This window comes from Halorubrum aethiopicum (assembly GCF_001542905.1).
Classification (GTDB): domain Archaea; phylum Halobacteriota; class Halobacteria; order Halobacteriales; family Haloferacaceae; genus Halorubrum; species Halorubrum aethiopicum.
In genome coordinates this window covers 665,364-721,564 of sequence record NZ_LOAJ01000001.1, presented here as the reverse complement: position 1 = coordinate 721,564, position 56,201 = coordinate 665,364, and the positions used below count along the sequence as shown (strand labels likewise).

Sequence of the window (56,201 nt, the reverse complement as noted above, 5' to 3'; positions counted from 1 at the left end):
GAGATCCTGTTACACACCGGCCACGAACACCCCGAACTGCTGTGGATAGCCGTCTCGGCCGTCGCCTCCTTCGCGCTCGGCGTCGGCGTCGGCGCGTACGGACCCGGGATCGGCCCCGACCCGGCCGCCGACGCGAGCCCCGAAGAGGAGTAGCACGAACGGACCGCAGTCGAAGCGGTCGCGGTCGAGCTCGCGGTCACCGCTCCCACACGTCGGGAGCGACGCCGAGGACGCGAACGACCGGCGGGTAGCCGACGGCGACGACGAGGACGACGAGGAGCGACCCCCAGAGCGGGACGGCGGCGACGACGCGCTCCGCGACGGCGAGCGCGGAAAGCATCGCGACGAACATGACGCCCCAGTGGGGCGCGAGCTGTCGCACCGTCTCGGCGAGGGAGTTCATGGCTGCGCTACCGGTTCCGGGCGCTAGTGGATGTCGATCCGGCGGAAACGACGCGGGAGGAACGCGGTTCGACGAAGTCGGTCGGCGGCCGGTTCAGTACCGCGAGGGCATGAACGCCATCGCGAGGAACAGCCCCGACGACAGCAGGCTGACGATCATCACGCGCCACAGGCCGTCGCTCCGCGTCTCGTGGCGATCGATCGCGGCCTGCTGGGCCTCGAACGACTCGAAGTCGGTCGACAGCGTCAGCGTCGACGCGTCCTCGAAGTGGGCGACGAACTCCGTGTCGCCGATCGTCACCCGCGAGTTCTGAGCGATCTCGGTCGAGACCGTCTCCGTCGTCATCCAGACCACCACGGCCGCGTCGCTCGAGACGGAGTCGACGGTGACCGTCCGGTCGCCGTACGCGAACTCGTCGTCGACCGCGTACGAGCGCTCCGCCGGCTCGGGGAAGTACTCGTTCGCCGGGACGAGCCGCGACTCGCCGTTCTCGGTCACGACGACGTACTCCTCGCCGTCACGCTCGATCGTCTCGTTGTCGGCGTTCGGGTCCTCCTCGAGGATCGCGGTCCGGTCGAGGACTTCGACGAGCGTGAACGAGCTGGGGTCGTCGCCCGAGATCCGGACGCTCCACTCTCCGCCGTCGAGCGTGACGCTCGAGCCGTTCGCCCACGACTCCGACGCCTCCGCGGTCCGGTTCCGTTCGACGGTCGCGGTGATCGTCGTCGTGACACTGCCCCCGTGTCCGCCGCCGCCCTCCTCCGTCTCGGTGATGGCCGCGACGGTGTATTCGTTCCCGTCCACCTCGAAGGAGTCGCCCGACGACAGGTCGTAGTCCGGGTTCTCGAAGGATATCCCGGGAGTCTGGGCCGTCGTGACGAGCACACCGGTCGCGCTCCCGACGAGCAAGAAGAACGCGACGTATACGGCTACAGCGCGTCGTTGCATGGTTCGAGTGTGGGTCACCCGATGTATAACGGTTACTAACCCGTAGCGAGTCGCCGGGACTCCCCCGCCCCGTCACCGCCTGACGACGAGCACCGAGAGGTCCGAGAACGGGGAGTCGTCGCGGCCGTCGCCGCCCGCGTGCTCGGCGAGGTCGCCAAGCGTCGTCCGCGCGATCGCCTCGTCGTCGCGGGTGAGCCGCTCGCAGACGAGCGCGGTCGCGTCCGCCCGCCCGCCGTGTTCGAGCAGGTCCGCCGCGACGTCCCCCGGCATCCAGTCGAACGGACGTGGGAGAACGAGCAGGTGGCGGTCGCCGACGTCCCGGCGGAGCCGGTCGAGGTCGACCGCGAGGTCGCCGCGCTTGTGGAGCGTGACGAACGTCGCGTCCTCCATCGGCGTCCGGCACCTGCTCGCCGCGACCTGAAGCGAGGAGACGCCGGGGACGACGCGAACCCCTACCCCGCCGTCCGTCGCCTCGTCGACGGCGCGCTCGACCTTTCCGAGGAACTGGTACCCCGAGTGGTTCGGGTCTCCCATCAGAACCGCGACCCCGCGGTCGCCGCCGGCGACGCGGTCGGCGAACGTCGCCAGCGTCTCGGCCTCGTCGCGGTACCCGCAGGAGAGGAGGTCCGCGTCGGTGCGGTCGCGGACGAGGTCGACGACCGTCTCGAACCCGATGACGACGTCCGCCCGCCGGATCGCCCGGTCGGCCCGCGGAACGAGGAACTCCGGGTTCCCGGGGCCGACCCCGACCGCGCGGACCGCCGGCGCGTCGCCGGCCGGTCCCGGCGCGTCCGGAAGCCCGACCTCGGGCGTCGCGGCCGCGTACGCCGCCGGGTCGGATCCGGTGTCGAGATTCCCCGCGTCGTCCGTCCCGTCGACATCGCCCGAGGCGGTGGCGTTCGGACCGCGTCGATCGGTCGACTCCTCCCGGCCATCTCCGGCGTTCCCATCGCTCATGACGCAGAACACGTGACGGGACCGTAACACCGATCCGATTCGACGCGGTCGGAGAGACCGCCGTGGCGGTTCGGACCACGGCTGATCCGACGCCGATCCCCGCGAGCGATCCGAGAACGACCTCCCGACGCGAGCAGCGGAACGCGAGACGAGATACGACGCCCCGGCGATACGTGTCGTGTATTCACGTGACGAGTCGGCGTCCGCGACACACACCCGCGCCGAGTTTAGTACGACGGTGGCCCTCGTGACGGGTGCGATGACGAAAGCAGCGATAGTGATCCTCGCCGGCAACGAATCGCACGCCGACTACGGCCGCCTCGCGAACGCGCTGGAGGCCGCAAAGGAGTTCGCCGACACCGACGGCGACGAACTCGAACTGGTCTTCGATGGGGCCGGCACCCAGTGGGTCCCCGAACTCGAAGACGAGGAGAGCGACTACCACGAGCTGTATCGGACGGTCCGCGACGACGCGGTCGTCTGTGACTACTGTTCGGGCGCGTTCGGCGTCGACGAGGCCGTCGCCGACGCCGGTCTCGTCACCCTCGACGAACACGACGGCCACCCGAGCATCCGCTCGCTCGTCGACAACGACTACGAGATCATCACCTTCTAACGAGGTCCTACGGCGATATCTACGGCATCGGTCGAACCGGCCGAGCCCGGCGGCTGTGCGTGTGGAAAAAAGCCAAGGGCCGGATTTGAACCGGCGTCGGGCGGCTCTGCAGGCCGCTGCGTCTGACCAGACTCTGCCACCTTGGCGCTATCGAACGTACCGCTGTCGAGCGTTTAAGCCTATCGGGAAGCGTCGCTGCTCGGCGAAATACATGAAAAGAGCCCACGGACGCGGTGTCCGTGGGCTCGAATGTGATGAAGTATGAGTGGCGAGGCGGCGAACCGCGGTTCCCAGAGGATCGCTCACTCCAGTACTTCCCGGTACGCGGGTGGGCTTAACTTCCGTGTTCGGAACGGGTACGGGTGTGCCCCCACCGCTATGGCCGCCTTCATGCTGACTCCCGGACTCGAACCGAGACTCTCTCAAGAGAGACCCCTGTGTCAGTGGCTCGTCTTATTGACGACCGTGTATGCGTGCGATCCAGCTACCGCCTGAACTCATACGAGTGTGGAAGGTCCAGTGACCGTATGACTGTGGCTTCGGTCTGTTAGTGCTCGTGGACTCAACGCCTCGTTGCCTCGGCGCGTACATCCCGAGTCTATCTATCTCGTCTTCTACGAGTGACCTCGTCGGTACTTCTTTTCCATGTGGGTTTCGAGCTTAGATGCGTTCAGCTCTTACCCCGTGTCGCGTGGCTACTCGGCATCTGCCCTTCCGGACAACCGATACACCAGTGGCGACCAGTCGTAGTTCCTCTCGTACTATACGACCGTTCACGTCAAGTACCATAACACCCCCAATAGATAGCAGCCGACCTGTCTCACGACGGTCTAAACCCAGCTCACGACCTCCTTTAATAGGCGAACAACCTCACCCTTGCCCGCTTCTGCACGGGCAGGATGGAGGGAACCGACATCGAGGTAGCAAGCCACCCGGTCGATATGTGCTCTTGCGGGTGACGACTCTGTTATCCCTAAGGTAGCTTTTCTGTCATCTACGGGCCCCATTCCGGAGCCTCGTAGGTTCGCTAGACCACGCTTTCGCGTCAGCGTCACTCGTTGGGAATGACACTGTCAGACCATCTTGTGCTCTTGCGCTCTTCGCCGGGTTCCCGACCCGGCTGAGATGATCTTCGGGCGCGCTCGATATCTTTTCGAGCGCGTACCGCCCCAGTCAAACTGCCCGGCTACCGGTGTACTCCTCCCGGAGTGAGAGTCGCAGTCACCGACGGGTAGTATTTCAATGCTGACTCGGCGACGCGCTGGCGCGCGCACCTGTGTACCGTCTCCTACCTATGCTGCACATCGGCGACCACGTCTCAGCGACAGCCTGCAGTAAAGCTCTATAGGGTCTTCGCTTCCCCTTGGGGGTCTCCAGACTCCGCACTGGAACGTACAGTTCACCGGGTCCAACGTTGGGACAGTGGCGCTCTCGTTTATCCATTCATGCAAGCCGCTACTGAAGCGGCAAGGTACTACGCTACCTTAAGAGGGTCATAGTTACCCCCGCCGTTGACGGGTCCTTCGTCCTCTTGTACGAGGTGTTCAGATACCCGCACTGGGCAGGATTCAGTGACCGTACGAGTCCTTGCGGATTTGCGGTCACCTGTGTTGTTATTAGACAGTCGGAGCGCCCGAGTCACTGCGACCTGCTCTGCAGAGAGCAGGCATCCCTTCTTCCGAAGGTACGGGACTAACTTGCCGAATTCCCTAACGTCGGTTCTCCCGACAGGCCGTGGCTTGCGCTGCCAGAGCACCTGTTTCGGATCTCGGTACGGACATCATGCTCGTCTTTTCACGGGCCCTATGTACGGCTGACTTACGCTATCTCGCGCTTCTCTCGCTTCCTGCCGTGACGGCTTCCACGAGGTTCCACGATTCGACCGGGCGAATGCCCGGCTCAGCGGTCCACACGGCGTCGACTTTTATCGCATGATGGCACTGGAATCTTAACCAGTTTCCCGTTGACACAGTCGAGTTGCGGTGTGTCTTAGGACCGGCTGACCCTCGGCTGAACGGCAGTGCCGAGGAACCCTTGCTCATCAGGCCGTCGAGGTTCTCACCCGACTATCGCTGCTACTGTGACCAGGATTGTCGTTTCTGAACGGTCCACGCGAGCTCTCGCCCGAGCTTCCATCCGAACAGAACGCCGACCTACGCGGTTATCCTTTCACGGATACGGCCAGGTCTCGGTGGTAGATTTGAGCCCCGATCATTTTGGGCGCCTCAAACCTCGGCCGGTAAGCTGTTACGCTTTTCTTAGAGGGTAGCTGCTTCTAAGCTCACCTCCCGGCTGTTTAGGGCTTGAGACCACCTTCGAATCGCACTTAATCTACACTTTGGGACCTTAACCCGGCTCTGGGTTGTTCCCCTCACGGTACACAGGCTTACCCCGCGCACCGGACTCCCTTCGTCTGCGGCGCCTGCGGGTTTGGAGTTCGACAGGATGGCCGACTCCTCTCGGAGGCGGGTCATCCAATCGGTAGCTCTACCCCGCGGGCTACCTCGGAAGAGGTCATGCTTCGACATGTTTCGGTCGGAACCAGCTGTTGCCAGGCTCGATGGGCCTTTCACCCCTATACACGAATCACGAGAGGATATTGTAGGATACCACCTCTAACGGGCCTCCACGTGGCTTTCGCCACGCTTCACCCTGCTCGCGTATAGATCGCCTGGTTTCGGGTCGCACCCGAATGACTCCCCGCGTTTGGACACGGTGGCCCTCGCACAAAGTGCTGCGGCCGTATCGGTTTCCCTGCGCCTTCCTCGGTTCACGAGTTAGACTCGCCATTCAAGTGCACTCCCTGGGTCGTTTTTCAAAACGCACGACACGACGCCGGCTCGTCTCTCTTCCTACTAGAGAATCGCTTCTCGGTCGTTTTGAGAGACGCCTTCTACGCCCTGTCGCTCGATCGCCAACTGATTTCAGGCCCTATTGCACCGCCCTTCTCGGGGTGCTTTTCAGCGTTCGCTCACGCTACTTGTTCGCTATCGGTCTCGAGGAGTGTTTAGCCTTTCCAGGGGATGCCTGGAGTGTTCACAGAGGATATCCGACCCCTGCTACTCTGGATTTGACGCCACCGGTACTCTCGCATTCTACGGGGTTGTCACCCTGTTTCACGCTCCGTTCCAGGAGACTTCGAATGCGATTTCGCGGCTTGAGTGTCAACCCGAACACCACATTGGTCCGAAGACCTTCGGTTTGGGCTGTGTCGCGTTCACTCGCGGTTACTGACGACATCGCGATTGCGTTCTTTTCCTCCCCTTACTGAGATGTTTCAATTCAGGGGGTTCCCTATTGCGCGTAGCAATTGTAATACGGATTCCGATTCGGAGATCTCGTGTTCTTTCCCTCCATGCGGGTCCCACGAGCTTTTCGCAGCTTGGCACGTCCGTCGTCGGCTCTCGAGCCGAGCCATTCACCAGCTGGCACAGTAGCCAGTAGTGTGTCAGTGTTCAAAGAACACTGACGGTGTCAGAGTACCTCATAAGAGGTAGTCCGACTGTATGGTTCACTGACGTTCCACGAACTCGTATGAGTTCAGTGGACGTCTGGATCGCACGTATACACGGTCGTCATCGAATCACGCGTGGCAGCGCGTGTTCGTCGAACCCTTCCCATCCGCGGTTTCCCGGGATGGTGCATCGGTCGTCGTGTCCGAACGGTTCGTCGGTACGCCCTTAAGGGGCACGTTTCGAACCGGCCGGACTGACATGGACTCACTGGGATTCGAACCCAGGGCATCCTCCTTGCAAGGGAGGCACTCTACCGCTGAGCTATGAGCCCACCTCTCCATGTGGAGAGGATATGGTCTGGTGTGGGGGTGTGTAGGTGTGAGCCGTGGACGCTCAAAAGTGTCCGGGCCGGCGGTGACGCGGATTCCGTGTTGGACGCATGCGAAGTGAATGAGTAGTGACCGTTCGTGTGAACGGTCGAAGGTAAGATGAGCCTCCCTGAAGGGAGGTCTCGGGTCTGTGGAGGTGATCCAGCCGCAGATTCCCCTACGGCTACCTTGTTACGACTTAAGCCCCCTTGCGAAGCCCAGATTCGACTCGTGTGACGAGCCTCATCCGGACCTCACTCGGGTGCTTTGACGGGCGGTGTGTGCAAGGAGCAGGGACGTATTCACCGCGCGCTTGTGACACGCGATTACTACCGAATCCAGCTTCATGTGGGCGAGTTTCAGCCCACAATCCGAACTACGATCGAGTTTCTGAGATTACCGTCTCCTCTCGGAGTTGGAACCCTTTGTCTCGACCATTGTAGCCCGCGTGTTGCCCAGCACATTCGGGGCATACTGACCTACCGTTGCCCGTTCCTTCCTCCGTGTTGGCCACGGCAGTCTTCCTACTGTCCCCAACCGCTTCACAGCGTTGCTGGCAAGTAGGAATGCGGGTCTCGCTCGTTGCCTGACTTAACAGGACGCCTCACGGTACGAGCTGACGGCGGCCATGCACCTCCTCTCTGTGGCTCGTGGCGAGGTCATCAACCTGACCGTCATTACCACAGTCGATGCTGGTGAGATGTCCGGCGTTGAGTCCAATTAAACCGCAGGCTCCTCCGGTTGTAGTGCTCCCCCGCCAATTCCTTTAAGTTTCATCCTTGCGGACGTACTTCCCAGGCGGCCTGCTTAGCGGCTTCCCTACGGCACAGCACCCACTCGTAGTGGGAGCCACACCTAGCAGGCATTGTTTACGGCCAGGACTACCCGGGTATCTAATCCGGTTCGAGACCCTGGCTTTCGTCCCTCACTGTCGGATCCGTTCTCGCGACGTGCTTTCGCCATCGGCGGTCCGTCCAGGATTACGGGATTTCACTCCTACCCCGGACGTACCCGTCGCGCCTTCCGGTCCCAAGCCACACAGTTTCCACCGGACGGCCACCCGTTGAGCGGGTGGATTTCCCGATGGACTTGCGCGGCCAGCTACGGACGCTTTAGGCCCAATAAGATCGGCCATCACTCGGGCTGCCGGTATTACCGCGGCGGCTGGCACCGGTCTTGCCCAGCCCTTATTCGTCCACCTCCCTACGGTGGACAAAAGCGCAGGCTCTATGCCTGCGCACTTGGGATCCCCTTATCGCACTGGCGTGCAGTGTAAAGGTTTCGCGCCTGCTGCGCCCCGTAGGGCCCGGAATCTTGTCTCAGATTCCGTCTCCGGGTTCTCACTCTCATGACCCGTACCGATTATTGGCACGGTGGGCCGTTACCCCACCGTCTACCTAATCGGCCGCAGCCACATCCTTCGGCGCCGGAGCGTTTGACACAGTCCTCATTCCAGGTGGACTGTGATATGCACTATTAGCCTCAGTTTCCCGAGGGTATCGTGCTCCGAAGGGTAGTTTGGCCACGTGTTACTGAGCTATTCGCTACGAGTCTGAACTCGTACAACTAGCATGGCTAAATCGGATCCCAATAGCAATGGCCTCCGGCAGGATCAACCGGAATGTGTACCCTCGCGCCTGATTCCCGGCACGAGGGGGTTATGTTGGCGGGTGTTGACTCGTTGTCAACACACCATTGCATGGTCCAATGTGGAGTCCGTTGCCACCGGCGACCCGGATGACACCGAACGTCCACGGCTCACATCAGATCTCCTCTTACGCCGGAGCGCAGGGGGCGAAATCCTCATCCTTCGCGGACCTGAACGTTGTCCAGCATGGGACATAAACCCATCGGACTTCGTCGGTCCTGCGAAACCGGGCCGGGTTGAACGGCCCGAGTTCGCGATGCGTTCTTCGCATTCGGTTCGAATCGGGGTATACATTTAACCCCGTCGGAACGCGTCGACCGGCCGCCGTCGGCGGCCGGCCGCTGCCCCCACCGCGGGGGCCTTCGCATTCCATTCGAATCGGGGTACACATTTAACCCCGTCGAACCGAACCCGCCACGTCATGCGGTTTCATGGCGCGAAAGGCGGATCCGAGCGGCGACCGTCCGGTCCCCAACGCGCGGCTGGCGGAGTCGGTCCGTGAAAGAAACGCGGGCTCGTCGGAGCGGACGGGACAGGGAGTTACTCCTCGTCGAGGTACTCGATACCCTGTTTCGAGACGTTCGCCTTCGTGATGTCGTCGAGGTCGTTGAGCCAGAAGTCGTCGTCGGCCTCGTCGACTTCGGGAGCGCTCGCCTTCCACGCCCACCCCTCGTATTCGTGTACCTTTTCCGTCCCTTTCTCGCGGAGCCTGAGCGTGATCCGTTCCGCCTCCTCCTCGGAAGGGGCGGGCTCGAGGGTCCGAGCCGCCTTGAGCGCCGCCTGTCTCGGCATGTTCCCGGAGAACTCGCTCGGTTCCGACCCGTCCTCCTCCCGGAGGGCGAAGTTTCGCTTACCGTCTTCACGTACCATGGTTTTACCTCCGTGTCAACCCAACACACAACCCGTAATAAATATATCGGCGAAATGAAAACTGATCGGCACATAACTTATAAATACGCCGGAACGGGCCCTCGATCTCGAGGCGGTTCCGGTGGTCGAATCGAACGACGGGAGTGGAAGTCGATCGACCTCCGTTTCCACCCGAGACGGCGATCCGACGCGTAAACAACACTTATATGTCTGCTGTGGCGAAGTGCGAGCCATACACCCGCGATGGTCCGCAAAAAGAAGCTCAGCCCGAGTGGCGCCAAGGACGACGACGGGGAGTACCACAACGTCCACGTGAACCTCCACGAGGACGAGCTCGCCGTCGCCGGGATGGAGATCGGCGACGAGGTGTTCGTTCGCGTCCGCGACGGCAAGATCATCATCCAGAAGGCGGACTCGGACCCCGAGCAGCTCGAACACGACTTCTGAGGCCATCGCGGTCCGTGGCCGTCCGAGACGAGGCCGTTTCTCGCGTCCCGACCGACGACGTCCGTGCCGCCGGTACCGCGGGTCGGCGGATTGATACCCGTCCACGACGAGAACCGACCGATGGGGCTCTACGACCTCGCGAAGCCGGCGTTGTTCGCGCTCCCGGCCGAGACGGCACACACCGCGGGACACCGCCTCCTCCGTGGCGTACAGGGCACTCCGATCGAGCCGGCGCTCCGGGAGCGGTACGCCGTGGAGGACGAGCGGTTACGGGTCGACGCGTTCGACATCGCGTTTCCGAACCCGGTCGGCGTGGCCGCCGGCTTCGACAAGAACGCCGAGGTGCCGCGGGCGCTCGCCGCGCTCGGGTTCGGCCACGTCGAGGTCGGCGGCGTGACCGCCGAGGGACAGCCGGGGAACCCCCGACCGCGACTGTTCCGGCTCCGCGAGGACGACGCGTTGATCAACCGGATGGGCTTCAACAACGAGGGCGCGGACGTCGTCGGCGACCGCCTCGACCGGGAGCCGATGCCGGACGTGCCGGTCGGCGTCAACGTCGGGAAGTCGAAGTCGACGCCGCTGTCGGAGGCGGCCGACGACTACCTGTACACCTACGAGCGCGTCGCCGACGCGGGCGACTACTTCGTCGTCAACGTCTCGAGTCCCAACACGCCCGGCCTCCGCGAGCTACAGAACCGCGAGGCGCTCGAGGAGATCCTCGGAACGCTCTCGGAGGCGGGCGCGTCGCCGCTTCTGGTCAAGCTCTCGCCCGACCTCCCGCGGGAGGCGATCGCGGACGCGCTCGCCGTCGTCGACGACCTCCGCCTCGACGGTGTGATCGCGACCAACACGACCGTCTCGCGTCCCGACACGCTGGAGAGCCCGAACCGCGCGGAGCGGGGGGACTGTCGGGAAAGCCGATCGAGGACGTCTCCACCGACCTGGTCCGGTTCGTCGCGGAGCGGACGGACGTGCCGGTCGTCGGCGTCGGCGGCGTCTCCGACGCGGCGGGCGCATACGAGAAGATCCGCGCCGGCGCGTCGGTCGTCCAGCTGTACACCGCGCTCGTCTACGAGGGTCCGGGGCTCGCCCGTTCGATCAACCGGGGACTGCTCGACCTCCTCGAGCGCGACGGCTTCGAGACGGTCGCGGACGCGGTCGGCGCGGACCTCGAGTGATCGGGTCGAGTTCGAGCGATCAGGCCTCGACAGCGTTTCGGACGATGACGACGACGTCCTCCGCGTCCAGGAGTTCGCCCTCGCCCGCGTACCGCCTGTTCTCCTCGATCGAGAACTCGCCGTCCTCCAGCGTCACGCCCGCGACGTGGAGCTCGTCGCCGTCGATCTCGTAGTCCCCGCTCGCGAGCGCGGCGTCGATGTCGCCGACGCGGTCCCCGTGTTTCGGGCCGACGGTGGCGTAGTCGAGGTCGATCCCGGTGACCACCGTCTCGACGGGAGCCTCCGCGTCCGGGTGGACCGCGAGGTCCGCGACGTGCATCACGCCGGTGACGTCGTCCTCGAACCCGCGGATGTCGGCGTACACCTCGACCGCGTCGAGGTCGGCGTTGAGCGGGAGCTGGTTCTCGCTTTTGTACCGACGGAGCGCGCCCACGACCGCCATCGCGGCGCGGCCGGCGTCGGCGTCGGCGTCGAGTCCGAGGGGTTCGGGCCAGTCGGCGAGGTGGATCGAGTCGCCCGCGTCCCCCGCGGCCGCGTCCGCGTACATGTCCTGCCACAGCTCCTCCGTGACGTGCGCGAGCACCGGCGCGAACAGCTTCAGGAACCGGCGGTGGGCGGTCCGGAGCGTGTACGCCGCCGAGGCGTCCTCGCGCTGTTTGGCGATCTCGAGGTAGTCGTCACAGAACGTGTTCCAGAAGAAGCTCCGGAGCCCGTCGCGCGCCTTCGAGAACTCGCGATTCTCGAGTCTGCCGGTGAGCGTCTCGACCTCGCGGTCGAGCTCGGCGAGCAGCCAGCGGTCGATCTCGCGGAGGCCGCCCTCGGGCTCGTCGGGGTACGGCTCGGGCGCGAGCGACTCGACCAGCTTCGAGGCGTTCCAGAGCTTCCGGATGAGCTTCTCGCCCGCGCGGAGCCCCTTCTCCTGGTACGGGAGGTCGTCGCCGATCGCGGAGCCGGACGCCCAGTAGCGGGCGGCGTCGACGGGGTACTCCTCCAACACCGCGTCGGGGTCGACGACGTTCCCCTTGGACTTCGACATCTTCTCGCGGTTCTCGTCGAGCACCATCCCGTTGATCATCGTCGACTCGAAGGGGACCTCGCCGGTGTGCTCGTAACACTTGATCACGGTGTGGAACAGCCAGAAGGAGATGATGTCGTGGCCCTGCGGCCGGACGTTCATCGGATAGATCTCCGGGCGGTCCATGGCGAACTCGCCGGCGTCCTCGTCGTAGTCCCAGCCGGCGTTGATGAGCGGGGTGAGAGAGGAGGTCGCCCACGTGTCGAGCACGTCGTCCTCGGGGACGAACTCCCCGTGACCGCACTCCGGACAGGCGTCGACCGGCGGATCGTCCGAGAGCGGGTCGACGGGGAGGTCGGCCTTCTCGGCGACGACCTCGCGGTCGCAGTCCGCACAGTACCAGACGGGGAAGGGGATCCCGGAGGAGCGCTGCCGGGAGATGAGCCAGTCCCACTGGAGGCCCTCGACCCAGTGTTGATACCGGGTGAACATCTTCTCGGGGAACCACTCCATCTCGCGGCCGGCCTCGAGGTACTCCTCGCGTTTGTCCAGCACCTCGATGTACCACTGCTCCGTGACGAGGAACTCGACGCTCGTCTCGCATCGCTCGTGGACGTTGACGGTGTGGGTGATCTCCCACCGATCGAGGAGCGCGCCGGCCGCCTCGAGGTCCTCGACGATGGCCTCGCGGGCCTCCGAGGAGTGGAGCCCCTCGTACTCGCCGGCGACGTCGGTCATGTGGGCGGACTCGTCGATGGCGACCCGGAGGTCCAGGTCGTGCGCCTGGTACCACTCGATGTCGTTCTGGTCGCCGAAGGTACAACACATCACGATCCCCGACCCCGTCTCCATGTCGACGCGGTCGTCCGCGATGATCGGCACCTCGTGGCCGAACAGGGGCACCGCCGCCTCGCGGCCGACGAGGTCCGCGTTCTCCTCGTCGTCGGGGTGGACGAAGACGGCGACGCAGGCGGGGAGGAGTTCGGGTCGCGTCGTGGAGATGGTGAAGGCGTCCTCGCTCCCCGCGACGCCGAACTCGATGTCGTGGAAGTGCGAGTCGCGCTCCGCGTCCTCGGTCTCGACCTGCGAGATGGCGGTCTCGCAGTCGGGACACCAGATCGCCGGGGCCTCCTGGCGGTACTCGCGGCCCTTCTCGTAGAGGTCGATGAAGGAGAGCTGGGAGACGCGCTGGACCTCCGGCGAGATGGTGCGGTAGGTGTTGTTCCAGTCGATGGAGAGGCCGACGCCCTGCATCTTCTCCGTGAACTCCTCTTCGTACTCCAGACACACCTCCCGGCACTTGCGCTGGAACTCGCGGCGCTCGAAGTCCTGGTGGCGAACGTCGAGTTCGCGCTCGGTGAGCCGCTCGGAGGCGATCCCGTTGTCGTCGTAGCCGAACGGGTAGAACACCTCGCTGTCGTACATCCGGTGGAAGCGGGCGACGACGTCCTGGAGGATCGAGCCGTACACGTGGCCCCAGTGGAGGCTGCCGGAGACGGTCGGCGGGGGGTGTCGATGGAGAACGCGGTGTTCGGATCGACGGGGTCGTCGGGGTACGCGTACGTCTCCTCGTCGACCCATCGCCGCTGCCAGTGCGGCTCGGCGGTGTCGGGGTCGTACTCTCCGCTGGGCATTATCGGGTGGGATTTCCCGCGGTTCCCTCTTAACGGCCTCGGTTACGCCGGAACCGCGGCGGCCGGACTAAGTGATCCGGCGCGCGCGAGCAACGCGCGCGAGGGAGTCGCTGGCGCGGAACCGCGCCAGCGACGAGGCTGGGGAGGCGTGAGGTGCGGTCGCGGGGCGGGGTGGGATTCAAAGGGGCAGTCGCGAGGACGAAGCCCGGCGACTGAGGACCGCAGCGAGCCGCGCGAATCCTCGCGACTGGGGCTTTGTGAATGTTCTCCACAGTTATGGCACCCAGTTCGGGTAGCCGATCAGTGGGGACTTTGAAACCGTCCAATACTTCGAAACCGACGTTCCGATCAAGGTGCGACGCCGACCGTCAGAAGCGTCCCCCACGTCCGGTAGCGGTCGACCATCGCCTCGCGGCGCTCCCACTCGTCGGTCGGGAACGCCGATTCCGGCGGGATCTCGATCTCCCGGTCCGGGATCGCGTCCTGTCCGGCGACGTACAGCCCGGCCTCGCGGAACGCCTCGCGGTACTCCGCGCGGCTCCACAGCGTCATGTCGATCGAGATGTTCTCCTGCCACCCGTGGGTCTGCTCGCTCTCGGCGAAGTAGTTGACCGCACAGTAGAAGGTTCCACCGGGGTTCAACACGCGACGGACCTCCTCGAGAGTGTTGTGCGGGTTCGTCGCGTAGTAGAACGCCTCCATCGAGAAGACGTGATCCACCGAGTCGTCGGCGAACGGGAGCGCGTCGAAGTCGCCCACGAGGAAGCCGATCGCGTCGTCGTCGGTGTATCCGCGGGCGTTCCGGGCCATCTCCGGCGCGCCGTCGAGGCCGTAGCCGCGGCCGATGTCACGCTCGCGGAGCGCTCTGAGCGCGTAGCCGGAGCCGGTTCCCAGATCGAGGACGGTATCGCCCGGCTCGACCGGCATGCGGGCGAGGACGTGTTTCGCGGTGTGCCAGTGGCGGTCCTCCATGCCCCGGTCCCTGCCGGCGCTCGCCCACGCGTCGAACTCCTCTCTGACGCTCATACGCCGAGGACGGCGGGAGGGGTGAAAACCGGATCGACGGCGGGCGGGTGCGGCGAGGCGCGGAGAGGTGAGGTGGGATGGGGTGGAATTGGGTGGGGCGGGCGAAGGACGGGCACGATCGGGGCGACGGCGCGAGCGACGCGTTTTTCTCCCGAGGCCGGGTGGTCGAGGTATGAAACGCCCGAGCCTCCGACGGCCGCGATTTCGGGTCGCCGACTCCGCCCAGCAGATGGTCGGCGGGTTCCTCCTGGCCGGGCCGTTCGTCGTCACCGAGGAGGTGTGGGTGCTCGCGATCGGGATGAACTGGCTCCAGGCGGTCCTCACGGCCGTCATGGTCGCCGCGATCGGGTACGCCACCCTGTACCGTGCGGACACCGGACGCGACCCCGAGGCCGAACAGGAGGTCGTCGGGATCCCCGTCAGGTTCCTCTCGCTGATGACGGTCTCGTTCGGGTCGGTGATCGTGCTCGCGGTCCTCTTCGACGCGCCCGACACGTTCCTCATCGAGCAGGGCGTCACGGGGACGGCGCTGTGGGTGACGACGGCCAAGGCGGTCTCCGTCGGCGCGGTCTTCAGCGTCGTCGGGGCCGCGACGGCCGACAGCGTGTTCTGATCCGTCGCCTCCCGAACCGGACGCGGTCACACGACGACGCCGACGACCGCGAACAGGATCAACACGCCCGCGACGTCACACACGTTCGTCACGACCGGGATCGTCGTGTCGTCGGGGTTGAGCCCGACCCGATAGGAGACCTCGACGGCGACGACGCTCGCGACCACGACGAGCACCGCGAGGAGCATCCCGGAGACGAGCGCGATCAGGAGCACGCGAGCGAGCGCGAGCGACCCGCCGAGCGCGACGCCGATGGCCCACGCCGCGACGCCGACGAGCCCGAAGACGGTCCCCGCGAGCGCGAAGACGGCGACCACGTTGGCGCGAACGTCCGGGTTCGAGAGCCGCGGCTCGTAGGTCCCGAGGTACAGCTGCGTGGTGAGCCGCGAACACATGATCGACGCGAGGTTCCCGGCCGTGCCGATCTGGACCGGAAGCAGAACGAGGAGCGCGGGGTACTGTAGCAGGGTCCGCTCGAAGCTCTCGAGGACGGTCCCCGAGACGAGCTGGAGCACCGACAGGGCCGCGAGAAGCGGGATCATCGTGCGGACGATGCGGGATATCGACCACTCGTCGACGGGGGCCGCCTCGTCCGGGATCGCGTCGTCCGCGGCCGTCGCTGGGGAGGTCGCGTCGGCGTCGTCGATGTCGATAGCGGCGTCGTCACCCCGCGGCTCGCTCACGTGATCACCCCCACGACGTAGATCCCCACGAGCAGGAAGAAGACGCCGAAGACGTCGCCCAGCGTCGTCACGACCGGGCCGATCACGTTGTCGGGGTTGAGCCCGCGCCTGTAGCCGACGAAGATGACGGTGATCAACACCGAGAGCATCAGCGCCGCCGAGAGGAAGCCGGCGACGAGCATGATTCCGACGAGCTCGAGCAGGCTCCCCTGCCCGCCGAGGAGGAAGAGAGCGAGGTAGGTGACGACCGCGATGAACACGGAGACCGTCATCCCGTTGATGAAGGAGGCGACGATCGCGTTCGTGAGCCGCCGGTCGAGCGCGAACGTCGGCTCGATCACCCCCTGGTGGAGGCCCGTCGAGAGCCGAGCGCCGAGCGAGCCGTAGACGCCGCCGCGGGTCGCGAGAAACGCCGGGAGGAGGAGCAGGATGCCGGTAACGCTCTCGATCCCGGATCGCATGGTCTCGGAGCCGAGGATCGTGCCCGCGAACAGCCCGGCGACGAGGCTGACGAGCACGACGGGGAGCGCTTGCCGGTACACCTCCCGCGCGCTTTCGTGACCGTCCATGCGGACGTACCGACGAGGGGGCTCGTGAAAAGCCGTCCGGCGGTGGGGGAGTTCGGCGGGGACGGGGCGTCGGAACCGGCCGTCGGCGGGGGCGTCCGGCAGCGATGACCGCGGGCCCGCACCGTTAAGTCGGTCGGGCCGGTTCCCCGTGTATGGACTACGCGCTCGCCGTCGAGAACGGACCCGAAACGATCCCGGGGGGACGGGGCTCCTGCTCGTTCATCCGAGCATCGGCGAGACCGACCGGATCGACACCGACTTCCTGAAGACCGACACCGACGCCTTCCTCGTCGTCTCGACGCGGACGACCGCGCGCGAGGTCGAACAGAAGCTCGAGTACTACGACGTCGACGAGGAGAAGGCGACGATCCTCGACACCCTCTCCGTCGAACGGGGGTACTCGCGACGCTCCTCCGACGACGTCTACTACGTCTCCGCCCCCGACGACCTCGACGGCGTGGTCGACCGCGTCGAGCGGTTCTTAGAGGAGACGGAGGGGAAACGCCGCGTCTCCGTCGACTCGCTCACGGAGATGGCGTACTACGCCGACGACGACGCCGTCTACGAGGCCGCCGGGGAGATCCTCGAGCTGCTGAAAGCACACGACGCGGTCGGCATCTTCCACCTCTCCGAGGAGGTCCACGAGGTGGCGACGCTCGACCGCTTCCGGGAGCTCTTCGACGGGGTCATCTCGCTCGACGGCGACGGCAACGTCTCCGTCGACCTCTGAGAGGCTACTCCTCGCGCAGCGACGCGAACGTCTTCTCCGCCCACGTCACCGCGTAGGGAGCGCCCCGCTCGCGGTACGCCGCGGTGTCCAGCGCGGCGAAGGGCGCGGGGAGCTCGAGCCCGTGTCGAACCGCCGAGCAGGCGTACTCGGTCGCGCTCGCGAAGTCGGTCTCCCCGCGGGCGACCTCGCTCGGGAGGTCCACGAGCCGCCCCTCCAGCCGCTCGCCGGCGTCGATCCAGGCGTCGTACAGTCGGGGGAACTCCCCCTCCCAGGTGGCGAAGACGTCGCGGACGTGGAGGCCGACCCACGCGTCGTACAGCGCGTTCGCGACCTGGAAGACGTCCGCGGCGTCGAACCGGGCGGTCGCCTCGGAGGAGGTCGCGTCGTCGGCTCCGTCGGCGGGCGAGGCGTCCCCGTCGGCGCTCGACTCCGGCCGCCGGATCGCCGCGTCGAGGTCGCGGTAGCGCGGCCCGAAGAAGGGGAGGAACGTCTCCGGAAGCCGGTCGCCGGGTTCCTCGGACGAGGCGACCGTTCCCGCCGCCGGCTCGACCCCGACCTGGACCAGCCGGTCGGCGATCAGAAACGCGAGGAAGTCCTCGGGCGTCCCCTCCGCGCGGCGCTTGAGGAGGACCGCCTGCGGCTCCGTCTGCGTCGTGCGGACCGCGGTCCCCGCGCCGGGGAGCCCGACCGTGAACGTCGGTCCCGCGTACCGTCGGAGGGTCTCGGGCGCGTCGGCGGGGAGCCACTCGTCGGGACACGAGAACGGAACGAGGCCGTCGACGAACAGTCCGAGGTCCTCCGCGGCCGCGGGCGGCAGCGTCTCGAACTCGGCGTCGACGTCGATCACCGGCGAACCGGGCGCGTGACGGTCGCGAACCGCCGCCAGGTCGGCGTCGAGATCGCGAGCCGAGAACATCACCCGGCCGTCCCGAAGACGTACGAGAGGATGATAAGCACCGCGAGCGCGGCGGAGATCCCGACCGTGCCGAGAACGATCTTGGTGGATTTGCTCATGGAGGAGACGTGCGCGCCGGCGCGTTAAATTCATTCGGTCGGCGGCCGCGGGCTCGCCCTCCCGGCGACCGCGGACTTAACCGGCCGGCCGAGAGACGACGGGTATGCGGATCCGTGACGCGCTCGAGTCGGACGCCGAGGCGCTCGCCGAGGTGACCGGTCGACCGGCGGACGTGCTCGTGGACACGATACACGACCGGACGGTCAGGGTCGCGGCCGCCGATCGCGACGAGGACCGGAACGTCGGTTCGGGGGACGGAGACGCCGATCCCGAGAGTGGAAACCCCGGCGCGGAGAGCGGCTTCGACGCGCCCGACGGACTCGCCGGGTTCGTCGCGTTCGACGTCCGCGCGGGGACCGTCCACGTGACCGACTTCGCCGGGACGGCCCCGGCGCTCGATCGCCTGCTCGAGGAGCCCAAACGGTTCGCGAAACGGGAGGGAATGGACGTCGAGGCGGTCGTCGTCGACGGCGAGGAGCGTCGCGCCGACGCGCTCGAGGACGCCGACTTCGCGGCGGCGGGACCGGGGCCGCGCTTCGAGGGGAGGGCGACGACGCGGTTTCGACTCGAACGCGACGGATGACTCGACTCGAACGCGGCGGGTGACGCGACCGGTCGACGAGACCGCGGCGACCGGCGGGCCGCTTACAGCCGGTCGGCCAGGTCCTCCGCGAAGTAGGTCACGATCAGGTCCGCGCCCGCGCGCTTGAGAGAGACGAGCGACTCGTGGGCGACCGCCTCCAGATCGAGCCAGCCCTTCTCGGCGGCCGCGTGGAGCATGGCGTACTCGCCGGAGACGTTGTAGGCGGCGATCGGCCGGTCGAACTCCCGACGGAGGTCCGAGACGACGTCGAGGTACGGGAGTCCGGGCTTCACCATCAGCACGTCCGCGCCCTCCTCGGCGTCGAGTCGGGCCTCCCGGAGCGCCTCCCGTCGGTTGGCGGGGTCCATCTGGTAGTGTCGGCGGTCGCCGAAGGCGGGCGCGCCGTCGGCGGCGTCGCGGAACGGGCCGTAGAAGGCGGACTCGTACTTCGCGGCGTAGCTCATGAGCGCCACGTCCTCGTGGCCCGCGTCGTCGAGCGCCTCCCGGATCGTCGCCACCTGTCCGTCCGCCATCGCCGAGGGCGCGACCATGTCCGCGCCGGCGTCGGCCTGCGACACCGCGGTCTCCGCGAGCAGCGCCAGCGTCTCGTCGTTTCGCACCGTCAGCGTCGGGTCGCTCTCGGCTTCCGGCTCGATCACCCCGCAGTGGCCGTGGTCGGTGTACTCACAGAGGCAGACGTCGCCGATCACGTACGCGTCGGTCTCGGCGGTGATCCGGCGGATCGCCCGCTGAACCACGCCGTCGTCGGCGTACGCCCGGCTCCCGGTCGGGTCCTTCGTCTCGGGGATCCCGAAGAGGATCACGCCCTCGACGCCGGTCTCGCGGACCTCCTCGACGCGCGCGACCGCCTCGTCGAGGGGGACGCGCTCGTGGCCCGGCATCGACTCGATCGGCACGCGCTCGTCGGTCGTCGCGTCGACGAAGACGGGCGCGACGAGGTCGGACGCCGACAGCGACGACTCGCTGACGAGCGGGCGGATCCCGTCGGTGCGGAGCCGACGCGGGCGGTCGGTGGGGTACATACGGGCCGGTTGGTCGCGGACCGCCTTTTAGGGTTCGTTCGCGCGCTGACTGATCGAGAAAACGGACGACTGACGCGTCACTCGGTCTCGCTCGATTCGACGTCGAGCCGGTCCGAGAGCGCCGCCAGCCCCTCGTCGTCGGCCAGCTCCTCGACGCGTTCGCGGAAGTGCTCGGCGCAGAGCCCGACGACGACGCCGGCCTGTTCGGCCTCGTAGGCGGCCTCGCTGTCGCAGTAGTGACACCGCATGCTGATCCCTCGGTCGCGCCGAGAGTTAACCCTGTTCCTCGGCCGGGGCTCCGTCCCTCGGCCGGAGGTTCCGTCCCTCGGCCGGAGGTCACGTCCCTCGCCGGGGCCCGGAGGCCGTTCAGCGCGGAGCCGGCAGTCGCTCGCGGACCGGCGCGAACGCGGCCTCGGCCAGTCCGGCCGCGCCGAGGGTCCGCTCGTGGGCGTCGCTCCCGCCCGTCGCGAGGAGGTCCGCGTCGGCGACCACCTCGTCGATCCGGTCGGTGTCGACCGGTCGGCCGTACGGGTAGAATCGCTCGACTGCATCGAGATCGCGGGCGACGTCGAGCGCCGCGTCGACGTCGTCGTAGCGGAACGGGTGCGCGAGGCCGACGAGCGCGCACGACTCCCGGAGCAGATCGATCCCGCGGTCGAGGGCGGTCACGTCGCGGGCGACGTAACACGGCCCGTCGTTCCCGATCAGCTCGTCGAAGGCGTCGGCGTAGCCGTACGGCGCGGCCGACGCCTCGATCGCGCGGGCGATGTGCGGCCGGCCGAGGCCGGGACGGGGCTCCACGTCGAGGTCGACGCCGAGCCGGTCCTCGACGCGACGCAGGATCGCCGCGCCGCGCTCGCGACGGTCGGTCTGGAGCCGATCGATCTCGGCGTCGAGCGCGTCAGTGTGCTCGACGGCGTATCCCAGTAGATCGAGCCGCTCGAAGCCGGCGTCGACGCGAAGCTCGATCCCCCGAACGATCCGGACCCCGTCGCGCTCGACGACGGGCGCGTCGATCCCGGGGTGGATCCGGTCGTGGTCGGTGACGGCGACCCAGTCGAGCCCGGCCTCGCGGGCGGCCGCCGGGATCTCGTCGATCGTCAAGGTGCCGTCGGAGACGGTCGTGTGGGCGTGGAGGTCGGCGACGAGATCGGGGTCGGTCACGGAGCCGGATTCGTCGGCGGTCATGCCGCCGGTTCTCGCCGGATCCACAAAGCACCGACGGAACCGCATCGCGCGCGGCCGTGCGGAACCGTGACGTGTGGAATCATGACGTACCTCGCACGCGGTATTATGACGTATAAGGAAGTAACGCCCGACTAAGGATATTCATGGACAATCATTAAGAACCTCCGGCGGCTCGGCGTAGTTGATGCGCTTGAACGGCGTCGACGACCGGATCGAACGGCACCAGTTCCCGACCACCTCCGAAGAGCTGATCGCGGCTCACGGAAACGCGACCGTAGAGCTCGCCGACGGCTCGGAGCGGATCGGGGACGTGCTCGAGCGGTTCGGCGATCAGACGTTCGACGCGCCCGAGGAGGTCTTCGACACGCTGCGGGCCGGCGTCTGTCACCGCGGCGTCGGCCGACGGTTCTACTCGGACCGCGACCCGACGACGGACGGGGAGAACGGCCCGCAGCCGGTCTCGTTCTGAGACGGTAGCGGCGGTTAGCGGTTCGATTTTTGCGGACGGTTCCCGACGAGCCGCGGCAGTACGAAGTGAGAGATACGACTGCGGTGAACACCTCCAAAGCCCCACCCCGCACCGCAACCGCCCCGCACCTCACGCCTCCCCAGCCTCGCGGCTCACGGCTCGCGGCTTCGCCGCTCGCTTATCGAGGTACTCACTTCGTTCGTACCTCGCCACGCTCGCCGCGTCCCTCGCGGTCGGGTTCGCGCCCTCCGGGCGCTCACCGGCGCGCCACCGCACCGAAGACCGATCGTCGCGTCAGCCACGCCGATCGATCGTATCTTTCGCCGGTACGCAACCGCTTCGCCGGCCTCAGTCGATCCACTCGACGGCCGGGGAGAGGTCGATCGGCACCGAACCCTTCCGGTAGGCCTCGATCCGGCCGTTGGGGCGGGCGCGGAGGACGACCGCAGGTCGGTGGCGCACGTCGGGTCGCGCGTCGCGGACCGCGGCCCAGTCGTCGTCGGGGAACGACGAGCAGTCGACGAACAGCGTCGCCCCGCCGCCGTGCGCCTCCAGCTGGCCGCTGGTCTTCGTCTCCACCGTGTCGCGGACGGCGGCGACCGGGCCGGACGCCGACCGGGTCGCGACCGGCTGCGGCCGGGTGACCTCGACGAGCGAGCCGGTTCCCGTGTCGGGGTCGGTCGCGCGGAAGTCGAGCGAGTGGCCGGTCGTCACCTCGATCTCGGGAGTCAGCGCGTACCCCGAATCCGCGATGAGCTTCGCGGCCGTGAACTCCGCGACGGTCGCGCTCATCCGGACGAGGTCCATCGAGGTGGAGGTGCCGAGCTTGCCGGCCATCGTCTCGCGGTACTCGTCGAGGATCCCGGGCCGGAGGAGCCGCTCGACGTAGCCCGTCCCCTCCTCGCGGGTCGCGTCGGGGAAGCCGGCGGCGTGGTCGCGGAAGAACGCCCGGGTCGTCTCCGCGCCGTCCTTCGAGCAGAACACCGGGAGGAAGAACCACGAGACGTGCGGGTAGTCGGCGAGCCACGGCTCGTCGTCGTGGAGCCCCGCGAGCAGCTCCCGCTGGGCCCACCGCGAGACGGGATAGGGGACCTCCTCGAAGCCGTACTTGTCCGTTCGCCAGAGGTCGCTCGGCGTCTCCGTGTTGCCGAGCCAGTAGCCGACGGGGCCGCCGCTCGCGCCCGCCGGCGGGTCGGCGTCGTCGTCGGTCCAACAGAACAGCGCCCACGAGCCGTCGTCCATGTCGAACCGCCGCGCCTCGTATCCGGCGGGCGGTTTGAACCACGGGTCGCTCGCGGTCGCCCCGAGGTTCTCGTCGAGCGGGCGTTCGATCCGCGAGCGGACCCGGTTCCCGTCCCACCGGCCGGGCGCGCGCCTGAATCGGAGCGGTTGTGCCACGCGTCCGCTACCGCACGGCCCGGCTAATGGCTTCCGGTGAGTCCGGAGAAACCGCGACATCGGACGGAACGGCGAGTATCACGAACGAGAACGCCCGCGGATCCGGCGACAGGTATATGTATAAGAGTTGCTAAGTGAAGCCGTACCATGTCAATGGGTGCCTATGACGAAGCCGAACACGAAAGGCGGGAAGCGAAGACGAGCGCTGTCGACGCCGATTTCGACGCCGAGCGGCCGGAGTATTCGGGCTCGCTCACGTACGACTCCGGCGACTCCACGGAGGCACTCCTCGACAAGTTCCAGGAGATGAAAGGAGAGTAGCAGGGATCCGAGGCGTTCGGCGGTTCTCGGCGATTCGCTCGACGATCAGCGGCCGGTGAGGAGGATCGCGGCCGAACAGACGACGGCGACGGCGAGCACGTGGCCGACGACCGCGCCGAGCAGGATCGGTTCCTCGAGGAGAAACGGAGTCAACGCCAGCTGTACCGCCGAGAAGGCGACGTTCTCCGCGTCGAGCCGCTGGGCGATCGCGGCGTCCTCCGGGGAGAGGTCGACGTGGACCGCCCGCCAGAGCGCGACGACCGCGCTCCACCAGGAGGTGCCGATCCGGTAGGTAAGATCCCAGAGGACGAGCAGGGTGACGTACACGACCGGCGCGGGCGGACTCGCGCCGAAGAGCCGCTCGAGCAGCGCCCCGTCCCAGACGAAGAGGTACGTCACGAGCGCGATGAACGCCAGCACGCCCAACACGATCTCGATGCTCGACCCGAACAGCAGGCGCTTGTGCTCCGGCGGCGTCGACAGCAGCCGGTTGTTCGCGCCGAGCCGGTGCATCTCGACGCTGCCGACCGCGGCCACGAGCACCGCGATCGTCCCCGCGAGGACCGCGTTCCACAGCCCGTAGTACCAGCCGAGGACGAGGACCGCGACCTCGAAGAGGAGGAACTGGACGGCGACGGCGACCCGCCGGGGGATCGCCAGGCCGGGGATCCCCCCGACGAGGCTCTCGTACACCCACGTCTCGCCGTAGCTCCGGCTCACGAGGTCGCCCCCGCCCCGGACCCGATCGGTCCCGCCGCCCGCTCGGCGTCGAGCGCGCGGGCGACCGCGAGGTCGAACGGCGTCGGTTCGACGGGGACGAGCTCCCGGATCCGGTCGTCCTCGACGATCACCGTGTTGCGGAGCCCCTCGACGAGCGACCGGGCGAGGTAGGGGTTCACGTCGGTGACGAGCCGGAGCCACCGGGCGGACAGCTCCGGGCTCAGAACGGGCGCGCGGAGGATGTACAGGCCGTGGCCGAACTGCCGGCGGGTCCGCCGGAGTATCTCCGCGTACGTCAACACCTCGGGGCCGCCGATCTCGTAGGTGTCGCCCGCGGTCTCGGAGGCGTCCAGGACGCCGGCGAGGTACGCGACGACGTCGTCGATCGCGATCGGCTGACAGAGCGTGTCGACCCACCGCGGGGTGACCATGAGCGGGAGCCGCCGGGCGAGCCCGCGGATCACCTCGAAGCTGGCGCTGCCCGCGCCGATCACGATCGCGGCCCGCAGCGTCGTCAGCGCGTACGACCCCTCCGCGAGGACGCGCTCGACCTCCCGGCGCGACCGGAGGTGTTCGGAGAGGCCGTCGCGGTCCTCGCCGAGCCCGCCGAGGTAGACGACCCGGGAGACGCCCGCCGCGGAGGCCGCCTCGGCGAAGTTCCGCGCGCAGTTCCGATCGCGCTCCTCGTAGCCGGGGCCGCCGTCCATCGAGTGGACGAGGTAGTAGGCGGCGTCGACGACCTCGCCGTCGGCTCGGAACGCCGGCGGGAGGCTCTCCGGCTCCAGGAGGTCGCCCTCGACGACGCGGACGCCGGACGGCGGGGCGTAACCGTCGGCGTCGCGGACGAGCGCGACGACCTCGTGGCCGCGATCGAGCAGCGTCGGGACGAGCCGACTCCCGACGAACCCGGTCGCGCCGGTGACGAGCACGCGCATACCGGAGGGAGGGCCGGCGCGACCATAAGCCTCCGTACGGGGGAGAGCGGAAACGGGACCGAGAGCAGAACGCGGATCGGGAACGGAACGCGGCTCGGCCGCCGCCGATACCGCCGCTGCCGACCGATCCGTAAAAGACCCTGGCCGTCGGCGGGCCCGTATGAACGCTGGCGAGTTCGAGCCGGTGCGCGGCGTGCCGGATCTGTACGTCCACGACACGGGGATGTTCGACACCGACGAGTACGGGTCGGTGTACGTGTACGACGCCGAGCGCCCCGCCGTGATCGACACCGGCACGGGGGCGAACCGGGAGGCGCTCTTCGAGACGATCGAGGCGATCGGCATCGGCGTCGACGAACTGGCGTGGATCGTTCCGACGCACGCCCACCTCGATCACGCCGGCGGCGCGGGTCACCTGGCCGCGCGGTACCCGAACGCCGAGGTCGCGCTCCCGGAGCGAGGGGTCCGACACCTCGTCGACCCGGACAGACTCGTCGCCGGGACGAAGTCGGCCGTGCGCGACCAGTGGGAGTACTACGACGAGCCCGAACCCGTCCCCGAAGATCGGATCACGGGACTGACCGACGGCGACCGGGTCGACCTCGGCGACCGCGAACTCGTCGTCCACGACGCGCCGGGACACGCGCCCCACCACGCGGTGTACCACGACCCGGACGCCGGCGTCGTCTTCACTGCGGACGCCGCGGGCATCTACGTCCCCGAGGTCGACGCGGTCCGGCAGACGACCCCGCCGCCGCAGTTCGACCTCGACCAGTGTCTCCGCGACCTCGGGACGGTAGCCGACCTCGAGCCCGACTACCTCTGTTTCGGCCACTTCGGTCCGCGGGAGTACGACCCCGACCTGATCGAGGAGGCGAAACGGGCGTACGTCGAGTGGGTGGAGGCGGTCCGGGCGAAACGCGAGGAACTCGGCGACGACGAGGCGGTCGTCGCACACTTCGAGGAGACGAGCGCCGACGTGGAGTTCTGGAACCCCGAACGCGCCCGGGCCGAGGCGAGCCTGAACACGCGCGGCGTCCTGGCGTTCCTCGACCGGGGAGAAACGCCCTAAACCCCCCGCCTCCTAGGGGGATCCAACCGATGGGCATCTTCGATACGATCCGCGCCGTGCTCGGGACGAGCGCCGAGACGGACGCGACCCGAGAGGCCGATCCCGAGGACCTCTTCGGGATGTCGACGGCGTACATGACGATGGAGGCGGACCTCGGCTACGACCACGTCGGCGAGGCCGCGCTCTGTTTCTCCGGCGTCGACAGCACCCGCTTCGACGACGCCGTCTCGATGGTCGAGGAGATCCTCGAGGCCGGCGAGATCGAGACGGGGACCGGGTTCCACCGCCACGAGGACGACCACGGCTACCACTGGTTCGTCCTCGAGGACGACGACCCCGAGGACCTCGTGACGAGCGTCCACTTCGCCGCCGACCAGTTCATCGAGGAGGGGTTCGGCTCGCGGCTCCTCGCGGCCGTCTTCGGCTTCGAGAACGACGACGGCCACGCCTACTGGATCTACTCGTTCCGCCGCGGGGCGTACTATCCCTTCGCCCCCGACGGGACGAGCGACCGGAACCAGCGCGCCGAGTTCAAGCTCCAGTCGGTCCTCGACGGGGAGCTCGGGCTCGAGGACGACGAGTCCTACTGGTACCCGCTGTGGCCCGACGCCCCCGGCCGACACCCCTGGGAGTGATCGGATGGGAGAAGACGGATCCCGAACCGACGGAACCGAACGCTCGACGGGGAGCGCCCGAAAGCGCGTCCTCCGGATCGCGGCCGTCCAGGCGGCGACGGTGAGCGCGGCGGCCCACCTGCTGTGGGCGTGGCCCCGGCTGGCCGATCCGACCGACCCCCGGCCGTACCTCTTCGTCCTCGCGGCCGCCTTCACCGCCGTCGTCGCGGCCGCGACGCTGCGGGCCGACGAGTACCGGCGACTGTACGCGCTCGGCGCGGGCACGCTCGCCGCGTACCTCGTCGGCTACGTCGCCTGGCACGGCGGAACGACGGTCGCGGCGCTGGCGGCCGACCCGCTGGCGATCGTCGGGAAGGCGGCCGAGGTCGTCGGCGCGGTCGCGTTCGTCGCGCTCTACCGGCTCGCGCCGCCGACGAGCGTCGTCGTGGCCCGTCAAGCGGGCGACGAGCCGGGAAGGAGCGAGTCGGGTCCCAACGAGTCGGAGAACGGCTGACCGACACGCCTTATTAGCCGAGTCCCGGATCGACGGGTAGTGAGCGACACCTACCGCACGGTCGCGGAGCGCGCCACGGCGACGTTCGAGGTCCGCGGCTCGGAGTTCCTCGGACACGTCGCGCCCGCCGACACCGTCGAGGAGGCCGAGGCGTTCGTCGACGCCGTCAGGGCGGAGTACGCGGACGCGACCCACAACGTCCCGGCCTACCGGGTTCCGGCGGGCGAGGCGTCCGAGCGGACGCCGGGATCCGAGGTCATGCTCCGCGAGTACGGCGACGACGACGGCGAGCCGAGCGGATCGGCGGGGAAGCCGGCGCTGAACGTCCTCGAGAAGCGGGACCTCCGAAACGTCGTCGCCGTCGTCACGCGGTACTACGGCGGGACAAACCTCGGGGTAGGGGGGCTCGCCCGCGCGTACTCGCGGGCGGTCAAGGACGCCGTCGACGAGGCGGGCGTCGTCGAGGAGCGACCGCACCGCCGACTGGTCGTGTCGACCGGCTACGACGACTCCGGAACCGTCCGCGGCGTGATCGAGTCGACCGGCGTCGAGTTCGACGCCGACTACGACGAGCGGGTCCGATTCGACCTGCGGATGCCGGTCGGAGACGTCGAGGAACTGGTCGAACGGCTAAACGACGCGACGAGCGGTCGAGTGGAGATCGAGTGAGGCGTCGGGAGCGGTGCCGAAGGGGAGCGGTGCGGTGGCCACTGGGAAGGGGCGAACGGGCGACGCGGATCGGGCGGGCTCCGCGGCGGGGCGTCGCGCTCCCGTCCAGTGCGCCGCGGGCGGCGGTCAGGTCACGCGAGTTCTGGCCGCGCTTCCGGGGAAAAACGTGCGGACGGCGATGCCGATGCCGACGCCAACGGTGACCGCGCGAGTGACGCGGGAGACTCGAGCGACGCGGACCGTTCAGGTGAACTTCCGGACGGTCATATCGAGGGTGTCGAGGTCGAGGATCGGCGCGTAGCCGGCGTCGGGGTCGATGTTGACGGACTTCTGGAAGTCGGTCTGGGACTGCCAGCAGCCGGAGTTGACCGCGAGCACGTCGTGGTACTTCCCCCAGCCGAGCTTGTGGACGTGGCCGGTGTGAAACACGTCCGGCACGTCCTCGATCACGAGGTAGTCGCGCTCCTCGGGGGCGACGCGGGTGTGTCCGCCGAACTGCGGCGCGACGTGGCGCTTCTTCAGGAGTTGGAACATCGCCTTATGTGGCTCGTCGTAGCTGGCCTTCTCCTCCGGAAGCTCGGCGATGACCTCGTCGAGCGAGACGCCGTGGTACATCAACACCTCGACGCCCTCGACGCTGACGGTCGCGGGATTCGAGACGATCCGCGCGTCGTGAACGTCCATGATATCGCGGATCTCGTCGTTGAATCCCGGCTGCGGCTCGGCGAGCCGGACGGCGTCGTGGTTGCCGGGGATCATCACGATCTCGGTGTCGCCGGGGACCTCCTTCAGGTACTCCGCGAACAGCTCGTACTGCTCGTAGATGTCGACGACGTCTAGCTCCTCGTCCTGGTCGGGGTAGACGCCGACGCCCTCGACCATGTCGCCGGCGATCAGCAGGTACTCGACGGGCGCGGCCTCGGGCGTGTGGAGCCAGTCGGTGAAGCGGCTCCAGGCGTCGGCGACGAACTCCTCGCTGCCGACGTGGACGTCGGAGATCAGCGCGGCCTGGACGTGGCGGTCCGCTCCGCCGGTGACGCGGGTTCGCGGGACGTCGGGGAAGTGGAGCGAGTCCGCGAAGAGGATCCCCGAGTCGTCCGCGAGCGTCCCCTCGATCGCGAGACACTCGTCCATGAGTATCTCGTCGACGACGTCGGCGAGCCCCTTGTCCTTCATCACCAGCGCGGGGAACGTCCCGGTGGTGTCCTCGAGTTCGATCAGCCAGTGACCCGACTTGGTGGAGCGCACGTCGTTGACCAGGCCGATCATCGCGGCGTCGCTGCCGCCGGGCATGTCGGCGATCGCCTCCGCCGGCCGGTGGTTGACGCGGCCGCGCAGGAGCCCGGAGAGCCGCTCGTAGCGGTCGCGGAACGTCCGGACGAAGTCGGCGTACTCGCCGGTCCCCGTGCTATGGCCCGTCATGTCGTTGCCGACCTCGAGCTCGCGGCGCGACGGGTCCCGGTCGTGGGCGGCGTCGCCGTGGCCCTCGGGTCCCCCCTCGGCGACGACCCCCGCGGTCGGAGCCGTCGAGTCCTCGACTCCTGACCCCTTCGTTTCAACTGGAGATCCGGCGTCGCTGGCTGGCGCAGCGGACGGTTGGCCGGACGAGGCACCGCTCGCACCGTCACTCGGAGCGACCGCATCGTCGCCCGAAGCGACCGCATCGTCGCCAGAAGCGACCGCGCGACCGTCGAGAGCGGCGCGGACGTGGTCGGTCGTGATCCGGAGCGCGTCCTCGGGGGCGGCCTCGACGGTGGCCTCGAGCGCCGCGGCGACGTCGTCGGCCCCGGCGAGCAGCGTCACGGCCTCGCGCTCGGCGTTGTAGCCGCGGCTCGCGAGCTCGCCCACGATCCGTGCGTTCGACTCCAGCGGCACGAACCGACGGAGGGGAGAACGGGCCAAAACGGTTCCGGAGCCGAACCTGCGCGCGACATCGACCGCGGCGGCTCACCCCTCCCGCTCGAAGCCGGCGGCGAACGTCGCCTCCGCCACCGAGAGCACCGTCGGGCGGCCGTGCGGACACGCGAACGGTCGCTCGCACTCGCCGAGCCGGTCGAGCAGCGCGCGGATCGCCGACCGGTCGATCGCGTCGCCCCGCTTCAGCGACGGGTGACACGCCAGGTCGGCGAGCAGCCGCTCCCGAGCGTCGCGCGGCGACTTCCCCTTGGAGAGCGTCGCGAGCGCGTCGCGCAGCGCCTCCGGGTCGGCGGTCCGGCCGAACGGGGCCGGAACCGTTCGCACCCGGACCGTCCCCCCGCCGAACGGCTCCGTCTCGAACCCGAGCGCGGCGAGCGCGTCGGCGTGCGCCTCCGCGGCCGCGGCCTCCCCGGCCGACAGCGACAGCGTCGCCGGCGGGTCGACGGCGGCGGTCGGGACGGACTCGTCCGCGAACGCGCGGGCGAGCCGCTCGTAGTTCACGCGCTCGTGGGCGGCGTGGGCGTCGATCACGAGCAGCTCGTCGCCCGACTCGACCAACGCGTAGAGGTCGCGGAACGTCCCGATCGGCTCCGCGTCCGCGAACGTCGCCCGCGACCCGTCCGCCCCGCCGACCGGCTCGAGCGCGGTCTCGAGGTCGGTGTCGACGTCGGCCTTCCGTCGGAGGTCCGCGCCGGTGAGCGCGTCGGCGACGACCCCCTCGACCGCGTCGGCGACCGCCTCGGCGTCGCGGAGCCCCACCTCGCGTTTCGCCGGGTGGACGTTCGGGTCGACGCGCTCGGGCGGCAGAGAGACGTCGACGGCGGCGACCGGCTCGCGGCCGTCCGGCAGCAGGCGGCCGTACCCCGCGCGCACCGCGCCCGCGAGCCGGTCGTCGCGAACGGGCCGGCCGTTCACGGACACCCGGAGGTGGTCGCTCGCGGCGCGGGTGACGGAGGGGTACGCGAGCGCGCCGGCGACGTCGACGTCGATCGCGCGGTCGTCGTCGCCGGCCCCGCCCGCAACCTCGATCCCGACGCTCGCGGCCACCTCCGTCGACCGGCTCGCCGTCTCGCGGTCGTAGACGCCGAACAGCGCGTCGGTGACCCCGGTTCCGGGCGTCGACAGCGTCGTCGACCCGTCGTGTGCGAGCGTGAACGCGACCTCCGGGTTCGCGAGCGCGTAGTCGGCGACGAGCGTCGAGATCCGCGCGAACTCGGCGCGCGAGCCGGCGAGCGACTCCCGTCTGGCGGGCCGCGTCGAGAAGAGGTCTCGGACGACGACGGTCGTCCCGCGGGCGCGACCGGCGTCTCCCACCTCGGGCTCGTCGTCCGCGGCCGCGTCGCTCCGCGGGCCGACGACGACCCGCGTTCCGACCGCGCCGTCGACGGTGTCCGCGTCGCCGTCGACCGCATCGCCGTCGCCACCGCCGCCGTCGCCACCGCCGCCGTCGTTGGTCGTCACCTCGAGGCGCGCGGCGTCGGCGACGGCCGCGAGCGCCTCCCCGCGGAACCCGAGCGAGCCGACGCCGACCGGGTCCGCGTCGGGCGCGAGCTTGCTCGTCGCGTGGCGCTCGACCGCGAGCCGGGCGTCCGCACGGGCCATCCCCCGGCCGTCGTCGGCGACCCGGATCCGGTCGGTGCCGTCGCCGTCGACCGCGACCTCGACGCGGGACGCGCCGGCGTCGAGCGCGTTGTCGACCAGTTCGGCGACGACCCGTGCGGGCCGGGTGATCACCTCGCCGGCGGCGATCCGGTCGACGGTGGCGGGATCGAGCCGGCGGACGCGACCGGCGCTTTCGGCGTCGTCTCCGGCGCTCCCGCGACCCTCGTCCCCGCCCCCGCGCCGTCGCTCAGTCGTCATCGTTCTCGAGTCGATTCTGGAGGTCGTGGAGGGCGTTCAACGCCTCGATCGGGGTCGTTCGTCCGAGGTCCAGATCGCGGAGCTCCGCGGCGACCGACGGCGGGAGGTCGCCGGACGCGTCGGGGGTCGAACCGGTGTCGAGGTCCCCGTCAGTGCCGGGCTCCGCGCCGATTCCGGGGTCCGTGCCGATTCCGGGCTCCGCGTCGGGCCCGGAGTCCGCCTCGTCGCCGGCGGCGGGATCGTCGGCCGGCTCGATCGCCGGGGGGTCGTCGGCCTCCTCCTCGGCGAGGAACTCGCGGAGCGAGACGTCCCCCGCGTCGGGGTCGGGCTCGCGATCGGGGTCGACCCCGCGGTCCGTCCGCTCCGGATCGGGGGTCGCGCCGGCTCCCGCCTCGGTCTCGGCGACGAGTTCGCGCGAGCGCTCGACGACGGGATCCGGCACGCCGGCGAGTTCGGCCACCTCGACGCCGTACGACGAGGAGGACGCGCCGGGGACGACCCGGTGGAGGAACGTCACCTCGCCGTCCTCGCGGGTGGCGGTGAAGTGGAGGTTGAACGCGCGCTCGCGCTCGTCGGCGAGGTCGGTGAGGTCGTGGTAGTGCGTGGCGAAGAGCGTCGTCGCCCCGAGTTCGTCGTGGACGAACTCCGCGGCCGCCCGAGCGATCGCCCGCCCGTCGGTGGTGGCGGTCCCGCGGCCGACCTCGTCGAGCAGGACGAGCGAGTCCGGGCCGGCGTCGTGGAGGATCTCCGTCAGCTCGCTCATCTCGCGCATGAACGTCGACTGGCCGCCGGCGATGTCGTCGGAGGCACCGACCCGGGTGAACAGCCGGGAGAAGACGGGGAGCCGGGCGGCCTGCGCGGGGACGAACGAGCCGGTCTGTGCGAGCACGACCGCGAGCGCGACCGCCCGCATGTACGTGGACTTCCCGCTCATGTTCGGCCCCGTGATCACCGCGATCGAGCCGCGCGGGAGGTCCGCGTCGTTCGGGACGAACGACGCCTCGGCGCGCTCGACGACCGGGTGGCGGCCGCCCTCGATCTCGATGCCCGCGTCCGGGTCGTCGACGACCTCGGGGCGGACGTAGTCGTGCTCGACGGCGACCGTCGCCAGCGACGCCAGCGCGTCGAGCTCGGCGAGCGCGTCCGCGAGCGCCTGGACCCGCTCGGTCTCCTCCGCGACCCGGTCGCGGACCTCGACGAACAGCTCGTACTCCAGGGCGTCCGCGCGCTCCGCGGCCCCCACGATCTCCTCCTCGCGCTCCTTCAGCGCCGGCGTGTAGTACCGCTCGCTGTTCTTCAGCGTCTGGCGGCGGCGGTAGTCGTCGGGCACCCGGTCGAGGTTGGCGTCGGTCACCTCGATGTAGTAGCCGTGGACCTGGTTGTGCCCGACCGACAGCGAGTCGATCCCGGTGCGGTCGCGCTCTTCGGCCTCCAGGTCCGCGACCCACTGGCGGCCCTCCCGCTCGGTCGCGCGGAGGTCGTCGAGGTCGTCGTCGAACCCCGCAGAGATCACGCCGCCCTCCGTGATCTCCTGTGGCGGGTCGGCGGCGATCGCCGAATCGATCAGCTCGCGGACCTCCGCCAGCTCGTCGAGCCGGTCGCGGAGGGCGCGGAGGTGGTCGGTCCGGGGGAGGTCCGCCGGGCGTCCCCCCTCGTCGCCCTCGCCTCTCTCGTCCCCTTCCGCCAGCGTCGCCTTCAGTTCGGGGACGACCGCGAGCGTGGCGTACAGCGACCGGAGGTCGCGGGCGTCGGCGCGGCCGCGAGAGACCCGACCGACGAGCCGCTCGAGGTCGTAGGCGGTCGCGAGCGCGTCCGCGATCCCCTCGCGAACGAGGGTCCGGTCCGCGAGCTCGCCGACCGCGTCGTGGCGCGACCGGATCGCGTCGGCGTCGACGAGCGGCCGGCGGAGCCAGCGCTCGAGACACCGCCGGCCGAGCGCGCAGTTCGTCGAGTCGAGGGCGTCGAACAGCGTGTCGCTCGCGCCGAGCCCGCGGTTCTCGAACAGCTCGAGGCTGCGCTGGGCCGCCGCGTCGAGCCGGAGCCGGTCGCGCGGGTCGTACCGCCGGACCCGCGAGACGTACGCGAGCGGGCCGTCGTCGCCCTGGGTGTACTCCGCGTACGCCAACACCGCGCCCGCGGCCCGGAGCTCCGCGTCCCCGTCGAACCGGCGCTCGGGGGCGGAGAGGTACGGCTCCAGCCGGTCGAGCGCGGCTCGACGCTCGAAGACGGCGGGGTCGTAGCCGTGGACCGTCCGGTCCGGGTCGCCCGCGGCGGGTTCGAAGGCGATGGAGGCGGTTTCGCGGTCCTCATCGCCGCCGGCCACCCCCGGCCCGACCACCACCTCCGCGGGAGCGATCCGGTCGAGCTCCTCGGCGACGGTCCCGGGGTCGCCCGCGGTGACGAGACACTCGCCGGTGGCGACGTCGACGGCGGCGAGCCCGAGGGTCGACCCCGCCGGCTCGGCCGCAACGGCGGCGACGTAGTTCGTCGTCCCCGACTCCAGCAGGTCGTCCTCGACGACGGTCCCCGGCGTGATCACCTCGGTCACGGCGCGGTCGACGAGCCCGGAGGCCGCCTCGGCGTCCTCGACCTGGTCGCCGATCGCGATCCGGTAGCCGGCGTCGAGCAACGACTCGAGGTAGGAGGCGGCGTTGTCGATGGGGATCCCCGCCATCGGGTAGTCGCCGGTCGAGTCCGAGCGCTCGGTGAGCGTCACCTCGCAGGTGCGCGCGACGGCCTCGGCGGCCTCGCAGAACGCCTCGTAGAAGTCGCCGACCTGAAAGAGGACGAGCGCGTCCTCGTGGGCGGCACACAGCTCCGCGTACTGCGAGAGCATCGGCGTGAGCTCCTCGCGGGCCGCCGCGATCCCGGGGGGAACCCCCGTGACCGTCTCCCGATCCGCGGTAGACATACCCGCAAGCGGGTCGCCCGCGAGTATAAACGACACGCTCACCGAGCGCGCTCTGCGGCCGGAGCCGACCCTCGTCCCCGAGACCCTTACGGTTCTGGAACCCCCAGTACGGCCGTGACGAACCGCACCGTCCTCGTCGGGATGGCGGCGACGTTCGTCGGGCTGACGGCGCTTCTCGTCGTCGCCGGCGTCGTCGTCAACCCCCTGCTGTTGGCCGTCGCCGTCCCGTTCGGGGTCGCGGCGTACCTCATGTGGTTCCACGCCAGCGGCAGGCTCCGCGAGCGCGTTCGCCGCGAGGCAGAGCGGGTCGGACCGACGGATCGGGAACGCGCGAGACAGCGCGCCCGCGCCGCGGAGAACCGCCGCGACGCGTATCGCAGCGCCGGAGCGGGCGCGGCCGGGTCCGGTCGCACCGGCACCGGAACGTCGCGCGGGCGGTTCGGGGGCGGCGCTCGCGACGCCCGCGGCCCCGGCGGCTCCCGCGACCCCCGCGACCGAGCGCCCTCGACGCGCGGGATGTCGGAGCGGGAGGCGTACGCGACGCTGGACCTCGACCCGAGCGCCGACGACGAGACCGTCCGGTCGGCGTACCGCGAGCGCGCGAAGCGGCTCCATCCCGACGGGGAGGAGGGCGACGAGGAGGCGTTCAAGCAGCTGAACCGCGCCTACGAGGTCCTGACGGACTGATTCGGACTCGCTGGTTCGGACTCGCTGGTTCTGACTCACTGATTCGGACTCACGGGTCCGACTCGCCGGTTCAGACGTGCTCGGCGAGGCGCGCCTCGGCCGCCTCGAACTCCTCGCGGGTGTTGACGTTCGTGAAGGTGTGCTCTGAGGTTCGATCTCGGATGATCGCGTCCTCGATCCGGACGACCGACAACTCCTCGACCGCGGCGAGGATCTTCCCGTCGCCGCGGTCGAGCGCGCGGTCGCAGGCGGCCGCCGTCGCGTCCGCGCGGTAGACCGCCTGCGTCGTCTGGAACCACCGGTCCTCGAGCCGCGGGATCGCCGCGTCGGCGTCGGCGTCGACCGCGTCCGAGAAGAGCGTCTCGGCGAACGACGGGTCGACGAACGGGACGTCGCAGGCGACGACGAGCGCGTACTCCCCGGAGGCGGCCCGGCACGCGTTGCGGATCCCCGCGAGCGGTCCGCGGTCCGGCTCGTCGTCGAGCGCCCACCGGATCGGGAGCGGGTACCCGTCCAGGGCCTCGCCGATGGCCTCGCGCTGGTCCGGCCGACAGTTCACCACGAGGTCGTCGACGACCGGATCGCCGCCGCTGGCCCGCGCCGCGCCCGGCGGGACCGGGTCGCCCGCGCCCGCGAGGCGGTCCGCGACCCGGCGGATCATCGGGACCCCCGCGAGCTCGGCGACCGACTTGTCGGCGTCGCCGAAGCGCGTCGACCGCCCGCCCGCGATGATGACACCGGTCGGCATGGGGGACACCTCGCGGCCGACGGCCTTCGAGTTTGCGGTCGCGGGAGCCGCTCGGGGGACGACACCGCGATCCGAAGGCGGCGACGGAGCCGGAGACGGAGCGACGCGTCGGGGGAGGAAACGCCACGGCGGCGAGCGTCAGCCCGTCGAAAGCGACCCGTTAAGTGGCCCGCGGTCGTACCTCCGAACATGCCCGAGGCGACCGATCTGGAGGATCTGAAGCGAGGAACGGAGCTCATCAAGCGCGGCTTCGCGCGGATGCAGAAGGGCGGCGTCATCATGGACGTCGTCACCCGCGAGCAGGCGCGCATCGCGGAGGACACCGGCGCGGTCGCGGTGATGGCGCTCGAGGCCGTCCCCGCCGACATCCGGAAGCGCGGCGGCGTCGCCCGGATGCCCGACCCCGCGAACGTCACCGAGATCATCGACGAGGTCTCCATCCCGGTGATGGGCAAGTCGCGGATCGGCCACCGCAAGGAGGCGGAGATCCTCGAGTCGCTCGGCGTCGATATGATCGACGAGTCGGAGGTGCTCACCCCCGCCGACGACGAGTACCACACCGACAAGCGCGACTTCACCTCGCCGTTCGTCTGCGGCGCGCGGAACCTCCCCGAGGCGCTCCGCCGGATCCGGGAGGGCGCGGCCATGATCCGCACGAAGGGCGAGGCCGGCACCGGCGACGTCAACCAGGCCGTCAAACACCAGCGCACCATCAAAAACCAGATCCGGACGCTGTCGGGGCTCAACTACGAGGAGCGCGAGAAGTGGGCCCGCGAGCACGGCGCGCCCCGCGATCTGGTCCACGAGACCGCCGACCTCGGTCGGCTCCCGGTCGTCAACTTCGCGGCCGGCGGGATCGCGACGCCCGCGGACGCCGCGCTCATGATGTATCACGGCTGTGACGGCATCTTCGTCGGCTCCGGCATCTTCGGCGCGGAGGACCCCGAGGCGATGGGCACCGCCATCGTCGAGGCCGTCAACAACTGGGACGACCCCGACGAGCTCGCCGACATCGCGACCGGGATCGGCAAGGGGATGAAGGGGCAGTCGAACGAGTCGCTGCCCGAGGAGGAGAAGCTCCAGGGCCGCGGCGTCTAGATCGGGAGGCAGGCGCGGTACGTGAGTGGATCGGCGGTGGTTTTCGGATCCTTTCGAGCTGGATAGTGACGAACCGGGCAGGAGAATCCGTCTGCTTGTAGAACGGATGTTTCGATGAAGATCGGGGTGATGAGAACAGGATCGTTGCTGGCGCGGTGACCGTCGTCAAAACCCCAGTCGCTCGATATTCCGTCGTTGCTGACGGGGTGAGCGTGACTGCGGTGAACACCCTCCAAAGCCCCAGCCGCGAGGACTCGATGCGCTCGTTGCGGTCCTCGCTCAGTCGCTCGTTTCACTCGCTCCTTCGCTGCGGTCCTTACGTCGCGCGTCTTCGTCCTCGCGACTGCCCCTTTGAGTCCCACCCCGTCCCGCACAGCCCCGCACCTCACACCTACCCAGCCTCGCGGCTCGCTCCACTCGCCGCGTCCCTCGCGGGCTCCTCGCGAGCCGCTGGCTCGCTCGGAGGCGCGCCACCGTGATCGTTCACTCCCTCACCTGTGTCGACCGATCCCGATCCGTTTATTCGTGCGAGTTCGGTACGCGACACCATCACATGCCGAAACCGACCGTCGAGGCCGAGTACGACACGTTGCGCGCGGTGCGGGTCCACGAGCCGGGGATCGAGGCGGCGATCGGGGCCATGGATCCCGGTCCGAACCACTTCGCGCGCCCCTTCTCGGTTCGCGAGGCGAAACGCGAACACCACCGAATGGTCGAGGTCCTGGAGGACGCCGGCGTCGAGGTCCGCCATATCCATGAGGACCTGGCCGACGGCGGCGTCCTCGACGGGCTCGTGGAGGAGGCGATCGGGATCGACGACGGCGGACCCTCGCCGCCGACGCGGGCGGATCTGGCCGGGAACCTCGCCGACGCGACCGCCTACGAGCGGCTCCAGGCCGTCCTGCTCGGACCCACGGTCGGGCGGACCGCCGAGGTCGAGGGCGACGACGGCGACTCGGGATCGCTCGATTCGGGGACGCTCGACACCAGCGTCCGGGTCGAGGAGGCGATCACGAACCTCTACTTCCAGCGCGACTGCCAGCTCGTCGGCGACCGCGGCCCGATCCTCCCGCGACTCGGGACCGCGACGCGCCGACGGGAGCGCCCCCTGATCGAGGCGGCGTGGCACGCCCGCGGGGCGGAGCTCGCCCACCGGACGAGCGCGACAGAGACCCTCGAGGGCGGCGACTTTCTCCCACTCGGCGACTTCGCGCTCGTGGGCGTCTCGGCGCTCGAGGACGGCGAGGAGACCGTCTTCCGGACGACCTACGAGGGCGGGAAAGAACTCATTGAGGCGGGCGCGGTCGGCTACGACGAGGTCGGACTGGTCCGCCCGCCGCTGTCGGCCGACGAGCGGCTCGCCGCCGAACACGGCACCTCCTCGCGGCTGCTCCACCTCGACGGCTGGCTCAACGTCGCCGCCGAGGGGCTCGCCGTGGCGCGTGAACCCCTGATCGAGGCCGCGACCGTCGAGGTGTTCGAGCGAGTCGGGGAGGGATACGAGCGCCGCGGCGAGGAGACGGTCGCCGACCTCCTCGACCGCCACGGCTACGAGGTCATCGACGCGCCGTACCCGGAGCGGTGGGCGACGAACTTCCTCACGGTCGCGGACGGGACCGTCCTCCCCATCTACGAGACCGACGACGGCGAGTACGACCCGGAGAAGAACCGCACCATCGAGCGGCTGAAACGCGAGGGCGTCGACGTGCTGCCGGACGGCGAGGGGCTCGACCCGCACCACCTCACGAACGGCGGCGGCGGGATCCACTGTATGACCTCGCCGATCCGGCGGGCGTAACCCCCCTTACTCCTCGACGATCGTCGCGCCCCGACCGATCCGGGTCTGGTAGGCGCGGGCGTCGATGTCGGCGTCGGCGAAGGCGTCGAGCATGGCGGCCGCGATCGCCTGCCGGTCCCTCTCTCGACAGGCGGCGACGACCGCGGGACCGGCCCCGCTCACCGTGACGCCGGTCGCGCCGGCCGCGAGCGCGGCGTCGTGGACCGCGTCGTAGCCGGTGATGAGCCGGGCGCGCTCCGGGGTGACGACCGGGTCGCTCATCCCCGCGCCGACGAGCGCCGGGTCCGAGCGACACATCCCGACCGCGAGCGTGGCGGCGTTGCCGACGGTCTCGACGAGGTCGTCCATCGAGGCGGTCTCGGGGACGACCCGGCGGGCGTCCCGCGTCGAGACGGCCACGTCGGGGAGACACACCACGAGCGGGACGCGCGCGTCGACGCTGTTGGTCCCGTCGGTCGTCGAGATCGTGAATCCCCCGAGCAGCGAGGGGGCGACGTTGTCGGAGTGGGCGACGCCGGAGACGACCGCCTCGCCCTCGGCGGCGATGGGGACGAGCTCCTCCCGGGAGTAGCCCCGGTCGTAGAGGCGGTTCAACGCGACCGCGGCCCCCGCGGCGCTGGCCGCCGAGGAGCCGAGCCCCGAGGCGGGGCGGACGCCCTTGTCGATGTGGATGTGTGCGGGCGCGTCGAGCGCCTCGACGACCGCCCCGACGGTGTTGCCCTCGGGGTCCTCCGGGATGTATTGGGCCCCGACGCCGGTCACCTCGATGGTGGTCCGGTCGGCCCGCTCGACCGTGACGACGTCGGCGGGCCGCGAGAGCGCCGCCCCGAAGACGTCGAAGCCGCTCCCGAGGTTCGCGCTGGTCGCGGGGGCCCGTACCGTTACCATGCGGAGGCGTTACGCCGGGGCGTCAAAAAGGAGCGGGATCGCGATCGACGCGAGAACGCGAGACGAGAACGGAGACGGAGGAAACGGGGCGGACGGGAGACGGAGCGGAGGGGAGACGAAGAAACGAAGCGGAGGGGAGACGGAGAAACGGGGCGGCGCTACGAGTCGGCCGTCGTCCACAGGAGCGGCCCGACGATCACCAGCCCGATCCCGAGGAGGATGTACGTCGCCGGCATGGTGGTGAACGGGGACATCGAGAAGATCAACCCGAAGCTGACGATCACCGCGGCGATCACCTTCTGGGACTTCAGCGGGAGCACGCCGAGCAGCGAGGCCACGAACGCGAGCAACAGGACGTGCCCGAGGTGATAATCGAGCAGGAACGTGTCGATGAACAGCGGCGAGAGCATCTCGTCGGGAGATGGGAGCGATTCTCGCATTAAAGTTCCGTTTCTACGGGCACGTCCGGGGGCAACGACCCCTCGCTTATAAGCCGCGGCCGGGAAAGCACGGATCGTGCGACTCGTACAGGTCATGATCCCGGCCGGAAAGCGCGCCGCCGTCGTCCGCGCGCTCGAGGAGGAGGGGGTCGACTACGTCGTCACCGACGAGACGAGCAACCGCGAGTACACGGGCGTGGCGACGTTCCCGCTGCCGAAGGCGGCCGTCGAGCCCGTCCTCGAGCGGCTGCGCGAGGCCGGCATCGACGAGCGGACCTACACGGTGATCGTCGCGGCCGAGACCGTCATCTCCCGGCGGTTCGAGGAGCTGGAGGCGGAGTACGCCGAGGAGTCCGAACGGGACGAAGACCGGATCTCGCGACAGGAGCTCCAGGCGAAGGCGGACGACCTCGCCTCCGGGATGCGGACGTACGTCCTGATGACGGTGATCTCGGCCGTGATCGCGACGGCCGGGCTGCTCCTCGACTCGCCGGCGACCGTCGTCGGGTCCATGGTGATCGCGCCGCTCATCGGCCCCGCGATGTCGGCGGCCATCGGGACGGTCGTCGACGACGAGGAGATGTTCCGGCGGGGCGTGCGGATGCAGGTGCTCGGGGTCGCGGTCGCGATCGCGGCCGCGACCGCGTTCGCCGTGGGGCTCCGGTCGCTGGGGCTCGTGCCGCCCGGCCTCGACCCGCTCGAACTGGCCGAGGTCGCGGAGCGGCTCGCCCCGAACGTGCTCGTGCTCGCGGTGGCGATCGGGGCCGGCGTCGCGGGGATCGTCTCGCTCATGACGGGCGTCTCCGCCACGCTCGTCGGCGTGATGATCGCCGTGGCGTTGATCCCCCCGGCGGCCGCCGTCGGCATCGGGATCGCCTTCGCGATCCCGCGGCTCGTGCTCGGCGCGGGGGTGATCGTCGCGGTGAACGTGCTCTCGATCAACCTCTCCGCGCTCGTGGTGCTCTGGTACGAGGGGTACCGGCCGGAGCGCTGGTTCCGCGAGGACGACGCGCGGGCGGCGTTCGTGAAACGCGTCGTCGTCCTCGTCGCCGCGATAGCGCTACTGAGCGCGTTCCTCGGCGGCGTCACCTACGACAGTTACGTCGCCTCCACCACGGAGACCGACGTCCGGAACGCGGTGGGCGACGAGCTGGCGACGCTCGATCCGGACGCCGAGCTGCTCGAGCTGGAGATCGAACGGGTCGGCACGTTCCCCCGCGGGAGACCGACCGCGTGGTCGTCACCGTCGGCGCGCCGCCCGACGTCTCGGTCGACGGGATGGCGACGACGCTCGAGGCGCGGATCGAACGGGTGACGGGGGCGAACCCCGACGTCGAGGTCCGGCTGGTGACCGTCGACCGGTCGTGAGTCACCCTGGGAACCGCCCGGTCGGCGGGAAGAGCAACTACTTTCTACGGGCGACACTCTGTGTAGGGCAGTGACGGACCCCACGGATCCCGACGACGACTCGATGCGAGAGGTTGTCGAGCGATCCAGAAGCGGCGCGCCCGCCGTCGGCGAAGCGGTCCGGGACCGCTTCTCCTCGGACGAGGTGTTCCAGCGGATCGTCGCCGCGGCCGACGAGGAGGTGACCTCGGGGCGACGCGAGCTGTTCTTCAGCGGCGTCGCCGCCGGGTTGGCGATCACGATCACCTTCCTGTTGTACGTCTCGCTGACCGCCGCGACCGGCGGCCACCCGATCCTGAGCGTCGCGTTGTACCCGCTGGGGTTCATCTACATCATCATCGGCGGCTACCAGCTGTACACGGAGAACACGCTGCCGCCGGTGGCGCTGACCTTGGAGCGGCTCGCCAGCGTCCCGACGCTCCTGCGCCACTGGGGGATCGTGCTCGCCGGCAACTTCACCGGCGGCGCGATCGGCGCGCTCGTCCTCTCGTACGGGGGCGTCTTCTCCGGCGACGCCGTCGACGCCGCGATCTACGTCTCGAGCGGCGGGTTCTCGGTCGGCTTCTGGCCGCTCTTCTTCAAGGCCGCCGTGGCGGGACTGATCGTCGCCGGCGTCGTCTGGGTCGGCTTCGCCTCCACCAACTCCGTCACCCGGCTGCTCGTCGTCTACCTCGCCTTCCTCGCGATCCCGCTCGGGGACCTCTACCACGTCGTCGTCTCCTTCACCGAGGTGCTGTACCTGCTGTTCGTCGGCGCGATCGGCCTCTACGGCGAGGGGATAACCCTCTACGACGGGCTGTTCGGGTTCGTGCTCCCCGTGCTCCTCGGCAACACGATCGGCGGCGTGGTGCTCGTCACCCTGGTGAACTACTTCCAGACGAGCGAGGAGCGCTTGGAGGAGGCGCGCTTCGAGGGCGTGAACCGCCGGCTCACGCTGCCGGAGTGGGTCTTCGGCCGGGCGGCGGGCCGGTCGTACGTCCCCATCCTCGACGCCACGGAGGCGACGCTGTTCGCGAGCGAGGGCCACCGGATCATGGTGCCCATCACGAACCCGCGGACGGACGGGCCGATAGTCGAGCTCGCGAGCCGGCTCGCGAGCGACCACGAGGACGGGCTCGTCCACATCGTCCACGTCGTCCAAGCGCCGGAGCGCATGTCGCTGTCGGCGGGCGCGGGCCGGATCGCGGACGTCTCCGAGGAGGGGATGGCGGGGCTTCGCGAGACCGCCGAGGGGTACGACGTCGACGTCTCCACCTCGACGGTCGTCACCCACCGCTCCTTCGAGGAGGTGTTCAACATGGCCCGCCGGACGCGCCCCGAGGCGGTGCTGATGGGATGGGGCGAGGACCAGCTGTGGAACGCCGCCCGTGCGGAGCGCCCGATAGACGAGCTCACGAACCAGCTCCCGTGTGACTTCCTCATCCTGAGCGAGACGGATCTCGACACCTCGCGGGTCCTGCTGCCCACCTCCGGCGGCCCCGACTCCCGGCTGGGCGCGGAGGTGGCGAGCGTGCTCTCGCGGACCGCCGGCTCCGAGGTGACGCTGTTACACGTCGTCGACGGCCCCGCGGACCGCGAGGAGGGCGAGAACTTCCTCGCGGCGTGGGCCGAGGAGAACGACGTGGACGACGCCGAGCGGATCGTCGACGACGGCGGGGACGTCGAGGCCGCGATCGTCCGGGAGGCGAGAGACCACACCCTCGTCGTCATCGGCGCGACGGAGAAGGGACTGCTCTCCCGGCTCGTCTCCAACTCGCTCCACCTCGACGTGATCCACGACGTGGACTGCTCGGTGCTGCTCGCCGAACGCCCGAGCCGTCGCTCGATCCGCGAGCGGCTGTTCGGCTCCGGACGCCGGGAGGCCGGCCCGCCGAACGGGGGCGTCGAGCGCGACCCGGAGGAGTCGAGCGGGACGGACGTCCGCAGAAGGCGGGACGACGAGCCCGACGCCGACGCGGGCGCTCCCGGCGAGGCAGACGACCGCCCGGACGGGGAGGACGGTGCGGAAGACGAGGAGGGTGACGACGACGAGCCGCCCGAGCCGGCGGTCGTCACCGACCACGACGACCCCGACGAGGACGAAGGGGACGAGGACGACGACGAGCCGCCCGAGCCGGCAGTGATCACGGATCACGACGACCCCGACGAGGACGGAGGGGACGACGAGAGTGGGGAGAGTGGCGACGACGGCGGCGAGAACGACGAGACGAGCGCGCGGTGACCGACGCCGACGGCGACGCCGCCGGGGACGCCGCGAAATCGACGTCGATCCGAGACGCGACTACTCCTCGCGGTCGCGGGTCGGGAGGTCCGGCTCGAAGGCGGCGGCCTCGACGACCATGTCGAGGACCCGATCGACGTTCTCCCCTTCGGTCACGCTCATCGTCGCGTCGACGGCTTCCGCGCGGACCGCGTCGAAGCGGTCGTGTTTGTTCGCGACGGTGAGCATCGGGATCGACTCGTCGAAGAGCGCTCTGACCTCCTCGCGGAGCTCGAGCTGGACGTCGAGGGGGTAGCCGCAGTCGCCGGAGGGGTCGAGCACGAAGAGGACCACGTCGGCGAGGTGTTCGAGCGCGCTCACCGCCTGCCGCTCGATGTCGTTGCGCTCGTCCTCGGGTCGGTCGAGCAGCCCCGGCGTGTCGACGATCTGGTAGCGGACGCGGTCGCGCTCGAAGTGACCGACCTGGACGCCGCGGGTCGTGAACGGGTACTCCGCGATCTCGTTCGACGCGCGGGTGACCCGGTTGACGAACGACGACTTGCCGACGTTGGGGTAGCCGGCGACGACGATCGCGGGCTCGTCGGGCCGGATGTCAGGGAGGTCGCGGAGGTCGTCGCGGGAGTCGCCGATGTACCGGAGGTCCTCTTCGATCTGGTCCATCACGTCCGCCATGCGGGCGAACGCCTGCTTCCGGTGTTTCCGCGCGCCGTCGACGTCGGAGTTGCGGATCTTCGTCGTGTACTCGTCGCGGAGCGACTCGATCTGCCGGCTCGCCCACATCACCTGGGCGAGCGCCTGCCGGAGGCGGTCGACGTCGACGATGGCGTCGGCGAGCTCGTAGTAGAACGGGTCGACGTCGAAGCCGAAGTCGGGCCAGGAGACGACCACGTTCTCGAGGTTGTCGGAGAGCACGTTGCCGGCCGTCCGCAGCATCGACTCCTGGGCCTCGTGGCCGCGCTTGGCGCGACCGGCGCGGGCCGCCCGCGAGAACGCCTTGTCGACGAGCTCCTCCGAACGGGGGGTCGTCGGGAGGCCCTCGAATATCATGTCCCGGTATTCCCCGCCGAGGCGTATAAGCGCGTCCGTTTCGGGACTCCACGACACCGCGGGACACGCCCGGGTCGGCCGGGGCGACGGGCGACCCGCCGGACGCGCCCGACCGCCGCCGCGACCACAACCTATTTTCGTGTCGCCGTCGTCGATGTTTCCATGCCGATACAACGACGAGAGGTACTCACCGCGCTGGGGACGGGAACGCTCGCCGGGCTCGCCGGCTGTTCGGGGATGGGCGGCGGCGGCGAGGAGGAAGCCTCGGCGGGCGTGACGGGCGAGACGCTCACGCTGACCACGACGACGAGCACCTACGACACCGGGCTGCTCGACGAGATCCACGGGAGCTTCGAGGAGATGTACGGCGTGAGCGTCGACGCGGTCGCCCAGGGGACCGGCGCGGCGCTCGAGTCGGCGCGCAACGGCGACTCGGACGTGGTGATGGTCCACGCCCGCGGGCTCGAGGACGAGTTCATGCGCAACGGCTACGGGGTCAACCGCCGCGACCTCATGTTCAACGACTTCGTCATCGTCGGTCCCGAGGACGACCCGGCGGGGATCTCGGGGACGGGGTCGGCGACCGAGGCGCTGACCGCCATCGCCGACGCGGGCGCGCCGTTCGTCTCCCGGGGGGACAACTCCGGGACCCACACGAAGGAGCTCAACCTCTGGGAGGCCGCCGGCACCGAGCCGGGCGGCGACTGGTACCAGGAGACCGGGACCGGCATGGGCGAGGCGCTGAACATCGCCAACCAGCAGGGCGCGTACACGCTCTCGGACCGCGGGACGTTCATCTCCCAGCGCTCGGAGATCGATCTCACCATCCTCGTTCAGGGACCGATCGAGGGCGGTCCCGAGATCCTCTCGAACCCCTACGGGATCATGGCGGTCAACCCCGGCGTCCACGAGAACGCCAACTACGACCTCGCGATGGCGTACATCGGCTGGATCACGAGCCCCGCCGCTCAGGAGGCGATCGCGAACTACCAGATGAACGGGGAACAGCTGTTCTTCCCCGAGGCCGTCTCGGAGGACCCCGACTTCCAGCAGTACGTTCCGGAAGGCTGGAGTAGCGACTCCTCCGACGCGTAAGCGTGCCGATCGAACCGGTCGCACAGCTGGTGCCGACGCTCGTCGACCTCCCGTTCAGGGAGGGGTACGTCTCGAGTATCGTCTACGTCTCGCTGTACGTGAGCCTCATCGCCGTGACCCTGAGCACGCTGTTCAGCGTCCCGGTGGCCATCTTCCTTGGCTTCACCGACTTCCCCGGAAAGGGGCTCGTCAAGTCGGTGATCAACACGGGGATGGGGTTTCCGAGCGTGGTCGTCGGACTGATCGTGTTGTTCGCCGTCTCCAACCAGGGACCGCTCGGGTCGCTGGAGCTGATATTCACGAAGGAGGCGATGATCATGTCGCAGTTCGTGCTCGCGACGCCGCCGATCACCGCCATCAGCCTCGCGGCGATCACCGGCGTGGACGACGACGTCCGCGACGCCGCGCGCGTCCTCGGCGGGACCCGCCTCGACGCGGCGCTCGTCGTCCTCAAGGAGGCGCGCTACGGGATCGCGACGGCGGTTCTGGCGGGGTTCGGCCGCGCCATCAGCGAGGTCGGCTCCGTGCTCATCGTCGGCGGCAACATCACCAGCGCGGACGGGATCTCGAAGACGCGGACGCTGACGACCGCCATCCAGCTCGAGGCCCGCCAGGGCCAGTACGAGACGGCGATGGTGCTCGGCGCGGTACTCGTCGCGCTCGTGTTGGCGGTCAACGCCGTGGTCGTCCGGTTCGGCGACCAGGGGGTGAACCGCTGATGCTCCGCGCGACCGACGTCTCCCAGTCGTACGGGGGCGACCGCGTGTTCGAGGACCTCGCGATCGACGTCGAGACCGGGGAGGTGGTCGCGGTCATCGGCCCCTCGGGCGTCGGAAAGACGACCCTGCTCCGGATGCTCGCGCTCTCGCTCGAGCCCGACGAGGGCACGGTGACCTTCGACGGCACGGACGCGTGGGGCGTCGACGAGGCGAAACGGCTCGCCCTGCGACGGCGGATCGGGATGGTGTTCCAGGAGGCGAGCCTCTTCGACGCGCCGGTCGCCCGCAACGTCGAGTACGGGCTACGCGTCCGCCGGTCGTGGGGCGAGCGGCTCCGCGACGAGCTGCGTGCGCTCGTGGGGACGAACGGTACCCACGAGGCCGTCACCGAGGCGCTCGAGGTCGTCGGGCTGACGGGGAAGACGGGCCAGCACGCGGCGTCGCTCTCGGGCGGCGAGGCCCAGCGGGTGTCGTTCGCTCGCGCGCTCGCGTACGACCCGGACGTCCTGCTGCTCGACGAGCCGACCTCGGACCTGGACCCGCGGAACACCGCGGTCATCGAGGACGCGATCGCCGAGGCGCGAGACCGGGACATCGGCGTCGTCGTCGCGACCCACGACATGCACCAGGCCGAGCGGGTCGCGGACCGCGTCGCGGTGCTGCTCGACGGGGGGATATCCGAGATCGGCCCGACCGAGCGGGTGTTCGACGACCCGCGGGACCCCCGGACCAGACGGTTCATCGACGGCGAGTTGGTGTACTGATCCGCCGGAGGGATTAACCCGCCGGCCGCGGGTACTCCCGAGTGATGGACGACGCGACCGGGAGGGGGCGCGCGACGCTCGTCGAGGGCGACGTCGAGTTCGACGGACGCGACGCGAGCCTGCTCCGCGCGATAGCCCGAACGGGGTCGGTCGCGCGGGCATCCGCCGATCTGGGGCGCTCGCGAGCGCGCGCGCTCTCACGCATCGACGCGCTGGAGGCCGCCTTCGGCGACCTCGTGGAGCGCAGCCGGGGCGGGAGCGGCGGCGGCGGGAGCCGGCTGACCGAGCGCGGGAGCCGGGTCCTCGGCCGCTACGATCGGCTGTCGGCGGCGATCGAGGCGACCGCCGGCGTGCCCGAGACGGTCCTCGCGGGAGCGGTCGAGACGGTCGAGGGGGAGCTGGCCGCGGTGGAGACGCCGATCGGGAGGGTGTGGGGGCTCCACGACGGCCTCGCGGTCGACGACCGCGTCCAGGTGCGGATCGGCGCGGACGCCGTGACCGTCCGAACGGCCGGGGACGACCGCGAGCCGGCCGCGACGAGCGAGCGGAACCGGCGGCGCGGACGGGTGGAGGGGGTCGACCGCGGCGAGACGGTTCACGCGGTCCGGGTTGACGTCGAGGGGACCGGCAGCGAGGGAGCCGGCGGCGGCGAGGCGGTCCACGCGATCCGGGCGCTCGTCACCGACGGGAGCGCGGAGCGGCTCGACATTCGGCCGGGACGGGACGTGTGGATCGCCTGGAAGGCGACCGCGACGCGGCTGGTCGCGGGCGTCGACGCCGCCGACCGCGACGATGCCACCGAGCGAGTCGACGGCGACGAGTGATCTGACGCCGACCGGCCAACCGGCCAACTAGCCAACCAGCCAATCAGCCAACCGAGAACCGACGAGCCGACCCGGTACGTTTACGCCGGTCGCCGGCCGCGGGTGGGACATGAGCCTCGAAGCCACCGTCGCCGCCCCGTTCAAGCGACACGCCGCCGAGCGGCTGGGCGAGGGCGAGTTCGTCGTCGCGCTCTCGCTGGAGCGCGAGTGGTTCTCGCCGGATCAGGCGAAGCGGCTCGTCGACGTGGCCGTGGGGCGCGGGCTCGTCGACGAGGAGGACGGCGAACTCGTCGCGCGCTTCGACCCCGACGAGGTCGCCGTCCCGGAAGACTTCCGGCCGGACGAGGACGTGTTGCGCGAGCAGTCCACCTTCGAGACCGCCCTCGACGCGGTCGTCGCCGCGGGCGTCGAGAAGCAACGGGCGGTCGCCGGGATCAACGAGCGCCAGCGCGCGCTCGCGGTGACGATCGAGGCGGCCGCCGTCCTCTACGCGAAAGAGCAGGGGGCGCGCGTCGACCACCTCGTCGAGGACGTCCGCGCGGAGCTTTCGGGGGGCGAGTGATGGTCGAGGACCGACTGACCGACGGGGTCCGGATCGCCCAGCTCTTCGCCTCCGAGGTGACCGGCGACCGCGGCCGCCTCCGCGATATCGACGTGACCGACGCCGACCCCGACGTCGAGCCGACCGCCGACGGCGCGCTGGCGTTCCGGCTCGTCGACGTCGGGGCCGGCGGCGAGCGCGAAGGCCGCGACGACGACGACGCGGAGGTGATCGACGACGACGTCGAGGCGAGCGAAGGGACCGCCGTCGCGGACGTGTTCGTCCAGCCGGAGCGCGTCCGGATCGAGTTCCGCCGCGCGCCCGAGGCGGTCGCCGACGCCGCCGGCGAGGCGGGGTTGCGCGTCAGGCCGAAGGCGGTTCGCCCGCCGCGGACGCTCGTGTTCCTCGAGGACGGCGCGGACGTGAAACGGGTGTCGTCGGCGCTGGAGGCGGTCGCGGGGAGCGGTCCGGAGTGAGGTCGAACCCGACGGTCACTCCGTCCCGCCGTCGCCCATCGCGACCGAGGGAGTCCCCGACGACGGCCGGCCGTCCGCGGTCGACTCGCCCGCGACCTCGAACTTCCGGAGGAGCCGCCGGAGTCGCTCGGCGCGGTCGGTGAGCGTTCCGGCCTCCGTCGCGGCCGTCGTCATCGCCGAGAGCTGTTCGTCGGCGGCGGCGGAGGCGTCGTCCGTCTCCGTTGCGGTCGACCGGCTGATCTCCGCGACCTCCTCGGCCATCGCCACCGCCTCCTCCGTGCTCGCCGCCTGGTCGTCGGTCGCCTGGCCGATCTCGCGGATCCCGTCGTCGGTCTCCTCCGCGTTCTCGGCCACCCGCGCGAAGGCGTCGCCGGCGTCGCGGACGGCCTCGGCACCGGTCTCCATGTGTTCCTCGGCGGTCCGGACCTCGTCGACGGCCGCCTCGGTCCGGGCCTGCGTCCCGGCGATGAGCTCCTCGATGTCGCCCGCGGCCTCCTTCGTCTCCTCGGCGAGCTGTTTGACCTCGTCGGCGACGACGGCGAAGCCGTCGCTCGATCCGGAACCGCCCCCGCCGCCCGCGCGGGCGGCCTCGATGTTGGCGTTGAGCGCGAGCAGGTTCGTCTGGTCGGCGATGTCGCCGATCAGGTCGACGATGTCGCCGATGTCGGTCATCCGCTCGTCGAGGTCCCTGACCGTCTCCGCGGTCGAGTCGAGTGCGTCGCGCGACTCCCGGACGCTCGCTATCGCCTCGCTCGCGGTGTCCTCGCCCTCGTCGGCGATCGACGCCGTCCGCTGGGCGGCGTCCGCGACCGTCTCGGTCGAGGCGGCGACCTCCTCTATCGCCGCCGAGAGGTCGTTCATCTCGCTCGAGACCTCCTCGAGCATCTCGCGCTGCTCGTCCGCGCCGGCCGCGATCTCCGCGATCGATCGACCCACGTCCGCGCTCAGCTCCTCGGCGGCGTCGACCCCGGCCATCGTCTTCTCGCTCGCCTCCGACACCTCGTCGGCGAACGACTGGACCTCCCGTACGGTGGACTCGAGGTCGTCTATCATCCCGTTGAAGGCGACGGCGATCCGCTCCATCGGCTCGCTCTCGCTCTCGGCGTCGAGCCGGACCGTGAGGTCGCCGTCGGCCGCCTCGGCCATGGTCGCGCGGTAGTCGTCCGCCTTCGTCTCGAGGTGTTGGTTGAGCCGTTCGACCTCCGCACGGCGCTCCTCGGCCTCGGCTTTGGCCGCCTCGACGTCCTGTATCTCGGCCTTCTGACTCTCGACCAGTTCGAGCTGTCGGCGGGCCTCCTCGCGGGACTTCTCGATCGAGTACCAGTTGACGACGAGCGCGCCCGCGAGCGCCGTGACGAACACCGCGTGGATCCCGCCCCAGACGACGGGGTTGGCGATCGCGGCGGGGTGGTTGTACACCAAGCTCGCGTCGATCAGGCCGAACACCCCGTGGCCGGCCGCGACGTACGCCATCCCGAGTCCGAAGGGGAGCCAGTCCTCGTACACCGCGACCACCGCGATGAACACGAAGAAGTGGAAGTGCGCCTCGATGTAGCCGCCCGACAGCTTCACGAGCGCCATCGAGATGGTGAGCCCGCTGAACGTCGCGAGCACGGTCCGGGTCCGGCGGTCGAACCCCGACCACGTCGCGAGCAGTCCGGTGCCGAGGATGACCGCGAGCATCCCGCCGAGCATCCACGTCGGCGTGTTCGGGATCTCCGCGCCGGTGAACGGTTCGGTGCCCGAGTACACGCCCAACGCGACGAGAATCGGGATCTGCGCCGCGATGGCGATCAGGATGTTTCGGTGGCGCGGCCGCCACATCTCCTCGGGCATCGAGGTGCCGTCCGGCACGTACGCGAGAACCTCTCTGAGTCCGCCGAGCGGCCCGGCGACGCCACCGTCCGCCCCGCCCGACGGACCGCGGTCCCCCGTCGACGATCCGACCGTTGATTCAGCCATGAACGTCGATCGTCGTACCGGACCAAATACCCCCGGCTCCGAATATTATCGCTGATACTCCCGGATCCGGGACGACGGCTCCCGTACCGACAGTTATCAGGGAACACGCCGGACCGCGTTCGAGGGGAGGTCTTCGCCGATCTCTCGACGGGAGTCGAACTCGACCGGGATCGCCGAACGCGGTCGGGCTCGTCGGTTCCGCCGATCGCCGACCGCCGACCACCGGCCGCGCGGGCGACGCCATTTATACGGATCCGGGTCGCAGTACGGGCGTGACCCTCGATCCGATCCACGTCGAGAACATCGCGCGGCTCGCGTACGGGATCGCGGGCGACGTGGACACGACGGACCACGAGGACCTCGCGGGGCGGGTGTGGGACGACTGGCTGACCGGGCTCCGGCGTGACGGCCGAGTCGTGATCGAGCCCGTCGCCGGCCACGAGCGCCGGCGAGCGCCCATCGACGACGTGGCGCTCGCGGAACGCCCCTTCGGGACGGTCCACGGGCTCGACTCCGGGACGATCAACCCGACGACGTTCAAGAACGGGCTGGTCGTCGACGTGGCGCACGCGGCGATGGCCGCGGAGCCGACCGACCTCGACCTCCACCGCGACCGCACCATCGTCGCGACCGTCCACGCGGGCGACTCGACCGCCGACTTCGACGGGGAGTGGACGAGACGCGACGACGGCCACACCCGCCAGCGCGTGCTCCACGCGCCGCGGGTGAACCGGTACGCCGAGGGGGTCGTCCACGCGCTCGCGCTCTACCTCGCGGAGGGGACCCACGCGCTCGACCACGCCGACGAGGTGGGAGAACTCCTCGTGCTCGACGGCCCGATCTACCCCAAGGAGCTCTTCACCTGGGAGGACCGCGACCCGGAGCTCGGCGAGCTCGCGCGGGAGGCGAAACCCCGCGCGGTCGTCGAGAAGTACGTCCGGCTCGTCGAGCGGTTCGTCGAGCGCGACGTGCCCCTCGCCGGCTTCGTGAAGAACCCCTCGAGCCGGACGATCGTCCGGACGCTCGCCCGCAAGGGGTTCGAGCCGCCCTGGCCCGACGACACCGCGCTCTTCACCCGACTCCTGGAGCGGCGGGAGGAGGGGAGGGACGCAGGCGACGGAAGCGGGAGAAACGGCGGGAACGGGAGCAACGGTGGCGGCGGGAGCACCGACGGATGGGGAAGCGACGCCCGCCTCGACGACGAGCTCACGTTCACGACCTGGTTCCACAGCCGCGGGGGCGCGGACGGGACGATGGCGGCCGACGCCGACGCGCTCGGGATCGACCGCGACCTCGACCCCGAACTGTACGAGCCGACGTTCATGGTGCTGTACGACCCGCGGACCGACGTGACCTACAAGCTGGAGGCACCCTACGCGTTCACCCGCGAGGAGGAGACGCGCGACCGGCTGACCCGGCAGGTGCTCGCGGACGTGGCGACCACCAGAGGACCGCCCGCGGCGGTCGGGAAGGCGGACGCGCTCGCGCGGATCGACGCCACGGAGAAGGCCGCCCTGCGCCGGAAGTTCGAGGAGCGGTTCGACAGCGACCGGCAGGCGACCTACGACGACCATCGGTGGGGGAAAGACCGGTACTGACCGAGCGGGGTCGGCCCCCGCCGATCCGGGCTTTTTGTCGGTGCGACGCGACGCGTCGGTATGATCGGCCAGAGCGCGACCGGCGGGACGGCGCTGCCGAGGTGGATGACGGAGCTCGTATCGGCGTACGATCGGGTGTTCTCGGAGCTGTTCTGGTTCCTCCTCGCGCTCGCGGTCGTCTACCTCGTCGGCCAGGTCGTCGTCGTCCCGTCCGTGATCCGAGTCGTGCGGGCGCGAAACCGCAACAACCCCACGATCGAGTCCGCGGTGAAGACGTACCTCCGGGTGGCGCTGATCGGGTTCGCGACGCTGACGGGCGTGATCGCCGCCGGCTACGGGAGCGTGCTCACCGACTCGGCGATCGTCATCGCGGCCATCACGTTCGTCTTCGGCATCGCCGGCCAGCAGGTGTTCGGGTCGCTCATCAGCGGGATCTTCCTCGTGGCCGACCCCGACTTCAACGTCGGCGACTGGATCGCGTGGCCGGGCGGGGAGGGCACCGTCGAGGCGGTCGACTTCCGGGTGACGCGGGTCCGGACGCCGAACAACGAGACGATCGCCGTGCCGAACACCGAACTCACGAGCAACGCGCTCACCCGGCCCTACGGCCGGGACACCTACCGGATCACGGAGACGGTGTACGTCGCCTACGGCGAGGACGTCGAGCGGGCCCTGATGGAGCTTCGGGCGGTCGCGACCGACCGGGAGCCGATCCTCGAGGAACCGGCACCGAACGCGCGCGTCCTCGAGCTCGGGGAGAACGCGATCACGGTACAGGCGGAGCTGTGGATCGACGACCCCGGCGACAGGGACGTCGCGACGCTCCGGTCGGACTTCCGTCGGGAGGTGAAACGGCGGTTCGACGAGGAGGGGATCACGATCGCGCCCCCGTCGGCGCAGTCGCTCTCGGGCGAGATCGCCGTGACGGAGCGTTCGAACGGCGAGACGTGACCCGCCGCCGGAAGCGACGGACGGAGGAACCCGATCCGTCGGTCCGACCTCGACCTCGACCTCAGAGCGCGTTCGCGAGCAACACCGCGTAGATCGCGGCGTTGTACACGCCGTGAGCGAGCCCGGGGACCAGAACGTTCTCGGTCCGCTCGTAGAGGAGCCCGAGCACGCAGCCCAACACGACGACGACCCCGACGTACGCCCATCGCTCGGCGGGCGTCCCCGTTATACCCGAGAAGTGAATCAGCCCGAACAGGAGGCTCGCGAGCAGGATCGCCGGGGCGGCGTCGAACGCCCGGCGGAGCCCGCCCTGGACGACGCCGCGGAACAACACCTCCTCGACCGGGCCGACGACGAGAAGCGAGACGGCGACCATCGCGGCGTAGTACCCGACCGGGTCGCCGGCGGGGACGACCGCCCGGTTCTGTCCGGTGGAGAGTCCGACCTCCCGGAGGACGAAGAGGGATCCGTACTGGAGCGCCAGGAGGGCGATCCCCGCGCCGACGACGATCCCGACCTCCCGGAGCGACGGCCGCGCGATCCGGAGGAGGTCCCGCTGGTCGGTGATCGCGAGGTACCCGGCGGCGGCGACGAGGAACCCCGCGAACTGGCCCAGCGTCCGGAGCAGCTGCCACCCGTTTCCGCCGTCGGCGACGAGGCCGAGCCGGACCGCCAGGTCCGCGACCGGCGTGGCGACCGCGCTCGCGACGACGAGCGCGAACACGATCGCGAAGGCCGCGCTCGCGACGCGGACCGCCCGATCCAGCACGGGAGGTAGTTCCTCCGTCATCGCCGGACGTACGCGACCCGCAGTGTTAGTCGATCCGGAACTCGCGTTTGTCGGCGACCGCCTCCGCCTCGGGGAAGTCGCCGCCGCCGAGCAGGCCGCGGGCCGCCTTCTTGCCCCACTCGACGGCCGGCTGGGTGAACGTCGAGACGCTCGCGAGCTCGCCGTAGAGCACGCAGGCCGCTTCCATCCCGAACAGCAGCTCACCGAGGCTCCGCTCGTCGACGCGGTCGATCTCGATCCGGACGTTGGGCACGTCGGCGGCCGCGAGGCTCGCCTCCGTCGCCGCGAACTCCGCGTCCAGCAGGTCGCCGAGCGAGGAGCCGCCGAGGTAGGAGAGCCCCTCCAGATCCGTCTCGGGGATCGGCGCGTCGGCGCGCTCGGTCGGGCGCACGAGCGTCACGAGCTTGTCCGCCGGCCCGGCGCGGTACAGCTGGAGCTGGGAGTGCTGGTCCGTCGCGCCGAGCGCGCGGGCGGGCGTCTGGCCGAGCCCGTCCTTCCCGAGGCTCTCGGCCCACAGCTGGGCGAACCACTCCGCGAACGTCTCCAGCGACTCCGCGTACGGCATGAAGGCGTTGGTGAGCGCGCCCCGCTCCGCGAGCGCGTACGCCGTCGCGCCGTAGGCGTACGCCGGCGACTCGTAAAGCGACCCCGCGAGCGCGTCCATCCCGTCTCGCCCGCCCGCGAGCACCGCCTCGACGTCGTGGCCCTGGATCGCCGCGACCGCGAGCCCGACCGTCGAGAGGACGGAGAACCGGCCGGGCACCCCCTCCGGCACGTCGAGCGCGGGCAGGTCGTGCGCCTCCGCGAGCCGCCGGAGGTTCCCCGCCTCGCCGGTCGTGACGAGGGTGCGATCGGTCCAGTCGACGCCCGCCGCGTCCATCGCCTCGCGGACGACGAGGAAGTTCGCGAGCGTCTCCGCCGTGGTCCCCGACCGCGAGACCACGTTGACGACCGTGTCGGCGAGCGGAAGGTCGGCGAGCAGCGCGTCGACCGCGTCGGGGTCGACGTTGTCGAGGAAGTACGCGTCCACGTCGCTCTCGAGCGCGTCCGCGAGCGTCGCCGCGCCGAGCGCGCTCCCGCCGATCCCGACCGTGAGGACCGCCGCCGGCTCGTCGAACGGCTCGACCGCGGCGCGGATCGCCACCGGGTCGGCGGTTTCGGGCAGGTTCAGGGAGGCGTAGCCGAACTCGTCGGCGGCCATTCCGCGCGCGATCCGGTCGTGGGCGGCCGCGACCCGGCCGTCGAGCCGGTCGAGCGTCCCCTCCGTGAGCCCCGGCTGGGCCTTCAGGGCGTTGCCGATGTCTACGTCCATACGCGGGGCACGGCCCGCCGGGTCATAAGCGTGGGCCGACGGGGGTCGCGGGCGTCGGAGGAGTGGACGTCGACGGCGATGGGACGTGAGGTCGACCGCTTCCGAGCGGCTCAGTCCGCGGGGATCGCCGGCTCGCCGTCGTCGAGGGCGGGTCGGCCGAACCAGCGGTCGAACGAGAGCGGCCCGGACCCGAGCGTGAAGACGGCCGACGCCAGCCCGAACAGCGCGACGTGGGCCAACACGGGGTCGTCGGGGAGTCCGAACAGCGTGGTCGTGAAGAGGACGAACGAGACCGCGGCCGCGCCGCGGGTGAAGAAGCCCGCGATAAGCGCCAGGCCGACCGCGATCTCGGTCACGCCCGCGCCGACGACCCAGAGCCCGGGGTCGACGGGGACGACCGCGGTCAGGTCGTACTTCTCGACGACGAGCAGGCCGCTCGCGGGGTC

The 56,201-nt window shown here is 69.8% G+C and carries 49 protein-coding genes, 2 tRNA genes, 3 rRNA genes and 4 pseudogenes (2 of these 58 cut by a window edge); 26 read left to right on the top strand and 32 right to left on the bottom strand.

Annotated features, from left to right (window positions below):
- A protein-coding gene (locus AXA68_RS17035) for a hypothetical protein (RefSeq protein WP_198530013.1) crosses the window boundary here: on the top strand, positions 1-153 show its 3' portion. Its footprint begins 3 nt before the window's first position; 153 of the gene's 156 nt are visible here — the last part of the coding sequence; its start codon lies off the left edge, out of view; it ends in the stop codon at positions 151-153.
- A 43-nt stretch (positions 154-196) separates the two neighbouring features.
- Here AXA68_RS17035 and AXA68_RS03475 read toward each other — a convergent pair whose 3' ends face one another.
- From AXA68_RS03475 to AXA68_RS03465, 3 genes are all read right to left on the bottom strand, one after another.
- Entirely contained in the window at positions 197-403 is a 207-nt protein-coding gene (locus AXA68_RS03475) for a hypothetical protein (RefSeq protein ID WP_066412834.1), read from the bottom strand.
- A gap of 93 nt (positions 404-496) precedes the next feature.
- Complete coding sequence (locus AXA68_RS03470) at positions 497-1,351, bottom strand: hypothetical protein (protein WP_066412833.1); 855 nt, start codon at positions 1,349-1,351, stop codon at positions 497-499.
- 72 nt (positions 1,352-1,423) lie between these two features.
- Positions 1,424-2,308 (bottom strand): cobalt-precorrin-7 (C(5))-methyltransferase, encoded by an 885-nt coding sequence (locus tag AXA68_RS03465; protein WP_080505144.1) that lies wholly within the window; start codon positions 2,306-2,308, stop codon positions 1,424-1,426.
- 259 nt (positions 2,309-2,567) lie between these two features.
- Between AXA68_RS03465 and AXA68_RS03460 the strand changes: the two genes are divergently transcribed.
- Positions 2,568-2,924, top strand: coding sequence for a DsrE family protein (locus AXA68_RS03460; RefSeq protein ID WP_066412830.1), 357 nt, complete (start codon positions 2,568-2,570; stop codon positions 2,922-2,924).
- Positions 2,925-2,994: 70 nt separating this feature from the next.
- Here AXA68_RS03460 and AXA68_RS03455 read toward each other — a convergent pair.
- The 6 genes from AXA68_RS03455 to AXA68_RS03430 all read right to left on the bottom strand — a co-directional run bounded on the left by AXA68_RS03455 (position 2,995) and on the right by AXA68_RS03430 (position 9,265).
- Positions 2,995-3,070: transfer RNA gene (locus tag AXA68_RS03455), tRNA-Cys, on the bottom strand.
- A 122-nt stretch (positions 3,071-3,192) separates the two neighbouring features.
- A 5S ribosomal RNA gene (rrf, locus tag AXA68_RS03450) occupies positions 3,193-3,314 on the bottom strand.
- Between the two features lie 136 nt (positions 3,315-3,450).
- A 23S ribosomal RNA gene (locus tag AXA68_RS03445) occupies positions 3,451-6,370 on the bottom strand.
- Between the two features lie 268 nt (positions 6,371-6,638).
- Positions 6,639-6,710 (bottom strand) — tRNA-Ala (locus AXA68_RS03440).
- A 189-nt stretch (positions 6,711-6,899) separates the two neighbouring features.
- Positions 6,900-8,370: ribosomal RNA gene (locus AXA68_RS03435) — 16S ribosomal RNA — on the bottom strand.
- The 16S, 23S and 5S rRNA genes sit together here with 2 tRNA genes alongside, the layout of an rRNA operon.
- A 565-nt stretch (positions 8,371-8,935) precedes the next feature.
- Positions 8,936-9,265, bottom strand: a complete 330-nt coding sequence (locus tag AXA68_RS03430; RefSeq protein ID WP_066412827.1) for a non-histone chromosomal MC1 family protein — start codon at positions 9,263-9,265, stop codon at positions 8,936-8,938.
- 243 nt (positions 9,266-9,508) lie between these two features.
- Between AXA68_RS03430 and AXA68_RS03425 the strand changes: the two genes are divergently transcribed.
- The gene (locus AXA68_RS03425) at positions 9,509-9,712 is read left to right on the top strand and encodes an AbrB/MazE/SpoVT family DNA-binding domain-containing protein (protein ID WP_008001971.1); all 204 of its coding nucleotides are present in this window, start codon (positions 9,509-9,511) and stop codon (positions 9,710-9,712) included.
- Positions 9,713-9,832: 120 nt separating this feature from the next.
- Positions 9,833-10,890, top strand: a pseudogene (locus tag AXA68_RS03420) (quinone-dependent dihydroorotate dehydrogenase).
- Positions 10,891-10,909: 19 nt separating this feature from the next.
- On the opposite strand, the pseudogene AXA68_RS03415 reads toward AXA68_RS03420, so the two are convergent.
- Together AXA68_RS03415 and AXA68_RS03410 are read right to left on the bottom strand one after the other, a co-directional pair.
- Positions 10,910-13,539 (bottom strand): annotated as a pseudogene (locus tag AXA68_RS03415) (valine--tRNA ligase).
- 348 nt (positions 13,540-13,887) lie between these two features.
- The gene (locus AXA68_RS03410; protein ID WP_066412825.1) at positions 13,888-14,565 is read right to left on the bottom strand and encodes a class I SAM-dependent methyltransferase; all 678 of its coding nucleotides are present in this window, start codon (positions 14,563-14,565) and stop codon (positions 13,888-13,890) included.
- Between the two features lie 172 nt (positions 14,566-14,737).
- Here AXA68_RS03410 and AXA68_RS03405 point away from each other — a divergent pair, with 172 nt between their 5' ends.
- On the top strand, positions 14,738-15,178 hold the full coding sequence (locus tag AXA68_RS03405; protein WP_066412822.1) for a DUF2391 family protein: 441 nt from the start codon (positions 14,738-14,740) through the stop codon (positions 15,176-15,178).
- 26 nt (positions 15,179-15,204) lie between these two features.
- On the opposite strand, the gene AXA68_RS03400 is transcribed toward AXA68_RS03405, so the two are convergent.
- The gene (locus AXA68_RS03400) at positions 15,205-15,720 is read right to left on the bottom strand and encodes a magnesium transporter (RefSeq protein ID WP_066418333.1); all 516 of its coding nucleotides are present in this window, start codon (positions 15,718-15,720) and stop codon (positions 15,205-15,207) included.
- A 137-nt stretch (positions 15,721-15,857) separates the two neighbouring features.
- A complete protein-coding gene (locus AXA68_RS03395) occupies positions 15,858-16,430 on the bottom strand; it encodes a magnesium transporter (RefSeq protein WP_066412820.1) in 573 nt (190 codons plus the stop codon).
- Positions 16,431-16,582: 152 nt separating this feature from the next.
- On the opposite strand from AXA68_RS03395, the pseudogene AXA68_RS03390 reads away from it, so the two are divergent.
- A pseudogene (locus tag AXA68_RS03390) lies at positions 16,583-17,160 on the top strand (DUF7090 family protein).
- Between the two features lie 4 nt (positions 17,161-17,164).
- Here AXA68_RS03390 and AXA68_RS03385 read toward each other — a convergent pair.
- Together AXA68_RS03385 and AXA68_RS17625 are read right to left on the bottom strand one after the other, a co-directional pair.
- Complete coding sequence (locus tag AXA68_RS03385; protein ID WP_066412818.1) at positions 17,165-18,076, bottom strand: DUF7089 family protein; 912 nt, start codon at positions 18,074-18,076, stop codon at positions 17,165-17,167.
- A complete protein-coding gene (locus AXA68_RS17625; protein WP_425498812.1) occupies positions 18,076-18,174 on the bottom strand; it encodes a hypothetical protein in 99 nt (32 codons plus the stop codon). Before AXA68_RS17625 ends, AXA68_RS03385 begins: the two co-directional genes overlap by 1 nt.
- Positions 18,175-18,278: 104 nt before the next feature.
- On the opposite strand from AXA68_RS17625, the gene AXA68_RS03380 reads away from it, so the two are divergent.
- Positions 18,279-18,758: a hypothetical protein gene (locus AXA68_RS03380; protein WP_066412816.1), complete on the top strand. Its 480-nt coding sequence runs from the start codon at positions 18,279-18,281 to the stop codon at positions 18,756-18,758.
- Between the two features lie 62 nt (positions 18,759-18,820).
- Here the strand turns inward: AXA68_RS03380 and hemB are convergent, their stop codons facing one another.
- The 3 genes from hemB to AXA68_RS03370 form a co-directional block, all read right to left on the bottom strand.
- Positions 18,821-19,801, bottom strand: a complete 981-nt coding sequence (gene hemB, locus AXA68_RS03375) for a porphobilinogen synthase (protein ID WP_066412814.1) — start codon at positions 19,799-19,801, stop codon at positions 18,821-18,823.
- 77 nt (positions 19,802-19,878) lie between these two features.
- Complete coding sequence (locus AXA68_RS17030) at positions 19,879-20,049, bottom strand: DUF6757 family protein (protein WP_179233943.1); 171 nt, start codon at positions 20,047-20,049, stop codon at positions 19,879-19,881.
- A 118-nt stretch (positions 20,050-20,167) separates the two neighbouring features.
- Positions 20,168-20,989 carry a PHP domain-containing protein gene (locus tag AXA68_RS03370; RefSeq protein WP_066412809.1) on the bottom strand — a complete coding sequence of 274 codons (822 nt, stop codon included), beginning with the start codon at positions 20,987-20,989 and terminating at the stop codon, positions 20,168-20,170.
- Positions 20,990-21,173: 184 nt separating this feature from the next.
- On the opposite strand from AXA68_RS03370, the gene AXA68_RS03365 reads away from it, so the two are divergent.
- A complete protein-coding gene (locus tag AXA68_RS03365; RefSeq protein WP_066412806.1) occupies positions 21,174-21,458 on the top strand; it encodes a DUF5789 family protein in 285 nt (94 codons plus the stop codon).
- Positions 21,459-21,806: 348 nt separating this feature from the next.
- On the opposite strand, the gene AXA68_RS03360 is transcribed toward AXA68_RS03365, so the two are convergent.
- Positions 21,807-22,856, bottom strand: coding sequence for a DUF5784 family protein (locus AXA68_RS03360; protein WP_066412805.1), 1,050 nt, complete (start codon positions 22,854-22,856; stop codon positions 21,807-21,809).
- Between the two features lie 153 nt (positions 22,857-23,009).
- On the opposite strand from AXA68_RS03360, the gene AXA68_RS16600 reads away from it, so the two are divergent.
- A complete protein-coding gene (locus tag AXA68_RS16600) occupies positions 23,010-23,177 on the top strand; it encodes a DUF5786 family protein (protein WP_232745132.1) in 168 nt (55 codons plus the stop codon).
- Between the two features lie 45 nt (positions 23,178-23,222).
- Here AXA68_RS16600 and AXA68_RS03355 read toward each other — a convergent pair whose 3' ends face one another.
- Positions 23,223-23,897 (bottom strand): DUF7530 family protein, encoded by a 675-nt coding sequence (locus tag AXA68_RS03355; protein WP_066412803.1) that lies wholly within the window; start codon positions 23,895-23,897, stop codon positions 23,223-23,225.
- A complete protein-coding gene (locus tag AXA68_RS03350) occupies positions 23,894-24,832 on the bottom strand; it encodes an NAD(P)H-binding protein (RefSeq protein WP_066412802.1) in 939 nt (312 codons plus the stop codon). The genes AXA68_RS03355 and AXA68_RS03350 overlap by 4 nt, the downstream gene beginning before the upstream one ends.
- 160 nt (positions 24,833-24,992) lie before the next feature.
- Between AXA68_RS03350 and AXA68_RS03345 the strand changes: the two genes are divergently transcribed.
- From AXA68_RS03345 to AXA68_RS03330, 4 genes are read left to right on the top strand one after another with little or no spacing between them, the layout of a single operon-like run.
- Positions 24,993-25,904: an MBL fold metallo-hydrolase gene (locus tag AXA68_RS03345; protein WP_066412801.1), complete on the top strand. Its 912-nt coding sequence runs from the start codon at positions 24,993-24,995 to the stop codon at positions 25,902-25,904.
- Positions 25,905-25,933: 29 nt separating this feature from the next.
- On the top strand, positions 25,934-26,539 hold the full coding sequence (gene pspAB, locus AXA68_RS03340) for a PspA-associated protein PspAB (RefSeq protein WP_066412799.1): 606 nt from the start codon (positions 25,934-25,936) through the stop codon (positions 26,537-26,539).
- Positions 26,540-26,543: 4 nt separating this feature from the next.
- Positions 26,544-27,032, top strand: a complete 489-nt coding sequence (locus AXA68_RS03335) for a hypothetical protein (RefSeq protein WP_066412797.1) — start codon at positions 26,544-26,546, stop codon at positions 27,030-27,032.
- A gap of 39 nt (positions 27,033-27,071) precedes the next feature.
- On the top strand, positions 27,072-27,701 hold the full coding sequence (locus tag AXA68_RS03330) for an IMPACT family protein (RefSeq protein ID WP_066412795.1): 630 nt from the start codon (positions 27,072-27,074) through the stop codon (positions 27,699-27,701).
- Between the two features lie 243 nt (positions 27,702-27,944).
- Here AXA68_RS03330 and AXA68_RS03325 read toward each other — a convergent pair whose 3' ends face one another.
- The 3 genes from AXA68_RS03325 to mutS all read right to left on the bottom strand — a co-directional run bounded on the left by AXA68_RS03325 (position 27,945) and on the right by mutS (position 34,389).
- Positions 27,945-29,576 carry a DNA-directed DNA polymerase II small subunit gene (locus tag AXA68_RS03325; protein ID WP_066412794.1) on the bottom strand — a complete coding sequence of 544 codons (1,632 nt, stop codon included), beginning with the start codon at positions 29,574-29,576 and terminating at the stop codon, positions 27,945-27,947.
- Between the two features lie 72 nt (positions 29,577-29,648).
- Entirely contained in the window at positions 29,649-31,478 is a 1,830-nt protein-coding gene (locus AXA68_RS03320; protein ID WP_066412792.1) for a DNA mismatch repair endonuclease MutL, read from the bottom strand.
- Complete coding sequence (gene mutS / locus AXA68_RS03315; RefSeq protein WP_066412790.1) at positions 31,468-34,389, bottom strand: DNA mismatch repair protein MutS; 2,922 nt, start codon at positions 34,387-34,389, stop codon at positions 31,468-31,470. The genes AXA68_RS03320 and mutS overlap by 11 nt, the downstream gene beginning before the upstream one ends.
- Positions 34,390-34,503: 114 nt before the next feature.
- Between mutS and AXA68_RS03310 the strand changes: the two genes are divergently transcribed.
- Positions 34,504-35,076: a J domain-containing protein gene (locus AXA68_RS03310; protein WP_066412789.1), complete on the top strand. Its 573-nt coding sequence runs from the start codon at positions 34,504-34,506 to the stop codon at positions 35,074-35,076.
- Between the two features lie 70 nt (positions 35,077-35,146).
- Here the strand turns inward: AXA68_RS03310 and mobA are convergent, their stop codons facing one another.
- Positions 35,147-35,824 (bottom strand): molybdenum cofactor guanylyltransferase, encoded by a 678-nt coding sequence (gene mobA, locus AXA68_RS03305; protein WP_066412788.1) that lies wholly within the window; start codon positions 35,822-35,824, stop codon positions 35,147-35,149.
- 189 nt (positions 35,825-36,013) lie between these two features.
- Between mobA and pdxS the strand changes: the two genes are divergently transcribed.
- On the top strand, positions 36,014-36,922 hold the full coding sequence (gene pdxS / locus AXA68_RS03300; protein ID WP_066412785.1) for a pyridoxal 5'-phosphate synthase lyase subunit PdxS: 909 nt from the start codon (positions 36,014-36,016) through the stop codon (positions 36,920-36,922).
- Positions 36,923-37,475: 553 nt separating this feature from the next.
- Complete coding sequence (locus AXA68_RS03295) at positions 37,476-38,720, top strand: arginine deiminase family protein (protein WP_066412782.1); 1,245 nt, start codon at positions 37,476-37,478, stop codon at positions 38,718-38,720.
- Positions 38,721-38,726: 6 nt separating this feature from the next.
- Here AXA68_RS03295 and AXA68_RS03290 read toward each other — a convergent pair whose 3' ends face one another.
- Positions 38,727-39,608: a homoserine kinase gene (locus AXA68_RS03290; protein WP_066412780.1), complete on the bottom strand. Its 882-nt coding sequence runs from the start codon at positions 39,606-39,608 to the stop codon at positions 38,727-38,729.
- Between the two features lie 158 nt (positions 39,609-39,766).
- Positions 39,767-40,018: a hypothetical protein gene (locus tag AXA68_RS03285; protein WP_066412778.1), complete on the bottom strand. Its 252-nt coding sequence runs from the start codon at positions 40,016-40,018 to the stop codon at positions 39,767-39,769.
- Positions 40,019-40,142: 124 nt separating this feature from the next.
- Between AXA68_RS03285 and AXA68_RS03280 the strand changes: the two are divergent.
- A pseudogene (locus tag AXA68_RS03280) lies at positions 40,143-41,416 on the top strand (TIGR00341 family protein).
- A 70-nt stretch (positions 41,417-41,486) separates the two neighbouring features.
- The gene (locus AXA68_RS03275) at positions 41,487-43,676 is read left to right on the top strand and encodes a formate/nitrite transporter family protein (protein ID WP_066412775.1); all 2,190 of its coding nucleotides are present in this window, start codon (positions 41,487-41,489) and stop codon (positions 43,674-43,676) included.
- Between the two features lie 60 nt (positions 43,677-43,736).
- Here AXA68_RS03275 and AXA68_RS03270 read toward each other — a convergent pair whose 3' ends face one another.
- Complete coding sequence (locus AXA68_RS03270) at positions 43,737-44,723, bottom strand: NOG1 family protein (protein ID WP_066412772.1); 987 nt, start codon at positions 44,721-44,723, stop codon at positions 43,737-43,739.
- A gap of 162 nt (positions 44,724-44,885) precedes the next feature.
- On the opposite strand from AXA68_RS03270, the gene AXA68_RS03265 reads away from it, so the two are divergent.
- The 6 genes from AXA68_RS03265 to AXA68_RS03240 all read left to right on the top strand — a co-directional run bounded on the left by AXA68_RS03265 (position 44,886) and on the right by AXA68_RS03240 (position 49,142).
- Positions 44,886-45,818: a substrate-binding domain-containing protein gene (locus AXA68_RS03265; protein WP_066412769.1), complete on the top strand. Its 933-nt coding sequence runs from the start codon at positions 44,886-44,888 to the stop codon at positions 45,816-45,818.
- A gap of 2 nt (positions 45,819-45,820) precedes the next feature.
- On the top strand, positions 45,821-46,537 hold the full coding sequence (locus AXA68_RS03260) for an ABC transporter permease (RefSeq protein ID WP_066412767.1): 717 nt from the start codon (positions 45,821-45,823) through the stop codon (positions 46,535-46,537).
- On the top strand, positions 46,537-47,301 hold the full coding sequence (locus AXA68_RS03255; RefSeq protein ID WP_066412766.1) for an ABC transporter ATP-binding protein: 765 nt from the start codon (positions 46,537-46,539) through the stop codon (positions 47,299-47,301). Before AXA68_RS03260 ends, AXA68_RS03255 begins: the two co-directional genes overlap by 1 nt.
- 44 nt (positions 47,302-47,345) lie before the next feature.
- Positions 47,346-48,125 carry a LysR family transcriptional regulator gene (locus AXA68_RS03250; protein WP_066412763.1) on the top strand — a complete coding sequence of 260 codons (780 nt, stop codon included), beginning with the start codon at positions 47,346-47,348 and terminating at the stop codon, positions 48,123-48,125.
- A gap of 109 nt (positions 48,126-48,234) precedes the next feature.
- The gene (locus AXA68_RS03245) at positions 48,235-48,687 is read left to right on the top strand and encodes a DUF2240 family protein (RefSeq protein ID WP_066412760.1); all 453 of its coding nucleotides are present in this window, start codon (positions 48,235-48,237) and stop codon (positions 48,685-48,687) included.
- The gene (locus tag AXA68_RS03240; protein WP_066412756.1) at positions 48,687-49,142 is read left to right on the top strand and encodes a hypothetical protein; all 456 of its coding nucleotides are present in this window, start codon (positions 48,687-48,689) and stop codon (positions 49,140-49,142) included. Before AXA68_RS03245 ends, AXA68_RS03240 begins: the two co-directional genes overlap by 1 nt.
- Positions 49,143-49,157: 15 nt before the next feature.
- On the opposite strand, the gene AXA68_RS03235 is transcribed toward AXA68_RS03240, so the two are convergent.
- Positions 49,158-51,104 (bottom strand): methyl-accepting chemotaxis protein, encoded by a 1,947-nt coding sequence (locus AXA68_RS03235; protein ID WP_066412752.1) that lies wholly within the window; start codon positions 51,102-51,104, stop codon positions 49,158-49,160.
- 272 nt (positions 51,105-51,376) lie between these two features.
- On the opposite strand from AXA68_RS03235, the gene AXA68_RS03230 reads away from it, so the two are divergent.
- Both AXA68_RS03230 and AXA68_RS03225 read left to right on the top strand, forming a co-directional pair.
- Positions 51,377-52,702 (top strand): DNA double-strand break repair nuclease NurA, encoded by a 1,326-nt coding sequence (locus AXA68_RS03230; protein ID WP_066412749.1) that lies wholly within the window; start codon positions 51,377-51,379, stop codon positions 52,700-52,702.
- Positions 52,703-52,762: 60 nt separating this feature from the next.
- Complete coding sequence (locus AXA68_RS03225) at positions 52,763-53,653, top strand: mechanosensitive ion channel family protein (RefSeq protein WP_066412747.1); 891 nt, start codon at positions 52,763-52,765, stop codon at positions 53,651-53,653.
- A 61-nt stretch (positions 53,654-53,714) separates the two neighbouring features.
- Here AXA68_RS03225 and AXA68_RS03220 read toward each other — a convergent pair whose 3' ends face one another.
- The 3 genes from AXA68_RS03220 to AXA68_RS03210 form a co-directional block, all read right to left on the bottom strand.
- Entirely contained in the window at positions 53,715-54,443 is a 729-nt protein-coding gene (locus AXA68_RS03220; protein ID WP_066412744.1) for a CPBP family intramembrane glutamic endopeptidase, read from the bottom strand.
- A 25-nt stretch (positions 54,444-54,468) separates the two neighbouring features.
- Positions 54,469-55,755 (bottom strand): glucose-6-phosphate isomerase, encoded by a 1,287-nt coding sequence (locus tag AXA68_RS03215; protein WP_066412741.1) that lies wholly within the window; start codon positions 55,753-55,755, stop codon positions 54,469-54,471.
- Positions 55,756-55,865: 110 nt separating this feature from the next.
- Positions 55,866-56,201, bottom strand: the 3' end of a protein-coding gene (locus tag AXA68_RS03210; RefSeq protein ID WP_066412739.1) for a DoxX family protein. 768 nt of this gene lie beyond the right edge of the window; only the last 336 of its 1,104 coding nucleotides appear in the window; its start codon lies off the right edge, out of view; the stop codon is at positions 55,866-55,868.

Coding starts and splice junctions, on each gene's coding strand:
- AXA68_RS16600 (WP_232745132.1), top strand. CDS start 23,010: ATGGGTGCCTATGACGAAGCCGAACACGAAAGGCGGGAAGCGAAGACG.
- AXA68_RS17625 (WP_425498812.1), bottom strand. CDS start 18,174: ATGAGCAAATCCACCAAGATCGTTCTCGGCACGGTCGGGATCTCCGCC.
- AXA68_RS03470 (WP_066412833.1), bottom strand. CDS start 1,351: ATGCAACGACGCGCTGTAGCCGTATACGTCGCGTTCTTCTTGCTCGTC.
- AXA68_RS03365 (WP_066412806.1), top strand. CDS start 21,174: ATGCGCTTGAACGGCGTCGACGACCGGATCGAACGGCACCAGTTCCCG.
- mobA (WP_066412788.1), bottom strand. CDS start 35,824: ATGCCGACCGGTGTCATCATCGCGGGCGGGCGGTCGACGCGCTTCGGC.
- AXA68_RS03460 (WP_066412830.1), top strand. CDS start 2,568: ATGACGAAAGCAGCGATAGTGATCCTCGCCGGCAACGAATCGCACGCC.
- AXA68_RS03405 (WP_066412822.1), top strand. CDS start 14,738: ATGAAACGCCCGAGCCTCCGACGGCCGCGATTTCGGGTCGCCGACTCC.
- mutS (WP_066412790.1), bottom strand. CDS start 34,389: ATGTCTACCGCGGATCGGGAGACGGTCACGGGGGTTCCCCCCGGGATC.
- AXA68_RS03475 (WP_066412834.1), bottom strand. CDS start 403: ATGAACTCCCTCGCCGAGACGGTGCGACAGCTCGCGCCCCACTGGGGC.
- AXA68_RS03295 (WP_066412782.1), top strand. CDS start 37,476: ATGCCGAAACCGACCGTCGAGGCCGAGTACGACACGTTGCGCGCGGTG.
- AXA68_RS03255 (WP_066412766.1), top strand. CDS start 46,537: ATGCTCCGCGCGACCGACGTCTCCCAGTCGTACGGGGGCGACCGCGTG.
- AXA68_RS03285 (WP_066412778.1), bottom strand. CDS start 40,018: ATGCTCTCGCCGCTGTTCATCGACACGTTCCTGCTCGATTATCACCTC.
- AXA68_RS03235 (WP_066412752.1), bottom strand. CDS start 51,104: ATGGCTGAATCAACGGTCGGATCGTCGACGGGGGACCGCGGTCCGTCG.
- AXA68_RS03370 (WP_066412809.1), bottom strand. CDS start 20,989: ATGACCGCCGACGAATCCGGCTCCGTGACCGACCCCGATCTCGTCGCC.
- AXA68_RS03385 (WP_066412818.1), bottom strand. CDS start 18,076: ATGTTCTCGGCTCGCGATCTCGACGCCGACCTGGCGGCGGTTCGCGAC.
- AXA68_RS03335 (WP_066412797.1), top strand. CDS start 26,544: ATGGGAGAAGACGGATCCCGAACCGACGGAACCGAACGCTCGACGGGG.
- AXA68_RS03220 (WP_066412744.1), bottom strand. CDS start 54,443: ATGACGGAGGAACTACCTCCCGTGCTGGATCGGGCGGTCCGCGTCGCG.
- AXA68_RS03410 (WP_066412825.1), bottom strand. CDS start 14,565: ATGAGCGTCAGAGAGGAGTTCGACGCGTGGGCGAGCGCCGGCAGGGAC.
- AXA68_RS03320 (WP_066412792.1), bottom strand. CDS start 31,478: ATGACGACTGAGCGACGGCGCGGGGGCGGGGACGAGGGTCGCGGGAGC.
- AXA68_RS03265 (WP_066412769.1), top strand. CDS start 44,886: ATGCCGATACAACGACGAGAGGTACTCACCGCGCTGGGGACGGGAACG.
- AXA68_RS03245 (WP_066412760.1), top strand. CDS start 48,235: ATGAGCCTCGAAGCCACCGTCGCCGCCCCGTTCAAGCGACACGCCGCC.
- hemB (WP_066412814.1), bottom strand. CDS start 19,801: ATGTACCCCACCGACCGCCCGCGTCGGCTCCGCACCGACGGGATCCGC.
- AXA68_RS03250 (WP_066412763.1), top strand. CDS start 47,346: ATGGACGACGCGACCGGGAGGGGGCGCGCGACGCTCGTCGAGGGCGAC.
- AXA68_RS03395 (WP_066412820.1), bottom strand. CDS start 16,430: ATGGACGGTCACGAAAGCGCGCGGGAGGTGTACCGGCAAGCGCTCCCC.
- AXA68_RS03425 (WP_008001971.1), top strand. CDS start 9,509: ATGGTCCGCAAAAAGAAGCTCAGCCCGAGTGGCGCCAAGGACGACGAC.
- AXA68_RS17030 (WP_179233943.1), bottom strand. CDS start 20,049: ATGCGGTGTCACTACTGCGACAGCGAGGCCGCCTACGAGGCCGAACAG.
- AXA68_RS03270 (WP_066412772.1), bottom strand. CDS start 44,723: ATGATATTCGAGGGCCTCCCGACGACCCCCCGTTCGGAGGAGCTCGTC.
- AXA68_RS03225 (WP_066412747.1), top strand. CDS start 52,763: ATGATCGGCCAGAGCGCGACCGGCGGGACGGCGCTGCCGAGGTGGATG.
- pspAB (WP_066412799.1), top strand. CDS start 25,934: ATGGGCATCTTCGATACGATCCGCGCCGTGCTCGGGACGAGCGCCGAG.
- AXA68_RS03465 (WP_080505144.1), bottom strand. CDS start 2,308: ATGAGCGATGGGAACGCCGGAGATGGCCGGGAGGAGTCGACCGATCGA.
- AXA68_RS03350 (WP_066412802.1), bottom strand. CDS start 24,832: ATGCGCGTGCTCGTCACCGGCGCGACCGGGTTCGTCGGGAGTCGGCTC.
- AXA68_RS03400 (WP_066418333.1), bottom strand. CDS start 15,720: ATGATCCCGCTTCTCGCGGCCCTGTCGGTGCTCCAGCTCGTCTCGGGG.
- AXA68_RS03380 (WP_066412816.1), top strand. CDS start 18,279: ATGCGGATCCGTGACGCGCTCGAGTCGGACGCCGAGGCGCTCGCCGAG.
- pdxS (WP_066412785.1), top strand. CDS start 36,014: ATGCCCGAGGCGACCGATCTGGAGGATCTGAAGCGAGGAACGGAGCTC.
- AXA68_RS03345 (WP_066412801.1), top strand. CDS start 24,993: ATGAACGCTGGCGAGTTCGAGCCGGTGCGCGGCGTGCCGGATCTGTAC.
- AXA68_RS03215 (WP_066412741.1), bottom strand. CDS start 55,755: ATGGACGTAGACATCGGCAACGCCCTGAAGGCCCAGCCGGGGCTCACG.
- AXA68_RS03290 (WP_066412780.1), bottom strand. CDS start 39,608: ATGGTAACGGTACGGGCCCCCGCGACCAGCGCGAACCTCGGGAGCGGC.
- AXA68_RS03430 (WP_066412827.1), bottom strand. CDS start 9,265: ATGGTACGTGAAGACGGTAAGCGAAACTTCGCCCTCCGGGAGGAGGAC.
- AXA68_RS03240 (WP_066412756.1), top strand. CDS start 48,687: ATGGTCGAGGACCGACTGACCGACGGGGTCCGGATCGCCCAGCTCTTC.